This window comes from Kitasatospora sp. NPDC001547 (assembly GCF_042894165.1).
Lineage (GTDB): Bacteria > Actinomycetota > Actinomycetes > Streptomycetales > Streptomycetaceae > Kitasatospora.
In genome coordinates this window covers 112,660-168,672 of record NZ_JBIAVL010000014.1, presented here as the reverse complement: position 1 = coordinate 168,672, position 56,013 = coordinate 112,660, and the positions used below count along the sequence as shown (strand labels likewise).

The window sequence follows — 56,013 nt, the reverse complement described above, 5'->3', positions numbered from 1 at the left end:
GACGGCCTGCGCCACGCTGGTCGCCTCGGCCGGCCTGGTCGCCGCCGGGACGGGCTCCGCCCAAGCCGCCACCCCGCTCCCCAGCCGGGTCTTCGCCCCCTACTTCGAGGCCTGGACCGGCCAGAGCCCGGCCCAGCTGGCCGCGCAGTCCGGCGCCAAGCACCTGACCATGGCGTTCCTCCAGACCGCCACCAAGGGTTCCTGCACGCCGTACTGGAACGGCGACACCTCCATGCCGGTGTCCTCCGCGACCTTCGGCGCCGACATCGCGACCATCCGCGCCAACGGCGGGGACGTGATCCCGTCCTTCGGCGGCTACACCGCCGACAACACCGGCACCGAACTGGCCGACAGCTGCACCGACGTCAACCAGATCGCGGCCGCCTTCGAGAACGTGATCACCACCTACGACATCAGCCGGATCGACCTCGACATCGAGGACAACTCGCTGACCAACAGCGGCGGGATCGACCGCCGCAACAAGGCGATCAAGCTGGTGCAGGACTGGGCCGCCACCAAGGGCCGGAACATCCAGTTCTCCTACACGCTGCCGACCACCACCTCCGGGCTGGCCGACAGCGGCCTCGCGGTGCTGCGCAACGCGGTGAGCAACAACGCGCGGATCGACGTCGTCAACATGATGACCTTCGACTACTACGACAACGCCGTCCACGACATGGCGGCCGACACCCAGACCTCCGCGCAGGGGCTCTACAACCAGCTCGCCAAGCTCTACCCGTCCAAGACCCCCGCCCAGTTGTGGGGTTCGATCGGGATCACCGAGATGATCGGTGTCGACGACTTCGGCCCGGCCGAGACCTTCACCCTGGCCAACGCCACCACCGTGTACAACTGGGCGGTCGCCAAGGGCATCAACACGCTGTCCTTCTGGGCGCTCCAGCGCGACAACGGCGGCTGCCCGGGCACCAAGGGCAACGACAACTGCTCCGGGATCGCCCAGAACACCTGGGACTTCACCCACATCTTCGCGCCGTTCACCAGCGGCTCGACGGTGAACAACGACTTCTCGGTGTCGGTCAGCCCCAACTCCGCGACGGTGGCCGCCGGTTCGTCCACCTCCGTGACCGTCGCGACGGCCGTCACCGCGGGCTCGGCGCAGAGCGTCAACCTCACGGTCAGCGGCGCCCCGGCGGGCGTCACCGCCACCGTCACCCCCGGCAGCGTCACCGCCGGCAACAGCGCCACGCTGAACGTCTCCACCACCTCCTCGGTGACGCCCGGGAGCTACCCGATCACGGTCACCGGCGCGGCGGCCTCCGGCAGCCACACCAGCACCTTCACCCTGAACGTCACCGGCACCCAGCCGGGCAACGACTTCTCGGTCGCCGTGAACCCGAACTCCGGTACCGTCGCGGCCGGTTCGTCCACCTCGGCCACCGTCGCGACGGCCGTCACCGCCGGCTCGGCGCAGAACGTCAACCTCACGGTCAGCGGCGCCCCGGCGGGCGTCACCGCCACCGTCACCCCGGGCAGCGTCACCGCGGGCAACAGCGCCACGCTGAACGTCTCCACCACCTCGGCTGCGGCGCCTGGCACCTACCCGCTGTCCGTCACCGCCACCGGGGCGTCCGGCAGCCACACCGCGACCTACACGCTGACCGTCACCGGGACCGGCCCGACGACCGGCCTGGTCAACGGTGACCTGGAGACCGGAAGCCTGGCTCCGTGGACCTGCCAGAGCGGCGGCGCCGTGGTCTCCACCCCGGTCCACTCCGGCGCCAAGGCGCTGCAGGCCGCGGCCTCCGCGAGCCAGACCGGCGAGTGCTCGCAGACCGTCACGCTGAAGCCCAACACCAGCTACACCCTGAGCGGTTGGGTGCAGGGCAACTACGCCTACGTCGGCGTCAACGGCGGCGCCACCGCCAGCGCCTGGGCCAACTCCTCCGGCTGGACCAAGCTGTCCGTTCCCTTCACCACCGGCGCCAACGGCACCGTCACCGTGTACCTGCACGGCTGGTACGGCCAGGGCAACGTGTACGGGGACGACTTCTCCATCGCCTGAGTCGCCCTCGGGTGACGCGGGGCGAATGACGAACGACGACTAACGGATGACAGCTGACAGATTTCAACATCTGTCAGCTGTCATCCGTTTTCCGTCCGGCGTCACCTGTCCGCTGCCGCTCCGGCCGGCACAGCGCCAGGTACACCACCGTCGCCAGCACCCCGCAGACCAGGACCACCAGCGCCAGCAGCACCGCCGAGGGCTGACCGCCCAGGCTGCTCAGCGGTGCGACCACCGCGCCGCACAGGAAGTTGCCCGTCCCGAGCAGCGCCGACGCCGTACCCGCCACCTGCGGCTCGACCAGGCCGAGCGCCTGGGCGGCGGTGTTCGGCAGCAGCACGCCCAGGCTGCCCATCATCACGAACAGCGGCGCGCAGAAGCCGGCCAGCCCGAAGTCCCACACCGTCGTCAGCAGCACCAGCGCCACCCCGGCGGCGACCGCCGCCGCGAGGCTGCCCAGCATCAGCGTCCGCTGGGTGAAGCGCGGCGCCAGCAACCGCCCGTTCACCTGGGTCATCACCACGATCGCGAACGAGTTCAGCCCGAACAGCAGGCTGTAGGTCTGCGGCGAGACGTGGTACACGTGCTGGAGCACCGTCGAGGACCCGCTGATGTAGCCGAACAGCGCCCCGAAGGCGAGGGAGCTGGTCAGCGCCAGCCCGAGGAACGGCAGGTTGCGCAGCAGTCGGCCCATCGTCCGCAGGGTGGTGCCCACCCCGCCGGCGTGCCGGGTCTCCGGCGGCAGCGTCTCGCGCAGCACCCCGAGCGAGACCAGGGTGAGCAGCAGCCCGAGCGCCGTGAGCACGCCGAAGGTGCCGCGCCACGAGGTGAACCGCATCAGCTGCGCGCCGACGATCGGGGCGAGGATCGGCGCCAGCCCCGATATCAGGGCGATCGAGGCGAGGAAGCGCAGCAGTGCGACGCCCTGGAAGCGGTCCCGGGAGACGGCGCGCCCGATCACCAGCCCGGCGGAGCCGGCCGCGCCCTGGACGAAGCGGGCGGCGATCAGCACCGACAGGTTCGGCGCGAACACGCACACCAGGCTGGACAGGGTGTAGAGGACGAGCCCCGCGAGCAGCGGCGGGCGGCGCCCGAAGCGGTCGCTGAGCGGCCCGAAGAGCAACTGCCCGGCCGCGACCCCGAACATCGAGAAGGTCAGGGTGAGCTGGACGGCGGCCGGCTGGGCGACCAGGTCGGCGGCGATCGCGGGCAGGCCCGGGAGGTAGAGGTCGGTGGTGAGCGGGCCGAGCGCGGCGAGACCGCCGAGGGCGGCGATCACGGCCCAGCCCGGACGGCCCTGTCCGGCGCCGGACGCGGCGACGGATGCGGCGCCCGGTACGGCGACGGATGCGGCGCCGGGCGTGGCGGGTGTGGCGGGTGTGGCGACGGAGGCGGAGGCGGGGGTGGTGGTGGCAGCGGTCGACGTGTCGTCGGTGGGGCCGACGGTCGGGCCGGGCATGGTTCTCCTTACGGACGGGCGACGTGGGGCTCGTTCGCGCTCCGTCCTATCGCAGCCCGGTCCGGTTCCGACAGCGGGGGTGCGAGCTGTCCGGCCGTGGGGGTGTGTTCGGGCGGGTCGCCCGCCGCCCGTTCCGCGCCCGCGCACGACTGCGGCCCGCCCGCACCTTCCGGTGCGCGGCGGGCCGTTTCCGCCCCTGGCCGGGATGGCCAGGGGCGGCCGTCCAGGGTGGTCGGGCGGGCGGGCTGCCGGCCGGCGCGCGCCCGCGACCGACCGCCGGACTCAGTGCTTGGCGACGTGCTCGGCGCGCAGCGCCGCCTGCACCGCTGCGCCGTCCTGCCAGGCGTAGAGCTGGTTTCCGGTCAGCGCCACGTTGTAGTGCCCGCAGGTGCCGCTCGCCCTGGCCGCGACGTTCTCGGGGAACCAGCCGGCCTTGAGCGACTCCGGCACCGGGTGGGCGCTCCTGCCCGGCAGCCCGACGGTGCAGCCGGCCGGCAGCCGCCCCTCCGGGAGGGTGGCGTGCAGCAGGCGGTCGTCGCCCTTGGTGGACATCAGGTACTTCACCCCGGAGGCGTTGTCGGGCAGCCAGGTCGGCATCGACCGGCGGTCGGCCTTGGCCTGGGTGCCGGTCTCGTACGACCCCTGTTGCTGGTGGTGCTCGTCGTACCAGTCGGACACCCGCGGGCCGATTGCCACGGCTGCCACGGCGACGGCCATGCCGGTGCCCGCGACTCCCAGCGCGACCTTGCTCACGATGCCCTTCATGCCCGACTGCCCTCTCCGTGTCCTGACCGGTGCGGCTGTTGCCGCTCGTCTCCGCCTCCGGCGCGGCCGCCCGGGCCGGTGCCACCGGCCCGGCCTGCGTGCCCCGCCGTCCGGTGCAACCATCGTGGCGTGTCCGGACCCGTCGGATCGTCACCACCAGGTCGCGATGTCGTCTCCGACCCACGGGGTACCTTCTCCACCTTCAGGCGTATGCCGTTCGGCTGGGACCCTGAGGCCCGCGGGTGCGGGGCCCGCCGGTCCCGGGGACGTGCCGCTCCCGAGCCGGGGTCGACCCGCCCGGGCCGGACGCGGCCCGAGTCCCGATCGAGCCTTGCCCAAGCCCGGCGCCGCCGCAGCCCGGCCTGCTGCACCCGGAGCACCGGTGGGCGGCCCCGGGCCCGACCACCCGTGCTACCGGACCGCCACCGGTACCGGCCGGGCGACCGGGAACGGGCGGCCGTCGAGGGTCCAGTGCGGGTCGATCGGGCGCAGCAGCGAGGCGTACACCTGGGCGGCGACGTCCGGGTGGCGGATCTCGCCGGTGGGCGGGCCGGCCGGAATGCCGTGCCCGGCGCAGGCGACCCAGGCCGTCCGCTCCTCGACCGTACGGCCGCCGTGGCCGCCGGCGTCCACGTGCCCGTGGTCGGTGACGACGATGACCGTCCACTGCTCCTCGGCGTGGGTCGCCCGGCCGCGGACGGCGTCGAGGAGGCGGCCGAGGCGCTCGTCGGCGGTGCGCATGGACGCGCGGTACTCCTCGCCGCAGCCCCGGAAGTGGGCGGTCTCGTCGACGGCGCCCAGGTAGACGAAGGAGGCCTCGGGGTCGGCGGTGCCGAGGACGTGGACGGCCTCCCGGGTGACCTCCTCGTCCACGTCCTCCCAGGCCTCCGGGGTGTCCTCGGCGGGGGCGACGTAGGAGAGCCGGCCGGGGGCGCGGAACAGCGGGCCGCCGGACTCGTTGATCATCAGCGGGTCCCAGCCGGCCGCGACGAAGGTGCGGCGGCGGTCGCCCCGGGCGAGCCGGGTGGCGAAGTCGGGGAAGACGTCGAGTCGGTTGCCGCCCAGGTGGTTGCCCCAGACCCCGTGCTTGGCGGGCTCGACCCCGGTCACGATGGTGGCCCAGCACGGCCCGGACATGGTGGGCGTGGTGTCCGCGACGGTGACCGGCACCAGGAACCCGGCCTCGGCGACCTCCCGCAGCCTCGGCATCGGCACCTGCGCCAGGTAGTCGTGGCGGACACCGTCGATCCCGACGACGAGCACGCGCGGGCGGGGCCACTGGGCAGCGGACATGGCGGGGGGTTCCTTTCGGTCGTGCACATCCGGCCGCGCCCGCCGAGGGCGCCGCCGACCGCGCCACTCTTCACCGGCCGCCGTACCGGTCGGCGTCCCGGCACCGAACGCCGGGTGTCCACGAGGTGTCGGAAGGGCGCCGGGGAGCCGTCGGGAGGTGGTCCCCGGCCGCCCCGTCCGGGACGCGCCGTCCGTCACTGCTACGGGCCGCTCAGGGTGGTGAGCCCCTCAGGGCTGTGGGGCCGCTCAAGGCACGGATCGTTCAGGGCACGGATCGTTCAGGGCACGGGTCGCTCAGCTCTGCGGCCGGAACTCGTGGACGATCTCGATGCGGCCGACGATGTGCCGGTTGAACTCGGCCAACTCCTCGGCCGGCACCCAGAGTTCGAGGATCGTCCGGCCACCTGCCCGCTGAACGGGGTAGCGGGCGAGGAACGCGGCGTCGACCTCGAAGCGGGTGACGTAGCCGACGCCGGAGGCGGGCACGTTCCAGTCCCGGGCGATCCGGATCGCGTAGTCCTCGTTGAGGACGGGGTAGAAGATCGGCTGCTCGGGCAGTCGGGGCGGCCAGGCGCGCCAGTCGGCGGCCTCGACCAGGGCCAGCTCCTCGGGGCCGGTGGGGCGCCAGAGGGTGGTGGTCGGGGGCGGCGTCGGGCCGGAACGGCTGGTCATGGCAGGGACGGTAGCCGGGCCGCGGCGGGCCCGGCCACCGGATTTCCCGGGCCGGATCGGGGTGGACGGCCGCCCGTCAGCGGTAGGCGGACTCGCCGGTGATGGCCTCGCCGAGGACCAGGGTGTGGATCTCGCTGGTGCCCTCGTAGGTGAGCACCGACTCCAGGTTGTTGGCGTGCCGCAGCACCGGGTACTCGGTGGTGATGCCGTTGGCCCCGAGGACGGTCCGGGCGCTGCGGGCGATCTCCAGCGCGGTACGGACGTTGTTGAGCTTGCCGAAGCTGACGTGCGGCGGGCGGGCCGCGCCCTGCTCCTTGAGCCGACCGATCCGCAGGGCGACCAGGTACGCCTTCTCGACCTCCAGCATCATCTCGACCAGCTTCTGCTGGGTCAGCTGGAAGCCCGCGATCGGGCGGTCGAACTGGATCCGGCTCTTGGCGTACTCCAGGGCGGAGGTGTAGCAGTCGCGGGCGGCGCCGACGGTGCCCCAGAGGATGCCGTAGCGCGCCTCGTTGAGGGAGGAGAGCGGTCCGCGCAGGCCGACCACCCCGGGCAGCACGGCATCGGCGGGCAGCACCACCTCGTCGAAGGCCAGCTCACTGGTGACCGAGGCACGCAGCGAGAGCTTGCCGTGCACGTCGGTTGCGGTCAGGCCGCGGGTGCCGCGCTCGACCAGGAAGCCGCGCACGCCCTCCTCGGTCTGCGCCCAGACCACGGCGACGTCCGCGATGCTGCCGTTGGTGATCCACATCTTGCTGCCGGACAGCACCCAGTCGCCGCCCTCGTCACCCTTCCGCACCGCCCGGGTGCGCATGTTGGCCGGGTCCGAGCCGAAGTCCGGCTCGGTGAGGCCGAAGCAGCCGATCAGCTCGCCGGCGGCCATGCCGGGCAGCCAGCGCTGCTTCTGCTCCTCGGAGCCGAAGGCGTGGATCGAGCGCATCACCAGCGAGCCCTGGACGGAGACGAAGCTGCGCAGCCCGGAGTCGGCCGCCTCCAGCTCCATGCAGGCCACCCCGTACGCCACCGCGTCGGCGCCCGCGCAGCCGTAGCCGTCGAGGTGCATCCCGAGCACGCCCAGGGCGCCGAGTTCGGGGGCGAGTTCGCGGGCCGGGAAGACCCCTCGCTCGAACCACTCGCCGATGTGCGGGCGGATGCGCTCCTCGGTGAACCGGCGCACGGTGTCGCGGATCAGCCGCTCCTCGTCGGAGAGCAGGTCGCCGACGGCGAGCAGGTCGGACGGGTCGATCCGGTTCGGCTTCGTCATTGAAGCTCCTTGTACTCTCGGCGGAATACCGGCGAGTATTCCGCACCCGGCCGAGTGGTGGGCGGGCGCGAACGCGTGAGGATGGCGACACGTGCGGCAGCGCGTGCGGCCGACGAGGACGCCGGCGTGGAAGCGGGCCGGGCGGAGACCGCTGACGGCAGACCGGCGAACAAGTGACGGCCGACAGATGACAGCCGACCGCTGACGGATAACAGATGACAGCTGACAGATTTCAAACTCTGTCAGCTGTCACCCCGCTCCGCTGAGCCGCAGCAGCGCCGTCATCGCCGCACCCGCGACGACCACCGCCGGGAACGGCGCCCGGTGCCCCATTCCGAGCGCGCCGGCTACGCCGCCACCGTGCACTCGCCCTGCCCGCCCAACGCCCGACGCACTCGCCCGGCTCACCGCCAGGCAGCGCCGGTGCCGCGCTCCGGCTACTTCAACAGCCCGTCCAGGAACGGGTTTCCGAACACCCGGTACGGGTCGTGGCGGTCCAGGACGGCGACCGCCTCGTCCCAGCCGGGCCCGCCGCCGGCCCGCAGGCTGTCGGGGATGACCCGCCCGAGGAGGTCGGGGTCGGACCAGGCGGCGTCATCGGTGTACGCCCAGCCCTTGGACCACTCGACCCGCAGGCCGGCCCGGGTGCCGTCGAAGGTGCGCAGCAGCCACTGCTCCAACTCCCGGGCGAAGCGCTCCAGTCCGGGGGTGCCGGGGAAGGCGAGGACGTCCAGCCAGACCGCCGTGTCCCACTCGGGGCGGTCGGCGCGCGGGCGCAGCGCGGACAGCAGCGGCGGCCGGGCGCCGGGCACGCCGGAGGAGGCCGGGTCGTCCAGCCCGGTGGCCCGGATCTCCACCGCGCCGTTCACCGGGAACTCGCCCCTGGCCTGGTAGGTGGCGAGCAACTCCCGGTAGTAGGCCGCGAATTCGCTGACCACCCACTGGAGGTCGGCACGCCTGGTGAGGATCGCGTAGCCATTGGCGGTGACCCGCAGGGTGGTCGGCCGGACGTACTGGAGCAGGGTGCGCGAGGGGCCCCAGAGGTCGGACCGCAGGCCACCGGCGAGCAGGTGGGTGAGGACCTCGCCGCTGAGCAGCCGGCGCAGCAGGGCGCCGGAGAGCAGGACCTCCGTGATGTCGCCGGTCAGTCCCACCTTCGCGACCAGGTACTGGAGTTGGCCGAACAGCGGGGCCGACGCCCAGGCGCCGGTGACGATCTCACCGGCGAGTCGCGCGACCGGTTCCGGCAGGTTGTCCGAGAAGGGGTAGTTGTAGGGGTCGTCGACGGACAGCGAGGCGAGCGGCTTGTCCGGGGTGACGCTCCAGGTCTTGAGCCAGGGGTACTCGGTGTAGGCGAACCAGATCGCCTCGACCCGGCCGTCGCGTTCCACGAAGTCGGCGAAGGTGCGCGGGCCTGCCCCGCCACCGCCCAGGACGCCGCCCAGCACTCCCCCGAGCACCCCGCCCAGCACCCCGCCGAGCCCGCCGTCGCCGCCCGTCCCCGCGCCGGAGCCCGGGCGGGCGAAGAGTTCGCCCGCCGGGATGTCGAGCCGGCTGACGCAGCGCAGCGGCCGGTCGGCGCCGGCCCGCAGCACCACCTCGGTGAGGAAGGCGCGGCCCAGGTGCACCAGGAAGGCGGCGCTGTCGGCCTCGGAGCGCTCGAAGGTGCGCAGCGTGTAGCGGCCGGTGGCGGGGTCGAGGACGACGGCGGTGAGCCGGACGACCTGGTTGCTGACCGAGCCGTAGCCGTGGCCCTCCGGCCGCACCTCCCCGGCGGCCGGCAGCGCGGTGCCGTGGCCGCCGATGGCGAGCACGCCGCCGACGGTGATCTCGCCGGGGGCGGGGCAGGCGGTCAGGCCGAGACCGCGGTCGGCCAGGTGGGCGAGCAGGGCCTCCATGGTGGCGCCCGTCTGCACCCGGACGGTGTCGGGCGAGTCGGCGCTGATCGCGGTGAGGTGCCGGCTGGTGTCCACCAGCAGGACCCGGGCGCTCTCCGGGGTCCCGGCGGCGACGGTGAGCGGCGCCCAGGTGTGCCGGTAGCCGGAGGCGCGCAGCCGCCAGCCGTTGGCGTGCGCCCAGTCGGCGAGGGCCGGGACCTCCTCGGGGGTGCGCGGCGCGCAGGTCCACAGCTGGTCGGTGCGGATCTCGCCGGACCAGTTCTGGAAGACCCGCTGGTAGAGCTCGGTGCCGGCGGGCAGCCCGGGCGGGACGGGCGTGGCGGCCTCGGCGCTGTCCGGGCCGATGGTGCCGCGCAGCAGCCAGGCCGCACCGCCGAGTGCCGCCGACGCGCCCAGCAGCCGCCGGCGGGTGAGGCCGCCACCGGCACCCCGCCCCGCGCCCTGCCGAGCGTCCGCCGGAGCCGTCGAGGGGGTGTTCGCCGGGGCGTCCACCCGGGCGTTCGTCGGGACCATCCCCTCCGCTGCGGCCCCGTCACCCGTTCCGCCCATCGGACCGTGTCCTGCGGTCATCCGTCCGTCCGCCCCTCGCGCTGGTTCCCCCCGGGCCGAGCTGCGGCGATCCGGGTCCGGCCGGAGTCCGCCCGGCCCGGTCTGGAGCGTACGAAGGGGCGCACGGCAGTTTGAAGCGCCCGCCGGGGATCTCACTCCTTCGAGTGAGATCGACCCGATCGGCGCCCGGAGCCCCGCCCGTCTGGCCCGTACCCCGCCCGAAGGCTGTTGCCCACGTCCTCGGCGGGCGCATAGGTTGATCATCGACACCCCACCTCACGCCACCCCCACCGCCGGAGGCTCCGCCGTGTCCTCGACCGCGTCGCTGACCGTCGCCGCCGCCCAGCCTCGCTGCGCGGCCGCCCACCGTCCGGACACCGTGTCCGAGAACGTCGCCCTGCACGCCGCGGCGGTCCGGGAGGCGGGCACCCGGCTGGTGGTGTTCCCCGAGCTGTCGCTGACCGGCTACGACCTGGCCGCACCGGCCGTCGACCCGGCGGACGCCCGCCTCGCCCCCCTGGTGGCCGCCTGCGCCGAGGCCGGTGCCGTCGCCCTGGTCGGGGCGCCGGTCGCCGAGACCGACGGTCGCGAGTCCATCGCCACGCTGGCGGTCACCGGGGACGGCGCCCGGGTCGTCTACCGGAAGATGCGCCTGCACGGCGCCGAGGTCGAACGCTTCGCCCCCGGTGAGAAGCCCGCGGTCCTCGAGCTGGACGGCCTGCGGCTCGGCCTGGCGGTCTGCGCGGACGCCGCCGATCCGGCGCACGCCGCGGAGACCGCCGCGCTCGGCATCGACGCCTACGTCGCCTCCACCCTCTACGGGCCCGGCGCCGCCCAGGCCGAACGCCGGGACGGCCACTTCCGCGACCGGGCCGCCGCCCACGGGGTGTGGTGCGTGCTCTCGACCTCCGCCGGGGCAACCGGCGAGTACCCGGACAGCTCGGGCGGTTCCGGCGTCTGGGCCCCGGGCGGCGACCTCGTGGTCCAGGCCGGCACCGCCCCGGGCGAACTGGTCCGCGTCGAGCTGCCCGGGCGGTAGGCACCCGGGGCGGTGGCTGCCCGGCCGGAAGGCGCCCGGCCGGAAGGCACCCGGCCGATAGGCGCCCGGCCTGCACCCGGTTCACCCGGGCCGGAGGCCGGGCCGTCCCGGCCGGAAACCGGATCACCCCTACCGGAAATACCCGGGCCCCCTCCGCGGCTGTGGTGATCGGAGATCCGTTCCGGGCCGGTCCGGCCCGTACAGGAGGTGCAGCGCGCGATGGGTGGCCAGCAGGAACAGCCGCAGGAGTACCGGATCGAGCACGACTCGATGGGCGAGGTCCGGGTGCCGGCCGACGCGAAGTGGCAGGCGCAGACGCAGCGGGCGGTGGAGAACTTCCCGGTGTCCGGCCAGCGGCTGGAGCGGGCGCACATCGCCGCGCTGGCCCGGATCAAGGCCGCCGCGGCCCGGGTGAACGCCCGGCTCGGGGTGCTGGAGGAGGAGACGGCGCAGGCGATCGCGGCGGCGGCCGAGGAGGTCGCGGAGGGGCACTGGGACGACCAGTTCCCGGTGGACGTGTTCCAGACCGGTTCGGGCACCTCGTCCAACATGAACACCAACGAGGTGATCGCCACCCTGGCCGCCGAGCGGCTGGGCCGACCCGTCCACCCGAACGACCACGTCAACGCCAGTCAGTCGTCCAACGACGTCTTCCCGTCCTCGATCCACATCGCCGCCACCGCCGCCGTCACCCACGACCTGGTCCCGGCGCTGGAGCACCTCGCGGAGGCGCTGGAGCGCAAGGCCGCCGAGTTCGCCCGGGTCGTCAAGTCGGGCCGGACACACCTGATGGACGCCACGCCCGTCACGCTCGGCCAGGAGTTCGGCGGCTACGCGGCGCAGGTGCGGCACGGGCGGGAGCGGCTGCTGGCCACCCTCCCGCGGGTGGCCGAACTGCCGCTCGGCGGCACGGCGGTGGGCACCGGCATCAACACCCCGCCCGGGTTTCCGGCGGCCGTCATCGCGGAGGTCGCCCGCGCCACCGACCTGCCGTTGACCGAGGCCAGGAACCACTTCGAGGCGCAGGGGGCGCGGGACGCCCTGGTCGAGCTGAGCGGTCAACTGCGCACGGTCGCGGTCGGGTTCACGAAGATCGCGAACGACCTGCGGTGGATGGGGTCCGGCCCGCGCACCGGGCTCGGAGAGATCAACCTGCCGGATCTCCAGCCCGGTTCGTCGATCATGCCGGGCAAGGTGAACCCGGTGCTGCCCGAGGTGGTGCTGATGGTGGCCGCCCAGGTGGTGGGCAACGACGCGACGGTGACGCTGGCGGGCGCGAGCGGCAACTTCGAGCTGAACGTGATGCTCCCGGTGATCGCCCGCAACGTGCTGGAGTCGGTGCGGCTGCTCGCCAACAGCGCCCGGCTGCTGGCCGACCGGACGGTCGACGGCATCACCGCCAACGTCGAACGGGCGCGGGAGTACGCGGAGTCCTCGCCCTCTGTGGTGACCCCGCTGAACCGCTACATCGGGTACGAGGAGGCCGCCAAGGTCGCCAAGCAGGCGCTGGCCGAGCGCAAGACGATCCGTCAGGTGGTGCTGGAGCGCGGCTACCTCGAGCAGGGCCTGCTCACCGAGGAACAGTTGGACGAGGCCCTCGACGTGCTGCGGATGACGCACCCGTGAACCGCTGGCGCACCCCTGAGCGGATGACGGCACCCCTCGGCAGATGACGGCACCCCCGGGCGGATGGCGCCCCCTGCCGGGGCGTGCGCCGGGGCGCGGCGGGCGACAGGCCCTCCGCGCCCCGGCTCGGGCTGCGGGGAAGATCAGCCCTTGGCGCGGCCGGCCCGGCCGCGCCGCATCGACGCTCCGTTCGACGTCATGGTCGCCATCGAGATCGCCGCCAGGCCGAGCAGGAACATCACGGCACCCGCGATGACGCAGGTCACGATGTTCTTGCCGACCGCGACGGACCCGGAGACGGCCCATGGGGAGATGATCGTCCAGACACCGAGCGCGGCGGCCGCCCAGGCCCGCGCGTGGGTGCGTTCGTAGGCCGATCCGTAGCCGGCCATCAGGGCCGTGTAGGCCAGACCCACGATCAGGCAGGTCACGGTCAGGGTGCTGAACGCGGTGAAGCCGACGATCCACGGCGATGCCGCCAGGAAGAGGCCGGCCAGGACTGCCAGGGCTTCGATTCCCTGGGCGCGGGGGGTCGAGGTGACCCTCTCGTAACGTTCGCGCAGTTCGACGATGTCCGGATGGTGCTCCATGCCCGTCGTCGGGATATGGGTTGCCACCGATACCACCTCCTGTGGTCCGAACCGGTAAGGCGCTTGCCCCGTACCCATTCTGGCGCTTATCTAACGCTTTGCACCTGTTGACCGAGAATGACCGATAACCATCCGATCACGCCGGTGACCTGCGTCTCAACCCCTCGGGTCGCCATTGCCTATGCAACTCGTTGCATAGCAGGATGCGGGCCATGGCACTGGAGCACGCGATCCTCGTCTCGCTGCTGGAGCAGCCCGGCTCCGGCTACGAGCTCGCCCGGCGGTTCGACCGCTCGATCGGACGCTTCTGGACCGCCACCCACCAGCAGATCTACCGGGTGCTGCGGCGGATGGAGGCGGACGGCTGGGTGGCCGCGCAGGAGGTCCCCCAGGACGGGCGCCCGGACAAGAAGGTGTACTCGGCGGCCGAGGCCGGACGGGCCGCGCTGGCCGGCTGGCTGCGCGAACCGGTCGAGCCGGAGACCGTCCGGCACGAGCTCGCGGTCAAGATCCGGGCCGCCGCGTTCGACGACCCGGCCGCCCTGGTCTCCGAGGTCGAACGGCACCGCGAGAGCCATGCCGCCCTGCTCGCCCGCTACCTGCACGGCGAGCAGCGTGACTTCCCCGACGCCACCGCGCTCGACGCCCGGGAGCAGCTGCAGCACGTGGTGCTGCGCGGCGGCATCGAGTACGAGCGGATGACGCTCGCCTGGCTCGACGACGTGCTCGCCACCCTGCGCCGGCTCGCCGCCGACCGGCCCTCCTGACGGCCGCGCCCTGACCGGCCGCCCGGCCGTCCAGGCCGCACCGGCCGCCGCACCGCCCTCTCCGTACCCTCGACCCCGGGAGCCCCTCGATGCTCTTCAACCCGCGTAGCTACGACCCCGCACAGTTCGACGAGCCGACCCGCCGGCTGCTGCGCGCGACGGTGGACTGGTTCGAGTCCCGCGGCAAGAAGGCGCTGATCGACACCTACATCGACCGCAGCTGGTACGCCGACTTCCTGGACTTCGCCGCGAAGGAGGGCCTGTTCGCGGAGTTCCTGACCCCCGCCGCGGCCGACCCCGACAAGCGCTGGGACACCGCGCGGATCGCCGAGCTGAACGAGATCCTCGGCTTCTACGGCCTCGGCTACTGGTACACCTGGCAGGTCACCATCCTGGGCCTCGGCCCGGTCTGGCAGAGCGGCAACGAGGCCGTCCGCGCCCGCGCCGCCAAGCTCCTCGCGGAAGGCCACGTGATGGCCTTCGGCCTCTCCGAGCGCACCCACGGCGCCGACATCTACTCCACCGACATGATCCTCACCCCGGACGGCGAGGGCGGCTTCACCGCGACCGGCTCCAAGTACTACATCGGCAACGGAAACGTGGCCGGCCTGGTCTCGGTGTTCGGCCGCCGCTCGGACGTCGAGGGCCCGGAGGGCTATGTCTTCTTCGCCGCCGACAGCCGCCACGACGCGTACCACCTGGTCAAGAACGTGGTGAACGCGCAGATGTACGTCAGCGAGTTCCGCCTGGAGGACTACCCGGTGCGCGCCGAGGACGTGCTGCACACCGGTCAGGCCGCCTTCGACGCCGCGCTCAACACCGTCAACGTCGGCAAGTTCAACCTGTGCACCGCCTCGATCGGCATCTGCGAGCACGCGATGTACGAGGCCGTCACGCACGCCCACAACCGGATGCTGTACGGCAAGCGGGTCACCGACTTCCCGCACGTCAAGCGGGAGCTGACCGACGCCTACGTCCGCCTGGCGGCGATGAAGCTGTTCAGCGCGCGGGCCGTGGACTACTTCCGCACCGCCTCGCCCGAGGACCGCCGCTACCTGCTGTTCAACCCGATGACCAAGATGAAGGTCACCACCGAGGGCGAGAAGGTCATCGACCTGATGTGGGACGTCATCGCGGCCAAGGGCTTCGAGGCGGACACCTACTTCGACAAGGCCGCGAAGGACATCCGCGGCCTGCCGAAGCTGGAGGGCACCGTCCACGTCAACCTGGCGCTGATCCTCAAGTTCATGGGCAACTACCTGTTCGCCCCGGCCGACTACGCTCCGGTGCCGACCCGCCTGGACGCCACCGACGACGCCTTCCTGTTCCAGCAGGGCCCGGCCCGCGGCCTCGGCGCGATCCGCTTCCACGACTGGCGCACCGCCTACGACCGCCACGCCGGGCTGCCCAACGTCGCCCGCTTCCGCGAACAGGCCGACGGCTTCTGCGCGTTGCTTCTCCAGAACGCGCCGAGCAAGGAGCAGCAGGCGGACCTGGACTTCCTGCTGGAGATCGGCCAGCTGTTCGCGCTGATCGTCTACGGCCAGCTGGTGCTGGAGCAGGCCGAGTTGACCGGCCTGACCGCGTCCGAGCACGGCGGCGACGTGCTGGACCGGATCTTCGACGCGCTGGTCCGCGACTTCTCGGCGCACGCCACCGAGCTGCACGGCAAGGCCTCGGCCACCGAGGAGCAGGCCGCCTGGGCGCTGGCGAACGTCCGGCGCCCGGTCGCCGACGCGGCGCGGGACGCCCGGGTCTGGGCTCAGGTCGAGGCGCTCTCCGGCGCGTACGAGATGCGGCCGTAGGGCCCGGACGGCAAGACCCCGGGGGTGCCGGTCGGCGGGCCGGCACCCCCGGTTCACCTTCTCCGGACCGCCCCGGTCGTTCAACGCGCGGTTCCGGTGCGGCCGTTCAGCGCTCCGGGTTGGCCCGATCGTCGCCGAGGCCCATGTCGCGGGCCCGGGCGACCGCCTCGGCGCGGGTGGCGACGTGCAGCTTCTCGAAGATGTGGGTGATGTGGTTGCGGACGGTCTTCTCCGCAACCACCAGCTCCCGGGCGATCCGCCGGTTGTCCAGCCCGCGCGCGACCAGGTCCAGGACCTCGGCCTCCCGGGTGGTGAGTTCGGGGAAGAGCTGTCCCGCCTCGCGCATCTTCGCGCCGGCCAGCAGGGCGGTGATCCGTCCGGCCACCTCGCCGCCGAACACCGCGCCGCCCGCCGCGACCGTCCGCACCGCGTGCAGCACCTCCTCCCGCCCGGCGCCCTTGACCAGGTAGCCGCGCGCGCCCGCCTGGAGGGCGGCCAGCAGGTTGCCGTCGTCGTCCGACATGGTCAGCATCAGCACGGGTGGCGGCGCCTCCTGGGTCGCGAGCTGCCGGACGGCCTCCAGCCCGGAGCCGTCGGGCAGCGAGAGGTCCATGATCACCACGGTCGGGCGGTGCCGGGCGACCGCCTCCGGGACGTCGGCGACCCGCTCGGCCTCGGCGACCACCAGGACGCCCTCGGCGCTCTCCAGCGCTGCCTTGAGCCCCTCCCGGAAGAGCGGGTGGTCGTCGACGATCAGCACACGGACGGACGGGTTGCCGCCCGGGTACGCGGGTGCCACCGGCTGTTCTTCATCCACCCGGCCGACACTATCAGCGGCGATCCCGTGACTTTCCGTGACAGGCTCGCGGAGTCCTCAGCGTGTCGGGGCGGAGCGGACGGGGACGGGGCGGGGCAGGACGGAACGCGCGGCTCCGGGACGGTCGGGGCGGGATTCGCGACGGGTGCCCCACGCGCCCGGGACATCGGGCCTGCGGAGAGCTTCGGCCGGACCGGGCTGACCGCACAGCCGACAGGCACAGAGAACAGAGAACAGAGAACAGAGAACAGATGACAACCGACAGATGACAGATGTTGAAATCTGTCATCTGTCGGTTGTCATGGATGGGTTGTCGCGGGCCGAGCCCTACCGCTGACCGATCGAGGTCGCTCGCTCCGGCCTCAACTCTGCGGACCGGCGTGCCCCGAGGGCAGGGACCTGCTGTCCCACTCCGGCCCCAGAACCGCGCCGGGTGCGCCGACGCGACCCAGCACCGCGGTGACCGGTCCGCGCCGGCCGGCCCGGAGGCCGTACCGCTCCCCCGCCCGGACATAGACCAAGTCGCCTGCGAGCAGAGGCACTTCACCGAGCTCGCCGAGGAAGGCGGCGGCCCCGGAGAGGACCACCACGAAGGCGTCGGCAGCCCGGTCCGCGTACGGCCCGCAGACGCCGTCCTGGTCGAGCCGCACGGTGCCCACCTCCACCTGCCGCCAGCTCGCGGCGGGCGCGGAGTTCGACCGCTGGAGCGGGACGGCGGCCCGGAGCGGGGCGGGCCGGACGGTGAGCACGGTGGTCGGCGCGCCGCGGACGGCGGAGATCCGGCAGGAGGTGCCGGGCCGGTGGTGCATCGCCTCGCCCGGGGAGAGGATCCGACCGGCCGCGAACAGCCGGCCGGAGAGCACCACGGTCACCGACTCGACGGACTCGTAGGGGAGTTGTTCGACCTGGACGCCCGGCGGCAGCGCCTCGACGGTCAGTCCGGCGCGGATGGCCGGCCGCTGCTCCGGGTCGATCAGCCGCTGGAACGCGGGGGCGGTGCGGGGGACCGCGGCGGGGACGAGTATCAAGAGGGTCTCCTCTGACGAGGACTGGCGGGACCGGTCAGGGCCGGTCGCGTCGGACGGCGCGGCGTCGGGCCAGGGCGGCCCGGGTGCCGGCGCGGTGCCGGGGGACGGCGAGGGTCAGGCAGAGCAGTTCCGCGCCGAGCGGCCCGGCTTCGAGGTGCAGGGTGCGGCCGCGGCGGGCCAGCAGCAGGTCGCCTTCGGAGGCCAAGTGATCTGGCTCGTCGGACAGTTGACCGACGACGGCGGCACCGCGCAGCACGTGCAGCACGGTCTCGGCGTCGGGCCGGCCCGCGAGCACGTGGTGGGCGCCCGGGCTCAGCCGCAGGTGGTCGAAGGCCTCGCAGGCGCTGGCGAGCATCGGGCTCCGGGCGAGGGAGCGGATCCGTACGCGTTCGCCGTTCGGACCGATGACGACCATGGCCGCGCCGGTGTCGGTGGTGACGATCACCTGGGGTCACCTTCTTCGGGAGGAGCTTCGGACGGGTGTGCGAAGGAGGCGGGGACGGCGAGCAGGGCGTGGAAGTACTCCAGCCCGGCCGTCCCGGCGGTCAGGACGGTCCGCGAGCCGAGCGGCAGCACGACCGCGGTGCCCTCGACCAGCGGCAGGCCGGCGTCGGCGCGCTCCGGATGGTCCGGGTGCACGGCGTCCTCGGGCAGTTCGGCGAGCCCGGCGCCGGCCGTGACGTAGAGCGCGTGCTCGACGCCGTCGGCGGCCACTTCGGTGCTCCGGCCCGGCTCGAGTCGTTGCAGGCCGACACCGCGCAGCGGTCCGGCGAGCAGGCGGCCGGGGTCGACGGCGCCTCGGCGGCGCAGGTCGGTGATGACGGTGCCCGACATGACGGGCGCTCCTTCCGGTCGCGGGCGGGCTCTGCGGTCCGCCTCTGCGATCAACCGTGCGCCGCCCGTTGTCCCGGCCGCACGGGGGTGTCGTCCCGTCCGGATCCCGACCCGATCCCACCCCGGATCCCGCCCCGATCCCGGCCGGCTCCCGCCCACCGTCCCGGCCGGCCCGCGCCCACCCCGCGCAACCGGCCCGTCCCTGCCCGCGCCCGGCGGTCCTCCGCGACCGCCCAGACCCGACCGGAACGACGTACGGTGGAACCGGAGGCCGTGTCATGCACGTCACCGGAACCCACTTCACCCGCTTCGCCGACCGCACCGAGGCAGGCCGTCGACTGGCCGCCCGGCTCGGCCACCTGGCCGACCCCGACACCGTGGTCGTGGCGCTGCCGCGGGGCGGCGTACCGGTGGCCGCCGAGGTCGCCGCGGCGCTCGGCGCGCCACTGGACATCTGCGTGATCCGCAAGCTCGGCGTGCCCTACCAGCCCGAGCTCGGCATGGGGGCGATCGGCGAGGACGGCGTCCGGGTGCTGAACGACCAGGTCATCCGGTTCTCCTCGGTCACCGACGGGCAACTGGCCGAGGTGGAGCGGCTGGAGCGCGCCGAGCTGGCGCGCCGGGCCCGCCGCTACCGGGGCCGCCGGCCGCCCACCGACCTGCGCGGACGCACCGTGGTGGTGGTGGACGACGGCATCGCCACCGGCTCCACCGCCCGGGCGGCCTGCCAGATCGTCCGGGAGCGCGGCGCGGACCGGGTGGTGCTCGCGGTGCCGGTCGCGCCCACGGACTGGGTCGAGCGCCTCGGCGACGTCGCCGACGAGCTGGTCTGCGTCGACACGCCGTCCCCGTTCTACGCGATCGGCGAGTTCTACGCCGACTTCTCGCAGACCGAGGACGAGGAGGTGCTGCGGCTGCTGGCCGAGGCCCGCGACGACCCGCCCGCGGCCTCGGCCGGGGTGGACCGCGAGCTGCTGCTGCCCATCGCCGGGGTCCGCCTGGCGGGCCGGCTGACCGTCCCGGCCGGCGCGCGCGGGGTCGTCGTCTTCGCGCACGGCAGCGGCAGCGGCCGGCACAGCCCGCGCAACCGGCGGGTCGCCGAGTACCTGAACCGCACCGGGCTGGCCACGCTGTTGTTCGACCTGCTCACCGAGGCCGAGGAGGCCGACCGGCGGAACGTGTTCGACGTGGCGATGCTGGGCGGCCGGCTGACCGCCGCCGCCCGGCGGCTGGGCACGACGGAGGACGCCCCGGACACCGCCGTGCCCGAGACCCGGGGCCTGCCGCTCGGTCTGTTCGGCGCCAGCACCGGCGCCGCGGCCGCGCTGCACACCGCCGCGGAGCTGGGCTCCGCCGTGCGCGCCGTGGTCTCCCGGGGCGGCCGCCCGGACCTCGCCGCACCCGACACGGTGGCCCAGGTCCGCGCGCCGACGCTGCTCGTCGTCGGCTCCCTGGACCCCACCGTGCTGGACCTCAACCGGCGGGCCCGGAGCCGGCTGCGCTGCGAGACCGCGCTGACGGTGGTGCCGCACGCGAGCCACCTGTTCGAGGAGCCGGGGACGCTGGACCGGGTCTCCGAGCTGGCCTCGGACTGGTTCCTCCGCCACCTCCCGCGCCCCGTCGGCCCCGGAAGTGCGTGACCGTCCCATTGCACAGTCTTCGGGCATCACCTCCAATCGGCAGCACATTTTGCGCAGCCGACAGCGGGATTTTCTGATCAGCTTGTACACATTGAGCAGTCAGAATCCCACCTGTTGCCCAACCACCCCGACAGGAGCAAGCTCTCCGCAACCACACCGCCCACCCCGTTCGGTGCGGTCGCGATCCAGCGGATGCCTCGACGGCGAGGCCCGAAGTGGAGGAACGAGCGATGACCCCGCAGACCCACGCCCTTGAGTTGACCCCCGAGGAGCGCGAGGCCGGTCTTGACGCCGACCAGCTGCGCCGCCTCGTCGGCCTCGTCGAGCACGACGCGGCCGCCGACCCGTTCCCGGTGACGGCGCAGGACGCGGTCGTCTTCGTGGTCGGCAACGCCACCCAGACGGCGCAGTTCTACCAGGTCGTCTTCGGCATGGAGCTGGTCGCCTACTCCGGCCCGGAGACCGGCCGTCGGGACCGCAAGTCGTACGTGCTCCGCTCGGGTTCCTGCCGCTTCGTGATCAAGGGCGGCGTCCAGCCGGACAGCCCGCTGCTGGACCACCACCGCCGCCACGGCGACGGCGTCGTCGACCTCGCCCTGGAGGTCCCGGACGTCGACAAGTGCATCGAGCACGCCCGCGCGTCCGGCGCCACCGTGCTGGAGGAGCCGAACGACGTCTCGGACGAGAACGGCACCGTGCGCCGCGCGGCCATCGCCACCTACGGCGAGACCCGCCACACCCTGATCGACCGCTCCCGCTACCACGGCCCGTACCTGCCGGGCTACGTCGTCGCGGAGAGCCGGGTCACCCACCCGGAGGGCTCGCCCAAGCGCCTCTTCCAGGCCCTCGACCACGCCGTCGGCAACGTCGAGCTGGGCCGGATGGACGAGTGGGTGGCGTTCTACAACCGCGTCATGGGCTTCGTGAACATGGCCGAGTTCGTCGGCGACGACATCGCCACCGACTACTCCGCGCTGATGTCCAAGGTCGTCGCCAGCGGCAACCACCGGGTGAAGTTCCCGCTCAACGAGCCGGCCGTCGCCAAGAAGAAGTCCCAGATCGACGAGTACCTGGAGTTCTACACCGGCCCCGGCTGCCAGCACATGGCGCTGGCCACCAACGACATCCTCACCACCGTGGACGTGCTGCGGGCGCGCGGCGTGGAGTTCCTCGCCACCCCGGACGCCTACTACGACGACCCGGAGCTGCGCGAGCGGATCGGCAAGGTCCGGGTGCCGATCGAGGAGCTGAAGAAGCGCGGCATCCTGGTCGACCGCGACGAGGACGGCTACCTGCTGCAGATCTTCACCAAGCCGATCGGCGACCGCCCCACCGTCTTCTACGAGTTCATCGAGCGGCACGGTTCGCTCGGCTTCGGGAAGGGCAACTTCAAGGCGCTCTTCGAGTCCATCGAGCGCGAGCAGGACCGACGCGGCAACCTGTGAGCGTCGACGGGATCCGACGAGCGGGTGGCCGGCCAAGGGGTCACCGACGAGCGGGTCTCCGACGAGCTGGTCTCTGACCAGCGGATCTCTGCCAAACGGTCGAGGAGGACCACGGAGATGGCGTACTACCGGCAGCTGGGCAGCATCCCGCCCAAGCGGCACACCCAGCACCGCACTCCCGAAGGCGGGCTGTACTACGAGGAGTTGATGGGCGAGGAGGGGTTCTCCTCGGACTCCTCGCTGCTCTACCACCGGGGCATCCCCTCGGCGGTGGTCAACGCGGTGCCCTGGGAGCTGCCGGACCAGTCCACGGTGCCCAACCACCCGCTCCTCCCCCGCCACCTCAAGCTGCACGAGCTGTTCGCGGACCAGGACTGGAAGTCCGCGGACGTCGTCGGCAGCCGCCGGCTGGTCCTCGGCAACGGCGACGTGCGGATCTCGTACGTCGCCGCCGGGGCCCCGAGCGAGCTCTACCGCAACGGACTCGGCGACGAGTGCGTGTACGTGGAGTCCGGCTCCGGCACGGTCGAGACGGTCTTCGGCTCGATCGAGGTCGGGCAGGGCGACTACGTGATCGTCCCGCGCGCCACCACCCACCGCTGGGTGCCGGCCGGCGACGAGCCGCTGCGCGCGTACTGCATCGAGGCGAACAGCCACATCACCCCGGTCAAGCGCTACCTCTCCAAGTACGGGCAGCTGCTGGAGCACGCGCCGTACTGCGAACGGGACTTCCGCGGACCGGTCGGCCCGCTGGTCGTCGACGCCCCCGGGGACGTCGACGTGCTGGTCAAGCACCGCGGACCGAACGGCATCGCGGGCACCCGCTACACGGTGCCGCACCACCCCTTCGACGTGGTCGGCTGGGACGGCTGCCTGTACCCGTACGCCTTCAACATCAGCGACTTCGAGCCGATCACCGGCCGGATCCACCAGCCGCCGCCGGCCCACCAGGTGTTCGAGGGCAACGGCTTCGTGATCTGCAACTTCGTTCCGCGCAAGGTGGACTACCACCCGCTGGCGATCCCGGTGCCGTACTACCACGCCAACGTGGACAGCGACGAGGTCATGTTCTACTGCGGCGGCGACTACGCGGCCCGCAAGGGCTCCGGCATCGGCCAGGGCTCGATCTCGCTGCACCCCGGCGGGCACACCCACGGGCCGCAGCCTGGGGCGTACGAGCGCAGCATCGGCGCGGAGTTCTTCGACGAGCTGGCCGTCATGGTGGACACCTTCCGCCCGCTGGAACTCGGCGAGGGCGGGCGGGCCAGCGAGGACGGCGACTACGCCTGGACCTGGGCCGGTCGGGGGCCCGGGCGATGAGCGCACTGCCTACGGGGGGCTCGGTCCCGGGCGGGATTCCCGGTTCGGCCCCGGGCGCGATCCCCGAGCTGTTCCGCGGGCTGTTCGACGACGCGGCGGTGTTCCCCCCCGGGAACCTGCCGGTCGTCGAGGCGGTGCCCGCGCACCGTGTGCACCGCGCGGCCTGGTACGCCGAGGCGGTCGGCCCCTTCCTCTGCGGGGCGGGCCGGCTGGGCGAGCTGGCCGAGGCGGTCTCGAACTCCCCGGTGACTGCGGGCTCTTCCGCGGCCCCGGGTACCGCGGCGGTGGCGGCCGTCGCGACAACGGGGGACACGGCGGGGACGGACGGCACGGCGGCGGGCCACGGGCCGTTCAAGGTCGGGCTGGTGCTGCCGGGGGGCAGCGCCGAGCTCACCCCGGCGCTCGCCGCCGCCGCGCCGTTCGAGCTGGCCGGCGTCGAGCTGGCCGCCCGGGACGCCGCCGAGGCGGTGGCCGCGCTGGACCGGCTGCTGCCGCCCCATGTCCCGGCCGCCGTCGAACTGCCGCGCGAACTCCTGCGCGGGGACGCCCTGGACGCCGCCCTGGACGTGCTGGTGGACAGCCCGTACCGGGCGAAGTTCCGCACCGGCGGGCTGGTCGCCGAGGCCTTCCCGGCCGAGGACGAGCTGGCCGCCTTCCTCACCGGCTGCGCACGGCGCGGACTGCCGTACAAGTGCACGGCCGGTCTGCACAACGCCGTACGGCACACCGATCCGGAGACCGGATTCGAGCACCACGGCTTCCTGAACGTGCTGCTGGCCGCGCAGGAGACCGACCGGGCCGCCGCCGCCGCGGTGCTGGCGGAGCGCGACGGCGAGGTGCTGGCCAAGGCGGTTCGATCACTGACTGACCGTCAGGTCACGGTGATCCGGAACTCGTTCACCGCGTTCGGCACCTGTAGCATCGCCGAGCCCCTGGGCGACCTGGCCGCGCTCGGCCTGCTGTCGTCGCCCAGTCCACTGCACCAGGAGGACCGTTGACCACCCCCCCTAGCTGGCTCGCCAGCGCCCAGGACTCGCCGTTCGGCGTGCACAACCTGCCGTACGGCGTCTTCACCGCCGCCGACCAGCCCGGGCGGCGCCGGATCGGCGTGCGCGTCGGGGACTTCGTGCTGGACGCCGGGGCGGCCGCCCGCGCGGCCGGCTCGCCGTCGGCGCTGCTGGAGGCGGACTCGCTCAACCCGCTGATGGCGGCGGGGCGTCCGGTCTGGATTCAGGTGCGGGCGGACCTGACCACCTGGCTCACCGACGAGTCCTTCCGCGAGGCGCTGTCGCCGGCGCTGGTTCCGGCCGACGAGGTGGAGCTGCACCTGCCGTTCGAGGTGGCCGACTACGTCGACTTCTACGCCTCGGAGCACCACGCCACCAACCTGGGCCGGATCTTCCGCCCGGGCTCGGAGCCGCTCACCCCCAACTGGAAGCACCTGCCGATCGGTTACCACGGGCGGGCGGGCACGGTCGTGGTCTCCGGCACGCCGGTGGTGCGGCCGCACGGGCAGCGCAAGGCACCCACCGACGCCGCGCCGGGCTTCGGGCCGTCGCGCCGGCTGGACATCGAGGCCGAGGTCGGCTTCGTCGTCGGCGCGCCGTCGGAGCTGGGCCGGCCGGTCGTGCTGGACGACTTCCGCGAGCACGTGTTCGGCGTCTGCCTGCTCAACGACTGGTCGGCGCGCGACATCCAGGCCTGGGAGTACGTGCCGCTCGGCCCGTTCCTCGGCAAGTCCTTCGCGACCTCGGTCTCGCCGTGGATCGTTCCGCTGGACGCCCTGGAGCACGCCCGGGTCACGCCGCCGGAGCGCGACGTCGAGCCGCTGGCGTACCTGGACGACCGGGGCGGCGAGCCGTGGGGCCTGGACCTGGCGATGGAGGTCCGGCTGAACGGGCACCCGGTCTCCCGGCCGCCGTTCGCCACCATGTACTGGACGGCGCAGCAGCAACTGACCCACATGACCGTCAACGGCGCCTCGCTGCGCACCGGCGACCTGTTCGCCTCGGGAACGGTCAGCGGGCCGGAGCGGGACACCCGGGGTGCGCTGATCGAGCTGACCTGGAACGGCGAGGAGCCGCTGAAGCTCCCGGACGGGTCGACCCGGACGTTCCTGGAGGACGGCGACGAGGTGACCATCACCGCCACCGCGCCCGGGCCGGACGGCGCCGTGATCGGGTTCGGCGAGGTCACCGGGCGCGTGCGGGGCTGACGGCCGCGCGCCGAGGCCCAGGGGTAGAGGCCCGAGGAATCACGAGTGACCAGTAACAGATGGCGGACAACGGATGACAGCTGACAGATTTCATCATCTGTCAGCTGTCATCTGTTTGCCCACTCCTCTGCCCCGCCCCGTGGTGACACCCGCGTCCGGCTACAGCCCCGCCCCGCCCGTGGCGTCGACGACCCGCCCGGTCACCCAGCGGGCGTCGTCGGAGGCGAGGAAGGCGACGATGTCCGCGATGTCCTCCGGCTGCCCCACCCGGCCGAGCGCGGCGACCGACGCCGCGTACGCCTGCGCCTCCGCGTTGCCGCGCAGCCAGCCCGCGTTGACATCGGTGTCCACGATGCCGGGCGCGACCGAGTTCACCGTGATCCCGCGCGGGCCGAGCTGCTTGGCGAGGTTGAGGGTGAAGGTGTCCAGCGCCCCCTTGGTCGCGCTGTAGGCGATGATCTCGGGCATCGCCAGCCGGGCGGCGCCGCTGGAGACGTTGATGATCCGGCCGCCGTCCCGCAGCCGCTTCAGCCCGTGCTGCACCACGAAGAACGGCGCCCGGACGTTGACCGCGAACACCGCGTCGAAGTCCTCCTCGGTCAGCGACTCGAGATCCGAACTGCGCCCGATCCCGGCGTTGTTCACGATGATGTCCACCCCGCCGTCCGGAGCGTGCGCCCCGATCCCGGCGTCGAAGGCCGCCCAGAGCGCGGCGGCGTCACCGTGCCGGCCGAGTTCGGCCCGCAGCGCGAACGCCCGCCCGCCGTCGGCGCGGATGCCGGCCACCACCTCCTCGGCCGCCGCCCCGTCCCGGGCGTAGCCGACGGCGACGGTGGCACCGTCCCGCCCGAGCCGCCGGGCGATGGCCCGGCCGATCCCCCTGCTGCCGCCGGTGACCAGCGCCGTCTTGCCCCGAAGTCCGTACGCGCCCATGGCCGGGCCCCCTCCTGTTTGCACTCCGCGTCATTGTTGAACGATCGCTCAAGAAAGACGCTAGCACAGACTTCTTGAGCGAGTGCTCTAAAATTCGGCGCATGACAGAGGCGCAGAAGCCGACAGCGGCGTCCGGCAGCGGCGCCACCACCCCTGGGCCGGCCCCCCGACGCGGCCGCCCGCCGGCCTTCGACCGCGACGAGGCACTCGCCGCCGCCACCCGGCTCTTCTGGCAGCACGGCTACGAGGCCACCTCGATCACCGACCTCACCACCGCCATGGGCATCCGCCCCGGCAGCCTGTACGCGGCCTTCGGTGACAAGCGGTCGCTGTTCGACGAGGTGGTCCGCCAGTACGGCCGCTCCCCCGTCGGCGCGTTCGTGACCGTCGCACTGGCGGAGGAGCCCACCGCGTACGGCGCCTTCGCCCGCATCCTGCGCGAGGCCGCCGCCGTCTACCCCGACCCGTCCCACCCGGCCGGCTGCCTGGTGATCTCCGCCGCCACCCACGTCACCCCGCAGGACGCCGGCGTCCAGGCCCAGCTGCGCGAGCTGCGCAACGCGAACCTGCGGACCTTCGAGGCCCGGCTGTCCCAGGCCCGGCAGGACGGCGAACTGCCGCCCGAGGCCGATCCCAAGGCACTGGCCGGCTACCTCGGCACCGTCCTCCAGGGGATGTCCCAGCAGGCCCGGGACGGCGCCACCGCCGCCGACCTGGCCCGGACCGCCGAACTCGCCCTGCGCGCCTGGCCCTGAGCCGCGCCGGACTCCCCGCCCCCGGCCCGGTGATCACAACTGCCCACCCGCCCCGGTACGGTGGACCGCGGAAGCCGGCCGGGGCCGGGAGGAACGGCCCGGCCTGGAGGAACGGCCGCGCCGGCAGGAACGGACAGCGGACGCCGACCGACCCCGGTGGAAACCGGCGGACTCCGGCGGACGTCGACATCACCGAGGAACGGGAGCGGGCCCGATGAGCGCAGAGGTGGCGGAGGTCCAGGCGTTCCTGGACGGCGGCGTCGGACGGCTCGTGCTGAACCGTCCGCGGGCACTCAACTCGCTGACCCACGGCATGGTCACCGCCCTGCGAGCCACCCTGGACGACTGGGCCGCGGACGACCGGATACGCGCCGTCGTGCTGACCGGCGCGGGCGAGCGCGGCCTGTGCGCGGGCGGCGACATCCGCGCGATGCACGACGACGCCAAGGCGGGCGGGGCCGGCACCCGGGCCTTCTTCCGCGACGAGTACCGGCTGAACGCGCTGACCGCCCGCTACCCGAAGCCGTACGTCGCGGTGCTGGACGGCATCACCATGGGCGGCGGCGTCGGCGTGTCCGCCCACGGCGCGGTGCGGATCGTCACCGAGCGCTCCACCGTCGCGATGCCCGAGACCCGGATCGGCATCGTGCCGGACGTCGGCGGCAGCCGGCTGCTCGCCCTCGCCCCCGGCGAGCTGGGCACCCACCTCGGGCTCACCGCGGCCTCGATGGGCCCGGGCGACGCCCTGCTCTGCGGGTTCGCGGACCACTTCGTGCCCTCCTCGCGCGTGCCCGACCTGCTCGACGCCCTGGCCCGGAGCACCGCCGCGGCGACCGGGAGCACCACCGCCGAGGTCACCGCCCTCGTCGCCGGCCTCGTCGCCGCGCACGCCGAGCCCGCGCCGCCCGCCGCGCTGGCCCCCCAGCGCGCCTGGATCGACGCCTGCTACGCGGCCGACACCGTCGAGGAGATCGTCGACCGGCTGCTGGACTCCGGCGTTCCGGAGGCCAAGGAGGCCGCCGAAGCCGTCCTGGCGAACTCCCCCACCGCCGTGAAGACCACCCTGGCCGCGCTGCGCCGCGCCCGCACGCTCCCCTCGCTGGAGGCCGTGCTCGATCAGGAGTACCGGATCTCCTGCACCGCGCTGGAGAGCCATGACATGGTCGAGGGCATCCGCGCGCAGGTGATCGACAAGGACCGCAACCCCCGCTGGAATCCCGGCACGCTCGCCGAGGTGACGGAGGCGGACGTCGCCCGCTACTTCGCCCCGCGCGAGGGTGGCGAACTGGGCCTGGGCTGACCCGGGGCCGAGACCGTAGGGCGGACGGCGGAGCGTCCGCTTCCGACCGGCAGCGCCCGCTCCTTCCGGCGTCTGGTGACCGGCGTCTCGCATACCAAGACTGGCGCGAGACGGGGCGCTTCGTAGATCGTTGGGTGGTCAGGGCGCGCCCACGGGCGCCGAGCAGCGGAAATGGGAGTCGACGGCGATGACCGAGACCGAGACCTACGAGACGATCCTGGTCGAGCGCAAGGGCCGGGTGGGGCTGATCACGCTCAACCGGCCCAAGGCGCTCAACGCGCTGAACACCCAGCTGATGAACGAGGTGGTCGCCGCCGCGACCGCCTTCGACCGGGACCCGGAGATCGGCTGTCTGGTGATCACCGGCTCGGAGAAGGCCTTCGCGGCCGGCGCCGACATCAAGGAGATGCAGGGCAACCGGTTCCCGGACGTCTACCTGGACGACTGGCTGGGCCCGTGGGACCGGCTCGGCGCCCTGCGCAAGCCGGTGGTCGCGGCGGTGGCCGGGTTCGCCCTGGGCGGTGGCTGCGAGCTGGCGATGCTGTGCGACATCCTGCTGGCGGCGGACACCGCGAAGTTCGGGCAGCCGGAGATCAAGCTCGGGGTCATTCCCGGCATCGGCGGCTCGCAGCGGCTGACCCGGGCGGTCGGCAAGGCCAAGGCCATGGAGCTGTGTCTGACCGGTCGGATGATGGGCGCCGAGGAGGCCGAGCGGGCCGGGCTGGTCTCCCGGATCGTCCCGGCGGACCAGTTGCTGTCCGAGGCGCTGGCCACCGCCGAGACGGTCGCGGCGATGTCCGCCCCCGCGGCGGTCATGATGAAGGAGAGCGTCAACCGCGCCTTCGAGACCACCCTGGCCGAGGGCGTCCGCTTCGAGCGCCGGCTCTTCCACGCGGCCTTCGCCACGGCGGACCAGAAGGAGGGCATGGCGGCCTTCGCCGAGAAGCGCCCGCCGGAGTTCCAGAACCGCTGACGACGGGGGCGGCTGACAGATGACAGCTGACAGATTTCAGATGATGAAATCTGTCGGCTGTTCGCCGTCGGCCGTCGGTTGTCAGTTGTCGGTTGTCCACTGCCGGCTGCCGCCTTCCCCCGACAGCCGGCGCCCCTCCGCCGTGCTCATCCCTCCTCCTCCACCGCCACCGTGTTCAGCCGGGCGAGCCCGCTGCGGGTGGCGGCGACCACGATCTGGTCGCCCGGGGCGAGCCGCCGGGTGCGGTCCGCGAAGTTCCACTGCAACGGCCCGCCGTGGGCGAGGCGCACGGCGATCACCCGGACGCCGCCCGGGTCCTCCAGGTCGTGCCGGTTCAGCCCGATCAGTCCGCTGCCGTCCTCCACCTTCAGCTCGGCGATCAGCAGCACGTGCCGGAGCACCGACAGCGTCCCGCGCACCTCGCGCCCCATCAGCGCCGCTGCGAAGGCGGGCGCGGCCAGGTAGGACACCGACCGGGAGGCCGCGTTGTCCAGCGTCTTGTAGAAGTGGCCGGCGAAGTCGTCCTCGAACAGCCGCACCACCACCCGGACCTCGGGATTGCCGTGGCGCGCCTCCAGGGCCGCCTCCAGGTTGGTGGCGTCGTCCCCGCTGACCGCGACCAGCGCCCGGCTGTGCTTCAGCCGGGCCCGGCGCAGCTGCTGCTCGAACGGTCCGTCGCCCAGCACCACCGGGATCCCCAGCGCCCGTACGGCGGCGATGCCGCGCGCCTGCGGGTCCCGCTCCACGCAGACCACCGGCACCCCCATGTCGTGCAGCTGGGTCGCGACCCGGGTGCCGACGTTGCCGAGACCGACGACGATCACGTGGTCCCGGGTGCCCGCCCCGGGGTTGCGCGGCTGCCCGCGCCGCCCGGAGCCCAGCACCTCGACCGCGATGGCGGTGGCGACCGGTGCGAAGGTGATCCCGCAGATGGTGATCACCACCTGCGCGACCCGCTGCCAGAACCCGCCGGTGCCCGTCCCGTCGGCGATGTCGGAGAGCTGGTCCGGCTGGGCGGCGCCGGCCAGGTCGAGCAGCGTGATGTAGACGGTCCAGCCGAAGTTCCGGTTGAGGTACCAGAGCACCCCGAAGGCCAGCAGCACGGCCGCGAGGGCGGTGAGCAGCACCAGCCGCATCCGGGCGCTGGTGAAGAAGCGCATGGTGTCGAGCAGCCGCCAGCGCACCCGCCGCTTCCAGTCGATCGGCTCCCGGGGCTCGATCCGCAGGGCCTGGAGCGCCGCCCGGCCGCCCGGTTCCTCCTCCGGGGCGGGGTCGGCCGACGACGCCGGTTCGCGTCGCAGGTCGTCCGGGCGGATCGGCCCGTTGTCGCCGAACTCCCGGGCGAACCGGACGAACTCGGCCGAGTCGCCCTGCTGCTCGGGCAGCAGTCGGATCCTGCCGAGGTCCTGCCGGTCGATGTGGTCGGCGACCACGCAGATCCGGTCGGAGGTGATGTCGTCGTCGAACGCGATGTGCAGGTAACGCCCGTCGATCTCCACCGAGTTGGGCCGCCCGAGCGCCGCGGACGCGAAGGCCGGGGCGGCGGTGGCGGAGCCGGAGAGCGCGGCACCGTTCCTGAGCAGCCGTTCGATGTTCTCGCCGAGCCGCTGGTTGAACATCCGGAACACGATGCGGATGTCCGGGTTGTGGTTCTGGGCGCTGAGCGCCGCGTGGATGTTCTCCTGGTCGCTCCCCTCGACCAGGGCGAGACCGCGCGCGGTGCCGATGGACACCGCGCGCAGCGCCTCCTCGGTGACGCTGGCGTACTCCACGACGGCCGCGACGCCGGAGAGTTGCTCGATCTGCGGCGCGTGGTCACGGGTTCGGTCGGCGACCAGGACGACGACCGGGACCTCGTAGTGCTCGACGAGTTCCCGGACCAGTCGGTGTGCCAGCGCGTTGCCCCCGCAGACGATGTAGTGCTGGCTGATCGGCTCGACCGGAGGGGTCCCCCACCCTTCAGAAGTCATATTGACGGATGCTATCGACGGAAAGTGTCCGGAGGGTGGCGTTCCGGCGACCGCGGCGGATCCCCCGAACGGCCGTACCGGGCGCGCGGCCCCGCCGTGGCGCGGAAGAGGCTGGGGTACGTTCCCTGCCCGTCAGCCGGCCGACCCGACCCCGCCCGTCCCGCGTCGCACCCGCCTCGTGCCCGCGTCGCACCCGACCAGCACGGCACCCGTCGCCCGTCGCCCGGCGTCAGCCCGAGGAGTACGCCACCGTGGCCCCTCCGATCATCACCCCCGACGGCACCCCGGTCCAGGGCCCGCTCGGACTGCTCGCCAAGGCCGCCTGGCAGGTCCTGCTGGTCGCCGGACTCGCCTCCCTCGCCCTCGGGATCGTGGTCTTCGCCTGGCCCCGGGAGACGCTCCTGGTGGTGGGCGTCCTGTTCGGCCTCTACCTGCTGGTGATCGGCATCGTGCAGCTGGTCGCCGCGTTCGGCACCCACTCCACCACCGCGCTGCGGGTGCTGGCCTTCATCAGCGGCGCGATCTGCGTGCTGCTGGGGCTGCTCTGCTTCCGCAGCGCGGTGCAGTCGCTGCTGCTGCTCGCGCTCTGGATCGGGATCGGCTGGCTGTTCCGCGGGATCACCCAGCTCGCCGCCGCGCTCTCCGACCCGCTGATGCCCGCCCGTGCCTGGCAGGCCTTCGCGGGCGTGGCCAACACCCTGGCCGGCGTGCTGCTGATGGTCTGGCCGGTCGGGTCGATCACCGCGCTGACCGTGCTGGCGGGCTGCTGGCTGGTGATCCTGGGCCTGGTCGAGATCGTGACGGCGATCCAGGTGCGCGGCCAGGCCAGGCGGATCCCGTCGGGGGTCTGACCGCCCCCGCCCCACGGGACGTCACCTCGCGCAGCAGCGGCTTCACCGGAGTCGTCACCTCGCGCAGTCGCCGCCTCGCCGGAGTCGTCACCTCGTGGAGCCGTCACCTGCCGGCCGGGGCCGCCCACCGCCCGTCGACTGCTACGGGCGCGGCGCGAAGCCGATCCGGAAGGTGGCGGCCTCCAGGCGTTCCGGGCCGAGCCGGACGTCCGTCAGCCGCTCGGCGAGTGCGAACGCGGCCTCGCCGCACAGGTCGTACGCCTCCGTCTCCAGCTCGAAGCCGCAGGCGGTCAGCAGCTCCGGGACGCCGGGGGCCTCGGCGTCCGTGCCGTCCCGCTGGGTGGGGAAGAGCGGCTCGAAGTGCAGCCGCCGGACGCCGTGCTCCCACCAGTGGAAGTGGTCCACGGCGTTCACGTTGCGGAAGTGCGAGACCAGCCGGGTGCCCTCACCGAGCCGGGGGATCACCGTGTCCAGGGTGCCGAGGTAGCCGTTCGGCTCGATCGCGAGGGACCAGCCGTCGAGTTCGGTGACCGCGACGAGCAGCCGGTCCTCGGCGAGGTCGAACAGCGCCTCGGCCTCCTCGTCCTCCTCGTCCAGGTAGGCGTCCCAGCGGGCCATCACCGCCCCCAGGCCGACGGCGTCGCTGCCCGGCAGGGCGTCGAAGCGGCGCAGCAGCTCGTCGGCCGTGAGCCCCTGGACCCGGGTGAGGCAGTAGGCCTCGCCCAGGTCCGGGTAGTGCTCGTCGAACCAGGTGTAGTCGGTGGCGTGTGCGGTCATGACGGCGATGCTGCCAGACGCCTCGGACAGCCACCCCGCCGGAGGTTCAGAGCCAGACCGGCTCGTCCGTCCCCCAGCGCCCCGGCGGGCGCGACCAGTCGGTGGGCGCCCCCTCGTACCCGATCGGCGGCAGGGCGTGGCGCAGCCGCCCGTAGCCGGAGTCGGTCTCGGCGAGCCACCGGGAGGGGTCGTAGGGCTCGGACGGGACGCCCTGCGGCGCCTCCTCCGGTTCGATGCCGTGCAGCAGCCAGGAGGCCGTGCCGGCGAGGGAGAAGCGCAGGTGGCGGCCGCCGGGGCGACGGGTGCGCTGGTCGGTGAGGGAGCGCAGGACGGCGGCGGCGAGGAGGTAGCCGGTGCCGTGGTCGAGGGCCTGGGCGGGCAGCACACCGGGACGGCTTTCCGGGGCGGACCCGGGTGCGGCGGCGCGGGTGGGCTCCTGGCCGGCGGCGTGGGGAGTCTCGCGGGCGGACTCGTGGGCGGCGATGCCGACGCCCGCCTGGACCAGGCTGTCGAAGCCGCGCCGGTCGGCCCAGCGGCCGGTCCGGCCCCAGGCGCGGATCTGGGCGAGGATCAGGTCCGGGCGGCGGGCGAACAGCGCCTCCGGGCTCAGGCCGTGGGCGTCGAGGGCGCCGGGGCGGTAGCCGGTGACGAGGACGTCGGCGGTGGCGAGCAGGTCCTCGAAGACCGCGCGGTCGGCCGGCGCGGCCAGGTCGAGCCGGGTGGAGCGCTTGCCGAAGCCGGTGTCGGCGTGGGCGTCGTCGGCCTCCGGCAGCCGGGGCGGGTCGACGCGCAGGACGTCGGCACCGAGCAGGGCCAGGGTGCGGGTGGCGACCGGTCCGGCGATCACCCGGGTGAGGTCGAGGACCCGGACCCCGGCGGCGGGCCGGTCCACCGGGGCCCCGCCGAGCGGGCGGGCCGGCGCGGCCCCCGTGGCGGCACCGGTCTCCCGGTGCTCCACGAGGGGGTGCACGGCCGGGCTCACCGGCGCGACGGCCACCGCGAGCGCTCCCGCCTCGTACGCGCGCTCCTGGATCCGCTCGGCCGGCATCCTGCCGAGCACCTCGGCGAGCTGCTCGGGGCCGGCGTCCGCGGCGAGGCCGAGGGCGGCGAGCAGCCGGGCGCGGTGGTGCGGGTAGTTGGCGTGGGTGCGCACCCAGCCGTCGGCGGTGCGCCAGAAGCCGGAGTGCGGGGCGAAGGTGACGGGCGTCCGGCCGTCGACCGTCAGGTGCCGCTCGCTGACGAAGGCGGTGGCGACCGCCCCCTGATCCACCAGGACGGCGGGGACGGGCGCGCCGGTGCGGTGGGCCGCGAGTTCGGCCGCGGCCAGCGAACAGACGGCCACGGTGGCCCGGGCGAGCCGGCGCACCGGGAGACCGGAGGGCAGGACGTCGTCCGGGCCCTGGAAGCCCACCCGTTCCAGCAGCTCGGGCGGGCCGCCGAGCGCCGCCCAGGCGTGGGCGGTCGGGCCGTCGACACACCCGGCGGCTCCGGCGGCTCCGGTGGACCCGATGGATCCGGTGGACCCGGTGGACCCGGTGGTTCCTTCTGGCAACGGACGATCAGTCATGTCCGGCATTGTGCTCCGGTTCTCAGGCGCTCGCCGTGACGCCCGCCACCAGCATCAGCAGGACCGCCGAGACCATCGTCATCCGGCGGGCCGCCTGCGGGGTGCCGCCGAAGCGGCCGCCGAGCCGCCCGCTGGCGTGCGCGACCAGCCCGTACACGACCGCGCAGGCCAGCACGTTGAGCGAGCCGAGCGCGAGCACCTGCCCGCCGACCGGCAGCGCGGCGCCCGGATCGACGAACTGCGGCACCAGGGAGAGGTAGAGCAGCAGCCCCTTGGGGTTGAGCAGCGCGGTCAGCATGCTCTGGCGCAGCACCGTCGCGGTGGGCTGCGGCTTGGGCGCGGCCAGGGCGGCGGCGCCCCCGCCCTTGCGCAGTGCCAGCAGCATCATCACGGCGAGCACCAGCAGGTACGCGGCGCCGGTGAGGCGCAGCACGGGCAGGGCGGCCGGGACGGCGCGCAGCGCGGCGGCCAGTCCGGCACTGGAGAGCAGGGTGTGGACGGCGTACCCGGCGCAGACCCCGCCGACCGCGGTCAGCGCGGCACGGCGGCCCTGGCCGAGGCCTCGGGCGGCGATGTAGAGCCAGTCGGGGCCCGGGGTGCAGACCAGCAGCAGGTCGACTCCGAGGAAGAGGAGGAGGGCGTGGGTGTCCATGGGCGTGGGCGTGGCCTGTCGTGCTCGTCGCGGTGTGGGCCCGGCGCATCGGCCAGGGGTTCCCGGGGGTGTCCCGGGTGGCCGGGGTTGTTCCGGGTGGTGGCCGGGTGGTTCCGGCGGTCGTCCGGAGTGGCTCCGGCGCACCGGCCGGAGCGCCCCGGGTCGTGGGCCGGGGTCTCCCGTTGACCGGTGCGGTAACTGAAGGTAGCCGGACGGGGCTGGCACGCGATGGCGACTTCCGGCTGGTCGGAGCCGCGTTTTGGCAGAATATTGCGCCATGGACCGAATCGACCGCAGAATCCTCCGCGAGCTCCAGCAGGACGGGCGTCTGACCAACACCGAGCTGGCCGCGCGGGTGGACCTCACCCCCTCCCCCTGCCTGCGCCGAGTGCGCCAGCTGGAGCAGGACGGAGTGATCCGCGGCTACCGGGCGGTGCTGGACGGCGCGGCGGTCGGGCGCGGGTTCCAGCCCTTCGTAACGATCACCATGCGTCACGAGGACCAGGTGACGGTCGCCGAGTTCGAGCGCCGGGTGGCCGAGCTTCCGGAGGTGGTGGAGGCGCACCGGCTGTTCGGCGAACCCGACTACCTGCTGCGGATCGCGGTGGCCGACATCGCCGCGTACGAGCGCTTCATCACCGACGTGCTCTCCGGCCTGCCGGGCATCGCGCAGGTCAATTCGCACCTGACGATGAAGCAGGTGAAGCCCGACCGGGGGCTGCCGGTCGGCGGGTAGGGTGCGAACCGGGGGCCCGCGCGGCCACCCGTACGGGGGCCGAGCGACGCACTGCGACATGGGGGCTGAATTGCGCGTGATCCGCCGTCTCGACCTGGGGTACTTCGTCCGGCCGGCCGGCGAGGTGGGCGGCCCGGAGCCGCGCGTGGAGCCGGTGCTCGCGTACCTGGTCCGGCGTCCGGAGGGGCTGCTGCTGTTCGACACCGGGATCGGCGGCGGCGAGCCGGAGACCGAGGCCCACTACCGCCCGGTCCGCCGGCCGCTGCCGGAGGCGCTCGCCGCGGCCGGGGTGGCCGTCGCCGACATCGACCTGGTGGTCAACTGCCACCTGCACTTCGACCACTGCGGCGGCAACCCGCTGTTCGCCGGCACGACCGTCGTGGTCCAGGCGGAGGAGCTGGCCACCGCCCGGCGCGGCGAGTACACCTTCGACGCGCTGGTCGACTTCCCCGGCGCCGAGTACCGCGAACTCGACGGCGAGGCCGAGGTGTGGCCGGGCGTGCGGGTACTGCCCACCCCCGGCCACACCGCGGGCCACCAGTCGCTGCTGGTCGACCGCCCGGGCGGCGCGCCGGTCCTGCTGGCCGGGCAGGCGTACGACTTCGCCTCCGAGTACGGGCAGGCGCTGCTCGCCCGACGGGCGGCCCGCGAGGGCGTGGACCCGCCGCTGCCCGGGTACCGGCCCTGGCTCGACCGGGTGGCGGAGCACGGCCCGCACCGGGTGCTGTTCGCGCACGACCACGCGGTGTGGGAGGCGGGCGACTGGTAGCGGCGGGGCACTGGCCGCTCAGGGGGCCGGCTCCTCGGGAGGTTCGGACCTCCCGGGTTGCCAAGGCCTTTCGGGAGGTCCGGACCTCCCCAGGAGATCCGTGCCTCCCGGGAGGTCGGTGCCTCTCGGAAGTTCAGACCTCTCAGCAGGTTCAGAACGTGAAGCGCAGCGAGCGGACCCGGTGGTCGAAGCTGGACGGGACGAGCTGCGGCTCGCCGACCGACCGTGCCTCGGGCAGGCGGGTGAGCAGCTCGTGGAACAGCGCCGTCATCTCCTGCCGGGCCAGGTGCGCGCCGAGGCAGTAGTGCGGACCGCCGCCGCCGAAACCGAGGTGGGGGTTGGGCGTGCGGGTGATGTCGAAGGCGTCCGGGTCGGGGAAGACCTCCTCGTCGCGGTTGGCGGAGCCGTAGAACAGCGCGACCTTCTCGCCCGCGCGCAGCAGTGTCCCGCCGGAGCCGCCCAGCTCGTGGTCGACGGCGAGGGTCCGGTTGAACTGGATGATCGGCGTGGCGTGGCGGATCATCTCGTCCACCGCACCGCCGAGCCGCCCGTCGAGGTCTTCGAGCAGCAGGGCGCGCTGCTCGGGGTGGACGGTCAGCAGGTGCAGGCCGTGGGCCAGCGCGTTGCGGGTGGTCTCGACCCCGGCGACCAGCAGCAGGCTGAAGAAGGCGCCCAGCTCGCGCCCGGCGAGCCGGCGGCCGTCCACGTCGGCGGTCACCAGCGCGGAGATCAGGTCCTCCTCCGGTCGGCGACGGCGCCGGCGGCCGATCCCGGCGACGATGCCCTGCATCCGGGCGAGCGCCCGCAGCCCGCGCCCGGGCGCCCGGAGGCGGCGGCACAGCGGACGGGCCACGCCGATGTCCTCGGAACTGCGGTTGACCAGGCCGAGGATGGTGCGGCGCGGCCCCTCCGGGATGCCCATCATGGTGCAGATCACCTGGAACGGGAGCTCGGCGGCGACCGCGGTCACGAAGTCCTCCGGCCGCTCCCGCTCGATCCGGTCGACCAGCTCGGTGCTGATCCGCCGGACGTCCTCCTCGACCCGGTCGAGCAGCCGCGGGGTGAACGCCCGCGAGACGATCCGGCGCAGCTGGGCGTGGCGGGGGTCGTCCAGGTTGACCATCGAGTCGCCGAACGCCAGCCGGACCCAGCGGGCCGGGGCGGGGGTGGTCACGCCGGGGCCGCTGAGGAAGACGGCGGGGTTGCGGCTGGCCTCCACCACGTCGGCGTGGCGGACCAGGGCGTGGAAGCCCCGGCCGGTGGCACGGTCGCCGAAGAACACCGGGCCCGGGCGGCGGCGCAGCTCGGCGAAGGCGGCGGCGCGGGCGGGGGCGGGCAGCTTCCAGAAGCCGGGGTCGGCGAGGTCGGCCAGGTCGGCGCTCGGGGGCGTCGCGGCGGCGGGCTCGGCGGCTTCTGCGGACTCGGCCGCGTCCGCGGAGTCGGCCGTGTCGGCAGGCTCAGCCGCGCCGGCGGGGTCGGCCGCGTCGGCGGTCTCGGCTGAGTCAGCCTGGTCGGCGGCTTCGGCCGGCTCGGCGGCTTCGGCTGAGTCGGCCTCCTCCGTGGACTCGGCGGGCTCGGTGGACTCGGCCGATTCGTCGGCCTCGGCCGGCTTGGTGGCTGCGGCAGCCTCGGCCAGTTCGGCGGGTTCACCGGCCTCGGCGGCGTCGGCGGCTTCGGTCTGCTCGGCGGTGGCCTCGGCGGCAGCCTTGGCCTTGACCTTGGCCTTGACCACCGCCCGTCCCGGGGCCGTGGCCTGCTGCGGGACGGTCGGCTCCGTGGGGGCAGCGGACTCGGTACTGTCGGCAATGGGCGCCGAGGTATCCGTCGGGGTCTCCAAGGCCGGACCTCCCTGCTTCTGAACGGCATCATCCCGATACGCACCGTATGGGGTGGTGCACATTAAGTGAGCATCGGATGCGCGCTGTCAAACCGCCCCGATGGTCGTACGAGCGGTTGTTCGGTTCGGCGCGCCAGGTGAACAGGCCAGGCCGAACGGCCGGACCGGGTGGCGATCCGGCGGGCTGGGGGCGGGCGGCCGGGCATGGTCTCACGGCACAGAACCGGCCATCACCGGAGGGTGCGGTCCGGGTCGGGCGGGGTGGGTGCGACGATGAGTGCCATCGTGATGACCGACCGGATCCGCCTGCTGCGCGCCGTGGTCTTCGCCGCGCTGTGCGTGGCGACGGCCGCCGCCGCGCACGTCGCCATGGCCGGGTCCGGCGTGTCACCAACGGTGCTGGTCGGCGCGTTCGGGGCCGTCCTCGGACTGACCTGGCTGCTCGCCGGGAAGCAGCGCGGACTCGGGGTGATCAGCCTCTGGATGGTGGTGGCGCAGACCGCGTCGCACCAGCTGTTCGAGCAGGCCGGGCCGCTCTCCCGAGGAGGCGGCGGCCTCGGCCGGATCACCTCCACGGACTGGGCGGCCCTACTGCTCTGCAACCCCGACCGGGCGCCCGGCGGACTCTCCCCGGTCGAACTGGCGCGGATGGCGGGCATCGACCCGGACGTCCCGCCGGCCGGCGGCAGCCTGCGGCCGACGGCGGGAACGCACCACGCGACCTCGGGGGCGACGGCCCTCGATCCCGGCCTACCGGGGACCACCGGTGCGACCGGTACGACCGGGATGACGGGGATGTCCACCGGGCCGCACATGATGCCCGACGGGACGTTCCACGGCGCCGGGTCGTACGGCGGGGCGCAGGATCTGGTGAGCGGACCGGCGCACGACATGGCGCACGGGATGCCTCACGGCATGTCGTCCGGGATGACCGCCGCCCACGTGCTCGCCGCGCTGGCGTGCGCGCTCCTGCTCTGGCGCGGCGACGCGGCGCTCGTCCGGCTCTTCGAGCTGCTCGGCGCGCTCGGCTCGGTGGTGGCGGGGGCCCTGCTGGTCCCGCTGCTGGCGCTGTTCGCGCGCCCCTTCGGCTACCGGGCCCCGGCGCCGCCCCGCCCTGCCGACGACCGGGCCCGGCCGCCGCGCTCGGTGCTGCTGACGCATGCCCTGGTCCGGCGCGGGCCGCCGGCGTTCGCCCTCGCCTGCTGACGCGCCCGCCGCTCCCTTTCCTCACCCCGGCCGCCCTCCGGTCGCCGGGACGCTCGCGACGGGCAGGTCACCCTGCCGTACGGCCACGCCCCGCGCCGTCGTGTCGTCAGGGTGCGGGCCCGCGTCCGCCGCCGCGCTTCCCCCAGGGGTCCGGCGCGCCGCGCGCGGTTGCCCATGGACGCCGACGGTGCCGCCCTGCGCGGTGCCGCTCCCCGCCTTCCCCTCGGGACCTTCCCATGTCTGATTTCGACGGCGCGCCGGCTCCGGCCGGCGCCCCCGTCCCACCGCATCCGCTCCTCGGCGCGCCCCTGCCGGGCCTACCGCTCGACGGTCTGCGGGCCGTCCGGAGCGCCGCCTCCCGGCCCGCCTTGGCCCAACCCGGCCAGCAGTCGGGCCGACCACTCCGGCGACGGCCCGTCCGCGGCGCCCGCCCGAACCCGGCCGCGCAGCTGTTCCGCGCGGGCCAGCCAGTCCCGGCAGCCGGCGCAGCGCGCGACGTGCTTGTCCAGCCGGACCTCCGGCAGGCCGCACGGTTCGCCGTCGAGCCGAGCGGACAGGGCGATACGGAACTGTGCGCATCTCATATGACCATCGTCCTGCACGCGCGTTGTGCCGGGACCAGCCGGGTGGGAGGCCGCCGTGGATGACGAACAGCTCACCGCGCTGGCGCTGACCGCCCGCTCCGGACGGACGGCCGACGTCGAGGCCTTCGTCCGGGCCACCCAGCGGGACGTCTGGCGCTTCGTCGCCCACCTGACCGACGTGCAGTCCGCCGACGACCTCGCCCAGGAGACCTTCCTGCGGGCCCTGCGCGGCCTGCCCGCGTTCGCCGGGCGCTCCTCGGCCCGCACCTGGCTGTTGTCGATCGCCCGGCGCACGGTGATCGACCGGTACCGGATGGCCGCCGCCCGGCCGCGCTGCGCCGCGCTGCCGGACTGGCAGGAGGCGGCGGAGCGCCAGGGCGGAGCACCGGCGGCCGGGTTCGAGGACGGCATCGCGCTCGACGACCTGCTCGACCGGGTACCCGCCCAGCGACGGGAGGCCTTCGTGCTGACCCAGGTGGTCGGTCTGAGCTACGCCGAGGCGGCCGAGGTCGCCGGCTGCCCGGTCGGGACCGTCCGCTCCCGGGTCGCCCGGGCGCGGGAGGAGCTGGTGGCACGCCTGCGCGCCGCCGAGGCAGAGGCGCTCGCCCCCGCCTGCTGAGCAGCGGACGGGGCGGAGACCGACAACGGACAGTCGACAGCTGACAATCGACGGCGAACAGATAACAGATTTCGAAATCTGTTATCTGTTCGCTGAAAGTTGTCATCTGTCGGCTGTCGGCTGTCGACTGTCGGCTGTTCGCCACAGGCACCCCGCGCGCCGTCGAATTCCACTCCCACCGCACGCACACCACCCCGGGGGAAAGAAATCCCCCAGGTGTTCGGAACCGGAGCTCCCGCACGCCCGACTGCTGTACCGGACCCCGCCGCCGAGGCGGCGTCCGGTCCGGCAGCACGGGAGACGGAGGGACTTCATGACGGTGCAACCAACCCCGGCCTCCCGATATCCGATGGTCCATCAGGTTCAACCGGTCGACCGCTGGAGCCTGGTCGTGGCCGCCGGTCTGCTGTCGTTCGTCGCGATGCTCGACATGAACGTGGTCAACCTCGCGCTCACCGACATCTCGACCGGCCTGCACGTCTCCCCCGGGGTCGCCCAGTGGGCCACGCTCGGCTACCAACTCCCGCTCGTCGCCGCGCTGTTGCCCGCCGGGCGGTGGCTGGACCAGGTCGGCACCCGTTCGGCCCTGCTGTTCGCGGTCAGCTGCTTCGCCCTGTGCAGCGTGCTGGCCGCGTGCGCCCCGTGGGCCGGTTGGCTGATCGCGGCCCGGCTGTTCCAAGGCGCCTTCGGGGCCGTGCTCTTCGTCCTGATGCCGGTGCTGGCCGCGACCTCCGTCCGGCCCGAGCTGCGTGGCCGGGCGATGAGTGTGCCCGCGACCCTCGGCCCACTCGGCGCCGTCACCGGGCCGGTGGTCGGCGGCCTGCTGCTGGACCACCTGGGCTGGCGGGCGGTCTTCCTCGTCAAGCTGCCGGTCTGCCTGGCCGCCGTCCTGATCGTGCGGCGCCACGCCCCGCGCCGGGGCGGGCTGCGGCCGCCCGACCGGTCCTCGCTCGGCGACGCCGCACTGATCGGCGCCGCCGTGGCCGCCACGCTGCTCGGACTCACCCTGGCCCCGCAGGCGCCGCTGTGGCTGCTGCTCGCTCTGCCCGCCGTACCGCTGGTGCTGCTCTGGCTGCGTCGCCCGGGCGGCCGGCCGGTGGCCGAGGTGCTGCGGGCCGCCGGGACGGCCGGGGCCAACGCCTCGGTGCTGGCGCTCGCCGCCGGCTTCGCCGCCTGCCACTACCTGCTCGCCCAGTACCTGCGCGGCCCCCGGGGCGAGAGCGCCACCGCGACCGCACTCACCATGCTGGCGTTCCCGCTCGGCATGGTGCTGGCCGGCCGGATCGGCGGCCGGCTGGCCGACAGCTGGGGCGCCCGGCCGACCGCGCTCACCGGCGCCGCCGTCACCACCCTCGGCCTGGCCCTGCTCGTCCCGCTGGACACCGGCTGGTCCGCCGTCGACATCGCCGCGCGACTCGCCCTCGCCGGCGCCGGGATGGGCCTCAACGGCGGCCCCACCCAGGCGCTGGTGATGTCCGCCTCCCCGCCCGGAAAGCTCGCCACCGCCGGGTCCGCCGTCCAGCTCGCCCGCAGCCTCGGCTTCGCGCTCGGCCCGGCCCTCGCCACATCCGCCTCGCTCGCCGGGGCCGGCGGCACCGCCGGGACCCGCGCCGGCATCACCCTGGCCGCCCTGGTCGCGGCCACCGCCGTCGCCCTGCTCGCCCTGCACCGCCGCTCCACGTCCTGAGCCCCGCAACACCAGTACCGAAGGACCGCCTCAGATGACCGACACCATCCCCGACCCGGGCGCCACCGATGACGCGCCGCACTGCCCGTACGGGCACGACCGGCTCCCCTCCCCCGTCCCGCTGCACGGCCCGGCGTACAAGAGCGACCCGTACCCGCTCTACCGGCGGATGCGCGAGGCCGGGCCGGTGCACCGGGTGGAGTTCCCGAGCGGCATCCACGCCTGGCTGGTCACCGGCTACCGGTCCGCCCACGCCGCGCTCAACGACCCCCGGCTCGGCAAGAACCACGCGCTGGGCAACGACAACTGGCGCCGACGCGCGTCGATCATGCCCGAGCCGCAGCACTCCCAGCTCCAGGTCCACCTGCTCCACCAGGACCCGCCCAAGCACACCTCGATGCGCCGGCTCGTCCTGGACGCGTTCGCCCCGCGCCGGGTGGAGTCGCTGCGCCCCCGGTTCCGGGAACTGGCCGACGCGCTGGTGGACGAGCTGCCGGAGTCCGGCGGTGCGGACCTCGTGGCCGGCTTCGCGGCCCACTACCCCTTCCGGGTACTCGCCGAAGTCATCGGCCTCCCGCCCGAGTTGGCGGAGCGGTTCGACCGGGACTGGGGCAAGGTGGTCCAGCCGGTCGGGCCGCAGGACCCCGGGCGTCCGGCGTACGAGGCGCGGCTGCGCGGCCTCCAGACGTACATCGCCGATGTCGTCGCCCGTAAGCGCGCCGACTGCCGGGCACCGGGCTGGGCGGCCCGGGAGGACCTGCTGGGCCGCCTCGTCGCGGCCCACGACGCAGGGGAGTTGAGCCGCGCGGAGCTCGACTCGATGGTGTTCCAGCTGCTGGTCGCCGGGCAGGAGCCGGTCACCAACCAGATCACCACCATGCTGGTCACCCTGCTGCGCCACCCCGAGCAGCTCGCCCGGCTCCGCGAGGGCCTCGACGAGCCCGACCGGCTCGCCCGCGCGGTGGAGGAACTGCTGCGCCACGACGCCGCGTTCGAGCTCACCACCTGGCGGTTCTTCGCCGAGGACAGCGACCTGTTCGGCACCGCCGTCCCGGCCGGGGACTCCGTGATCGTCTCGCTCTGCGCCGCCAACCGCGACGACGCGCAGTTCGCCGATCCCGACCGCCTCGACCTCGACCGCACTCCCAACGCCCACCTGGCCTTCGGCCACGGCGTCCACTACTGCCCCGGCGCCGCGCTGGCCCGGGCGGAACTGCAGGTCGCCCTCGCCACCCTGCTCGGCCGGCTGACCGGCCTGCGCCCGGCCGAGACGCCCGGCGACGGCCTCGCGGACCTGGCCTGGATCCCCGCCGTCCTGGCGCGCGGGGTGAACCGGCTGCCGGTCGCCTACGACCACCGCCACTGACCCCCGGCGCCGAGGCACCGCCCGACACCGCCCGCCCGCAGCCCGACACCCGTCGACCGCAGCCCCAGCCCAGCCCAGCCCAGCCCACAAGCCGTACCGCACGACCTTCCGTGGAGGACCCGCCATGCCGCCCGTCGGCACCGCCCCTGCCGTCACCAGCCCCGCCGTCACCAGCCCCGTCGCCCCCGCCCTGGAGGACCGCCCCTCGGCCGAGCGACTCGCCGCCCGCGTGCTGGGCCTGCTGCTGCTGCCGCGCCGCGGACCCGGGCTTCGACGCCCGCCCGGAGCACTTCCCGCTCCAGCTGGCCCAGTTGGCGGACTTCATCGCGGCCGGCGAACCGATCGTCCTGACGCTGCCCGGCTTCCCCTGCAAGTCGCCGAACCCGGCGAAGGTGCTCGGTCACCTGCCGGACGAGGGCGAACGGCTGTCGCTGACCTTCCTCGACGGGCTCTGCGCCGAGATCGGCCGACTGCACGCACCCGGCGCCCGCATCCTGATCTGCTCGGACGGGCACATCTTCGGAGACCTGATCGACGTCCCGGACGACCACATAGACGCCTACTCGGACGCCCTGACCGCCATGATCGCCCGCGAGGGCCTGACCCACCTCGACACCTTCGACCTGCGGGCCGTCCTCGGCGACCTCCCGTACGACGAGAAGCGTGCCCGGGTGCACGCCCGGTACGCGCCGAGCGTCGAGGAGCTGCGCGAACAGGTGCTGACCGAGGAGGGGACGCTGCGGCTCTACCGGGGCATCACCCGTTTCCTCACCGAGGACGCCGTCGGCTTCACCGGCACCCGCTCCGCCCTCCAGCGGGAGTGCCGCCGCCGTGCCTACGGCGTGATCCAGCGCAGCCGCGCCTGGGGCGAGTTGATCGCCGAGCACCATCCACGCGCCGTCCGGCTCTCCATCCACCCGCAGCCCGCCGGGGCGTCCAAGTTCGGCATCCGGCTGCTCGCGGCAGCCGACGCCTGGACCACGCCCTGGCACTCGGCGGTCATCCACCGGACCGACGGCGGCTGGGAGTTGCTGCGCAGCGAAGAAGCCGCGCGGCTCGGTCGGCTGGTCCTGCGGGACGGCCGGCCGAGCCACTACGAGAGCCGCCAGGTGTCCTGACCTGGCGGCTGGCGGCTGGCGGCTGGCGGCTGGCGGCTGGCGACACGGTTCACGACCGGGTGATCTCGAAGTTACTCGTCCGGACGGGAGCCCGGACGAACTACCGCCCCGGCGCGGCCGAACCGGGTACGACGGCCTCCGCCGCTGCCGGGGCGCGGTGGTCGAAGGCGATCAACGGGTCGCCGGTGAGCGGGTGTTCGACCACTGCCGCCCGTACGCCGAAGACCTCGGCCAGCAGGTCGGCGGTCAGCACCTCGCGCGGTGTACCGGAGGCCACGAGGGTGCCGTCGTGCAGGACGTGCAGCCGGTCGCAGACCGAGGCGGCGGCGTTGAGGTCGTGCAGGGCCACCAGGGTGGTGCGGCGCTGCTCGCGGAGCAGGGCGAGCAGTTCGACCTGGTGCCGGACGTCCAGGTGGTTGGTCGGCTCGTCCAGGACCAGGACGTCCGGCTGCTGGGCGAGCGCCCGGGCCAGCAGCACCCGTTGCCGTTCGCCGCCGGACAGTTGGGCGAACCGGCGGTCGGCGGCCCCGGCCATGCCGACCCGGTCCAGCGCCTCGGCGGTGATCCGGTGGTCCTCCGCGTCGTCGGCCGCGAACGCCCGCTTGTAGGGCGTGCGGCCCATCGCGACCACCTCGCGGACGCTCAACTCGAAGTCGCCGCCGCGCTCCTGGGGCAGTGCCCCGATGTGCCGGGCGGACTCCGCCGGCCGCAGCTGCGCCAGGTCCCGTCCGGCCAGCAGCACCCGGCCGGCGCTCGGCCGCAGGTGCCGGTAGACGGTGCGCAGCAGGCTGGACTTGCCGCTGCCGTTCGGCCCGACCAGTCCGGCGATCTCTCCCTCCTCGACGATCAGGTTGGCCCCGGCCAGCACCGTCCGGCCGGCCAGGGCGACACTCAGGTCCTCGACGGCGATCCTCAACTGCGCTCCAGTCGTCGGTCCAGCAGGTAGAGCAGGGTGGGGGCGCCGAGCACGGCGGTGACCACGCCGATCGGCAGTTCCTGGCCGTCCAGGGCGGTGCGGGCCACGGTGTCGACGACGACCAGCAGCAGCGCCCCGGTGAGCGCGGACAGCGGCAGCAGCCGCCGGTGGTCGGCACCGACCAGCAGCCGGCACACGTGCGGCACCATCAGCCCGACGAAGCCGATCGCCCCGGAGACGGCGACCAGCACCCCGGTGAGCACACTGGTGACGACGAAGACCTCGCGGCGCAGCCGGGCGACGTCCACGCCGAGCCCGGCGGCCGTCTCGTCGCCCATCAGCATCGCGTTGAGGCCTCGGGCGCGGGCCTGGAGCAGGGCCAGTCCGAGCGCCACCGCAATGGCAGGGACGGCGAGTTGGGCCCAGACGGCGCCGCCGAGGCTGCCCATCAGCCAGAACAGCACGCCCCTGGTCTGCTGTTCGTCGCGGGTCTGCAGGACCAGGTAGCTGGTGACGCCGCCGAGGAACTGGGCGATGCCGATGCCCGCGAGGACCAGGCGCAGCGGGGAGAAGCCGCCGCCGCGCCGGGCCATCAGCCAGACCAGCGAGAACGCGGCGAGCGCGCCGGCGAACGCCGCCAGGGAGACGGTGAGACCGAGCGCGCTGCCGAAGGAGAGCTCGAGTCCGAGGGTGGTGCCGAGGACGATGGTGGCGACCGCGCCGAGCGAGGCGCCGGAGGAGATGCCGAGCAGGTAGGGATCGGCGAGCGGGTTGCGGACCAGGGCCTGCACGGCGGTGCCGACCAGGCCGAGTCCGGCCCCGACCACCGCCGCCAACAGGGCGCGCGGAACCCGCAGTTGCCAGACGATGAGGTCGCGGGTGCCGGGTTCGGCGGCCCGGCCGGTGAGCCGGCGGGCGACCACCGACCAGACCTCGCCGGGCGGGACGTCCACCGAGCCGAGCGAGACGGCGGCGGTCAGCGCGACCACCAGGGCGGCGACGAGGACGACGGCCAGCGGCCCGGCCCGCAGGGTGCGGGCCGGGCGGGCTTCGCCGTGCTCCTTGCGAGCGATGGCCGAAGTCACCGACTACCGGCCGTTCTTGGCGGGGTCGGTGCTCTTGACCAGGTCCGGGTGGACGGTGGCGGCGATCTGCCGGACGGCGTCGGCGTTGCGCACCCCCGCGATGGTGGTCACCTCGGAACCGAGCCGGACGAAGTGCCCTTCCTGGACGGCCTTCAGGCCCTGGGTCGCGGGGAAGCCCTTCAGGAACGCCTCGGCCTCGTCGAAGGCCTTGCGGGTGGCCTCCTCGCTGCCCCGGTTGCGTACGGCCAGCTGGATCCAGTCCGGGTTCTTCGCGACCACGTCCTCCCAGGAGCCGGGCTTGAAGTCGGCGTCGCAGTCGGCGAACACGTTGCGCGCCCCGGCCTGGCTGATCACGGCGTTGGCGACCTGCCGTCCGCAGACCGCCACCGGCTGCTTGGTCCCGGCGTCGAAGTCGAAGACGAAGTAGCTCGGCCGCTGCCCCTCCGGCACGGCGGCGAGCGCGGCGCGGACCTCGCCGAGCTGCTTCTCCATCCCGGCGACGAGTTCCTCGGCCCGGGCGGCGGTGCCGGTGACGGCGCCGAGCCGGCGGACGTCCTCCTCGATCCCGGCGAGGTCGGTGCGCGGCGCCTTGGCGGCCTTCGGCGTGCCGGCGCAGGCGGTGGAGAGCAGGTAGACGTGCTGGATGCCGGCCGCCGAGAACTCCTCCTCGCTCGGCCCGGTGGCGCCGCCTCCCATCATCGGCATCGCACCGAAGGTGTCCACGTAGAGGTCGGCGCCGGAGCCGAGCAGCTTCTCCTTGGGTATGCCCTTGTCCCCGAGCGCCGGCACCTTGGCGCCCTGCTCGGCGAGGGCGGCGGGCAGGGTGCCCTTGCCGGGTGGGAAGCCGGTGCCGATCACCCGGTCGCCGGCGCCGAGTTGGAGCAGCAGCTCCAGGCTGGAGGCGTTGCTGGTGACGATCCTGGCGGGTGCCTTGGCGATGGCGGTCTCCTTGCCCGCGCAGTCGGCGACCTTGACGGGGAACCCACCGCCCGGGCCGGCCTGGACGGTGACGGAGGCGTTCGGCCCGCCCTCGGTCCCGCTTCCGCAGGCCGTGGCGAACAGGGCGACGGCGGCCGCGATTCCGCAGACGACGCGAGGGCGCATGACAACTCTCTCCTGGTCGGTGGTGGTGCTGGGTGGTGCTCGGTGACGGTGCTGGATGGCCGTGCCGAGGGCCCGTACTGCGGACCCGGACCAGGTAGTCGGACGGCCCGGGCGATGGGTTCCCCGCAATTCGCGACCGGTCGCGGCCGGTGCGCCTGCGGGCTCGTGCGCAGGCGGGTTCGTACGCACGCGGGTTCGTACGTCGCCGAGGCCCGGGACGTAGGCTGGCCGGATGGCCGCCCCCACCACCCCGCGCGACGACCTCGACCTCCCCGTCCGGCTCGGGCCGCGCCCGCCCCGCCGGGTGGTCTCGCTGGTGCCGTCGCTGACCGAGGCGGTCGCCGCCACCGCACCCGGACTGCTGGTCGGCGCCACCGACTGGTGCAGCCACCCCGCCGACCTGTCCGTCACCCGGATCGGCGGTACCAAGAATCCGGACGTCCCCGCCATCCTCGCGCTCGCGCCGGACCTCGTCCTCGCCAACGACGAGGAGAACCGGCGCCCCGACCTGGACGCGCTGCGGGCGGCCGGCGTCCCGGTCTGGGTCACCGACATCCGCACCCTGGACGACGCCTTCCGCTCCCTGGACCGGCTGCTGACCACGGCCTGCGGGCTGCCCCGGCCGGTCTGGCTGGACGAGGCGGAGGCGGCCTGGCGCGGCATCGGGAGTGGCGCCCGGAGCGGGGACAGTCCTGCGGAGCCCGCCGGCCCGCGGACCGTCGTACCGATCTGGCGCCGCCCGTGGATGGTCCTCGGCCGCGACACCTTCGCCGGGGACCTGCTGCGCCGTCTGGGCCTGCGGCTCGTCCACGCCGACCACCCCGAGCGCTACCCGGCCGTCCCGCTGCCCGAACTTCTCGCCTGCCGACCGGAGTTGGTGGTCCTGGCGGACGAGCCCTACCGCTTCACCGCCGAGGACGGCCCGGAGGCGTTCCCCGGCACACCGGCGGCACTGGTCAGCGGACGACACCTGACGTGGTACGGACCGTCGCTGGTCACCGCCCCCGCCGTGCTGCGGCAGGCCCTCCACCACCCGTTCGGTCCGGGAGGTACGGGCACCTCGTAGGACGACCGGCGATCGCCGAGCCCGTCGTGGCGCCCCCGGTACCCGGCGCCGAACACGACAGGGCCCGGGACGCGTGTTCGCGTCCCGGGCCCTCGGCCCTTCGGCCGTACGTCGTCAGCCGCGCGCGGCGGCCACGGCGGCGCCCAGCGCCTCCTTGATCCGGGGGCCGAGGCGGGCGAAGCCCAGCTCCTTCATCGCCGCCCGCAGCAACTCCTCGTCGTTCCGCTCGACACCGTCGCCGTCCACCCACCGCACGACGGAGAGCAGCTCGTCGGCGGAGTAGGCCGTCACCGGGCGACCGGGCGTGAAGTCCGGCTTCGCGGGACGGGCGTCGGCCTCCGGCTCAGCGGCGGGGGCCTCGGCAGCAGCCTCAGGCTCGGGCTCGGTCGCGGCCTCAGGCTCGGGCTCGGGCTCGGTCTCGACGGAGGGCTCCTCGATCTCGACCGCAGGCGCCTCAACGGCTGCCTCGGCCTCGACCACCGGCTCCGTCACCTCGACGGCGACGGCCTCGGTCTCGGGCTGGGCAGCGGGCTCCTCGACGACGGGTTCGGCCTCAGGCCCGGCCTCGGCGACCGGCTCGGCCTCGGCAGCCTCCTCCGCGACCTCGGCCTCAGGCCCGGTCTCGGCCTCGGCCTCGGCAGCCGGTTCCTCGACCTCGACAGGCTCCTCGGCGACCTCGGCCTCAACCGCCGCTGCTACCAGGGCCGCAGGCTCGGTCTCGGCGACCGGCTCGACCTCGACGGCAGGCTCGGCAGCCTCAGCGGCCGGCTCCTCGGCAGCGGGCTCCACCGTGACGGCCTCGGGTTCGGTCTCGGTCTCGCCCACCGGCGCGGCCGCAGCCTCAGGCTCAGCCACGGGCTCGTCTGCCTCGGCAGTCGGCTCCTCGACCGAAACCTCGGCGACGGTCTCCTCGACCTCAGCGGCCTCGGCGACCGGAACGGCCTCCGGCTCTTCCTCCGCCGTCGTCTCGTCCGCAGCCTCAGGCTCAGCCACGGGCTCGTCTGCCTCGGCAGTCGGCTCCTCGACCGAAACCTCGGCGACGGTCTCCTCGACCTCAGCGGCCTCGGCGACCGGAACGGCCTCCGGCTCTTCCTCCGCCGTCGTCTCGTCCGCAGCCTCGGGCTCGGCCAGAGCGGCGGTCGCGGCGGCCACCAGGTCGTCGGCCGCCGGGGAGGGCGCCGGTAGGGTGACCACAGCGGCCGGGGCCTCCTCCTCAGCCTGCGCCGCCGACGGCTCGTCGGCAGCGGTACCCGGCTCCGCTTCGACCTCGGCCTCAGCCTCGGTCTCCGTCTCGCCCTCAGTCCCGGCCTCGGCCTCGGTCTCGGCGGCCACAGTCTCCGCAGCGGCCTCGTCCGTCTCCCCGACCGGAGCCGTCACCGGAGCCGGGGCCTCCTCCACGAGTCCGGCCCGCTGACCACCGGCCAGCGCCTGCAGGGCAGCCGCCTCGGCGTCGGCCAGGTCGGCCGTCTCGTCGGCCTCGGTCTCCTCGGCCACAGCTTCCTCGGCACCGGCCTCGACGGCGGTCTCAGCGGCGACCTCCACCTCAGCCGCGACCTCAGCCTCGGCAGCCTCCTCGGCACTCGGCTCCTCGACCGCCGTCTCCTCGACAACAGCGGAGGCCTCCGCGAGCCCGTCCCGCTGGCCGGCGGCCAGCGCCTGGCGAGCGGTGTACGCGGCCTCGGCGGCGCGGCGGTCGGCCTTGGCGGCGGCGAGTTCGGCGAGCAGGTCGGCGAGGCCGGCCTCTTCCAGGGCGGCGCGCAGGCTGCGGATGGTGGGCAGGCGGTAGAGGGTGCCCTCGTCGGCGGCAAGCCGCTCGACCAGGTCGATCAGCTCGGCGAAGGGCAGCCCGTCCAGGTCGTGGTCGGGCAGCAGGCGGGCGAGGCCGCGCAGGCCGGTGTTGATCGCCTCGAAGGCCTGGGCGGTGCGGTCGACCAGCGCGCCGTCGGAGGGCACCCGCGGGAGGGTGCCGACCGGGGCGAGGGCGGCCCAGGCGCGACGCTCGATCTCGGCGGAGGTGAGGGCCTCGTGCAGGTCCTCACGGCGGATGCGGCGGTCGGTGGCGAGCGCGACGGCCTGCTTGCGCAGCGAGCGACCGCGCAGCCAGGAGAGCTTGACGCCGTTCTCCCGGCGCCAGGCGCTGTCGGCGGTGGCGGCGGCGAGGGCGCCGAGGTCGGCGTCGTACGCGGCGGGGAAGAGGGTCGCGGAGGTGCGGTGCACCCGCTGGAGCATCTCCACCAGCAGCGCGGTCTTGGCGACGGTGTCGGGCTCGTCCAGCTTGGCGTCGGCGGCGAGGGCGGTGACGGCCTCCCAGGTCTGCTGGAGGTCGCTGCCGCGCAGTTCGGCGAGGGCCGTGGACGCGGCGCGGGCGTCCTCGGGGGTGGCGACGGTGTCGACGGCCGCGTACCAGGCGTGGGTCTCGGCGGTGAGCGTGAAGGCCCCGAGTTCGGCGTAGCGGCCGAGGTCCTCGCGGAGGTCGGGCTCCGCTGCGGCGTCCTGGGGGTCCTTGACGTCTGCGGCGTCGGCGACGTCCGCCGGGTCGGCTGCGTCGGCGTTGCGCGAGTGAAGCACTGTCATGTGAGGTCCGGTTCTGGGCGACGACGGCGGGGCTGGCGGCGAGGGGGCGGCGGACCGGTTGCGCGGGATCGCCCCTGGGACGGGGCTGGGGGGCGCGCGGTCGGGCTGCCGGTGTGGACGCCCAGAATACGGGTGCCCGTTCGAGCCTTGCACGCACCCACCGCCCCGAACGGCGGGTGTCGTGTGCCATACCGCCCGCCTGGCCGCCACCCGGACGGTCCGCCCGGGTGGTCCCGCGGTGCTCCGGACGGGTGTCCTCGCTGCTCACGGCTCCTCACCGCGGCTCCCCGTGCCGCCCTCCATCGGACGGACCGCGCCGACGGTCGGGCCGGCGGCCAGGCCGGTCGGGGCGGTCAGGGCGGTCAGGGCGATCGGGACGGCCAGGCCGGTCTGGACGATCGGGGCGTTCGCCCGACAGACCGTCCCGCCGCCGGAACCGTTCCAGCGGCACCTCCCGCACGCCACGGGCCCGCCCCTGGCCCCGTCCGCCGAGCGGCGGCCGGAACCCGGCCCGACCGAGGGCGCGCAGATCGACCGGAGCGAGGTACTCGCCGAGCGCGGTGCGGTGCCACCACGCGCCGGTTTCCCGCAGTTCGCGCCAATCGGTGAACCGGTAGAGGTAGAGGGTCGCCCGGACGTGGGTCGGCGGGGCGTCCGGGAAGGGGTTGTGGCGCAGCAGGCGCAGGGTGGCCCGGTCGCCGGACAGCAGGCGGGCGACGAAGGGCAGGAACCAGGGGCGGGCGTAGGCGGGCGAGATGCCGGCGAACCACATCAGCCAGTCGAGCCGCAGGTGGTAGGGCGCGAACTGGCGCGGGAGCCGGCGCACGTCACCGGGCTTGCCCTTGAAGCCGTACTCGCGCCAGACGGTGTGCGGGGTGAGCACGGCCTCGTCGGTGCCCTCGACCACCACCTCCTGGCGGAGCCGGTTGACGCTGCCGAAGGCGCCGTACGTGTTGACGAGGTGCAGCCGGTTGAAGGAGCGGTTCATGGCCTGGCCGCGGGAGACCATGTTGCGCACCGGCCAGTAGCTGAGCCCCACGACGGCGGCGGTCAGCACGATCACCAGCGCCTCGTACCAGACCGGGGCGCCGGGGTACGCGCGGGCGTGGACGGGCAGGCCGAGGCGGGCCGGCTGTACGGCGGCGAGGGCGAGGACGATGGTCAGCCAGTTGAGCCAGGCGAAGTTGCCGGAGGCGACCAGCCAGAGCTGGGTGGCGATGACGGCGCAGGCCGCGTAGCCGGCGACCGGCTGCGGCAGCAGCAGGGCCACCGGTACGACGAGTTGGACGACGTGATTGACGGCCGCCTCCACCCGGTGCAGCGGGGCGGGCAGGTGGTGGAAGAACCAGCTGAGCGGTCCGGGCATCGGCTGGGTCTCGTGGTGGTACCGCAGGCAGGTCAGGTCGCGCCAGCAGCTGTCGCCGCGCAGCTTGATCAGCCCGGCGCCGAACTCGACCCGGAAGGCCAGCCAGCGCATCAGCCACAGCACCGGGGCGGGCGGGGCGGTGTCGGCGTTGCCCAGGAAGGCGGCGAGGAAGCCGGATTCGAGCAGCAGCGACTCCCAGCCGAAGGAGTACCAGGTCTGCCCGACGTTGACGATGGAGAGGTAGAGGCCCCAGAGCACCACCCACAGCAGGATCGACGCCCAGAGCGGGACGGCGTCGCCCAGCCCGGCCGCCACGGCGGCGGCGAGGGCGGCGCCGCTCCAGGCGACGGCGGCGAAGAACCGGTCGCTGTAGTGGAGGTGGAACAGGCCGGGTGACCGGCGGAACGGGACCCGGTCGGTGAACCGGGGCACCGGCAGCATGCCGTCGGTGCCGATCAGCGCGCGGAACTGCGCGGCGGCGGCCAGGAATCCGATCAGGAAGAGCGCGGCGAGCAGGCGTTGGACGAGCAGCCGGCTCAGCCAGTAGTCCGGGGCGGCGAACCAGTCCATGCGGCCCATGCCTACCATCCGGCACCCCGGGCGCGGGCCCGGTCGGGGCGGCGGCGGGCGGACGGTTCACCCGCTCGGCCCGGGCCGCGGGCCCGGCGGGCTCCGGAACGGACGCCGGAAGACGCCCGAGCGAAGCCGGTGGCGGGAAGCCGGTGGCAGCCCCGTCGAGCGACGCCCGGCGAACTCCCGGCCCGGACGGCACCGTGGCGGGGTCCTCTCCACGGGGGTGAGAGGCACCCCGCCACGGCGGGGAACGGGTCCGCACCGGTCGGCCGGGTTCAGCCGGGCAGGCCGGGGCCGGCCTCGCCGGTGATGGCCGAGCGGCCGGGCACGGAGGCGCCGCTCTGCTGGAGCCGGTCGACGAGCAGGGCGGCCAGGGTGCCGAGCTCCTCCTCGGTGCGGGACCGGGCGGTGATGTCCATGCCGACGGTGAGGACGCCGTTGATCCGGCCGGTGAGCGCGGCCCGCAGCGGGGTGCAGGTGAAGCTGAAGACCTGCCGGCCGCGCTGGGCGTCCGGGCGGGCGGACTGGAGCCGGACGTCGTCGAGGACGGCGGTGCGACCGGTGTGGTACGCCTCCACGACGGCCTGTTCGAGGCCCGCCGCGCCGAGCTGGGGGTAGGCGGCGCCGATCGTCCCGTACGCCGTCGGGGCGCCGAAGGTGTCGGCGTGCTGGGCGTTGGCGTACCGGATCTCCTGGCCCGGGCCCTCGGTGAGCATGATGGGGAACGGCGAGCCGTCGAAGGCGGCGAACATCTCCTGGCGCTGGGCGAGCAGGCTGTCGCGCAGCCGGATCTCGGAGAGCAGTGCCTCGGCGAGGTGCTGGATGTCGCGCAGCCGTTCGCGCCCCCACTGCCGGGGTTCCCGGTCGAGGACGCAGACGGTGCCGATGACGGTGTTGGTGTCGTCGACGAGCGGGGCGCCGAGGTAGGCGCGGACCCCGAGTTCGTCCACCACCGGGTTCCCGGCGAAGCGGGGGTAGGCGAGGATGTCGTCGAGGGCGAGCGGGGAGCGCTGGGCGACCACGTGCGGGCAGAAGCCGTGGCTCAGCGGCATCTCGCGGGTGGGAAGGTCGAAGGCGATGCCGCGGTCCGCCCAGGACGATCCGTCCTCGGCCTTGGTGTCGGCCGAACTTGGCGGAATGTAGAGCCCCCGGAACATCTGGCGCTCGTCATTGATGAAGTTGACCATCGCGATGGGGGCGCGCGTGATACTGGCTGCCAGGTGGGCGAAGCGGTCGAAGGCCTCGTCCGCGGACGGGTCGTTGAGCCCAAGGCCGCGCAGCCTGCGGGTTCGCGCGGACTCCCCGGAGGCACCCGGGAACTGGCCTTGAGTGCTCATCACATCAGTCATGGCGCACATGTAACCAGACATCAGAACGGCCGGGCGGTCCCGATCGACCGTTCCTCAGCCTTGCCGATGGCCAGTCAAAACCGCACGTGAACGACCGGTCGACGGTCGGTCACGAAGCGCTGATCGATTCCCGTCCGGGGCCCGGGCGAAACCCCTCGGCGCTGGGACGGGCCGAATCACGCCAATCCAAGATCGACTCTGGGATGCCCCGGTGCCCCATACAACAATGAGCCCTGCCGAAGACACGGACGGTGCCCGTCGCCTGGACGCCACCCGGTGACGCGTGCGCCGATCGCACCGGGGCGACCGGCCGACACTCCCGCACCCCCACCGCCCCCCGTGGGGGTCGCCGGAGCGGCATCGACGGCACGGACGGAGGCACGGCACCACCCGCATCGAGAGGACCGGAGCATGGCGATGGACTACTTCACCGACGACCGTCACGAGGACCTTCGCGCCGAGGTCCGTGACTTCGCGGAGAAGGAGGTGCGTCCGCGGGTGTCCAGGATGGAGGCCGAGCGGAAGATCGAGTTCGAGCTGGCCCGGGAGATCGCCCGCCAGGGCTGGATCGGCGTGACGATCCCGCGGGAGTTCGGCGGCCTCGGCCTGGGGCACGTCGCCAAGACCGTGATCATCGAGGAGCTGGCCCGGGTCAGCGGAGCCGCGGGCTCGATCGCGCAGGCCTCCCAGCTGGGCGTGGCCAAGGTCCTCCACTACGGCTCCCAGGCCCAACGCCGCAAGTGGCTGCCGAAGTTCGCCTCCGGGGAGTGCCTGCCGACCATCGCCGTCACCGAGCCGGAGTCCGGCGGCCACGTGCTCGGGATGACCGGCACCGCGGTGCGCGACGGCGACGAGTACGTGCTCAACGGCCGCAAGTGGTTCGTCGGCAACTCCCACATCGGGGACGTGCACGGCGTGGTCCTGCGCACCGGCCAGGGCAGCCGGGGCCTGTCCGCCTTCCTGGTGGAGAGCGACCGCCCCGGGTTCCGCACCGGCTCCCCCGGGTCGCAGAGCGGGCTGCACGGCTTCAGCTTCGGCGAGATCCTTCTGGAGGACTGCCGCGTCCCGGCCGGCAACCGGCTCGGCCGGGAGGGGCAGGGGCTGGACGTCGCCTACTCCTCCTCCACCCTCTACGGCCGGATCAACCTCGCCGCCGTCGCGCTCGGCATCCACACCGCGATCGTCGAGGACACCGTCCGGTTCGCCGAGGGGCGCGTCCTGTACGGCCAGC

Annotated in this window: 47 protein-coding genes (2 of these 47 cut by a window edge); 23 read left to right on the top strand and 24 right to left on the bottom strand. The window is 73.9% G+C overall.

From position 1 onward, the window contains the following. A protein-coding gene (locus ACFY0X_RS24935) for a glycosyl hydrolase family 18 protein (RefSeq protein ID WP_387757655.1) crosses the window boundary here: on the top strand, window positions 1-2,023 show its 3' portion. The gene continues 32 nt to the left of window position 1, outside the view; 2,023 of the gene's 2,055 nt are visible here — the last part of the coding sequence; the start codon falls outside the window, past its left edge; the stop codon is at window positions 2,021-2,023. A 73-nt stretch (window positions 2,024-2,096) separates the two neighbouring features. Here the strand turns inward: ACFY0X_RS24935 and ACFY0X_RS24930 are convergent, their stop codons facing one another. The 6 genes from ACFY0X_RS24930 to ACFY0X_RS24905 all read right to left on the bottom strand — a co-directional run bounded on the left by ACFY0X_RS24930 (window position 2,097) and on the right by ACFY0X_RS24905 (window position 9,887). After that, window positions 2,097-3,482, bottom strand: a complete 1,386-nt coding sequence (locus tag ACFY0X_RS24930; RefSeq protein ID WP_387757653.1) for a multidrug effflux MFS transporter — start codon at window positions 3,480-3,482, stop codon at window positions 2,097-2,099. A 282-nt stretch (window positions 3,483-3,764) separates the two neighbouring features. Continuing rightward, a complete protein-coding gene (locus ACFY0X_RS24925; RefSeq protein WP_387757651.1) occupies window positions 3,765-4,247 on the bottom strand; it encodes a hypothetical protein in 483 nt (160 codons plus the stop codon). A 411-nt stretch (window positions 4,248-4,658) separates the two neighbouring features. Next, window positions 4,659-5,540: an alkaline phosphatase family protein gene (locus ACFY0X_RS24920; RefSeq protein ID WP_387757650.1), complete on the bottom strand. Its 882-nt coding sequence runs from the start codon at window positions 5,538-5,540 to the stop codon at window positions 4,659-4,661. A gap of 294 nt (window positions 5,541-5,834) precedes the next feature. Further along, complete coding sequence (locus ACFY0X_RS24915; RefSeq protein WP_387757648.1) at window positions 5,835-6,212, bottom strand: ADP-ribosylation/crystallin J1; 378 nt, start codon at window positions 6,210-6,212, stop codon at window positions 5,835-5,837. A 76-nt stretch (window positions 6,213-6,288) separates the two neighbouring features. Further along, window positions 6,289-7,476, bottom strand: coding sequence for an acyl-CoA dehydrogenase family protein (locus ACFY0X_RS24910; protein WP_387757646.1), 1,188 nt, complete (start codon window positions 7,474-7,476; stop codon window positions 6,289-6,291). A gap of 437 nt (window positions 7,477-7,913) precedes the next feature. Beyond that, window positions 7,914-9,887, bottom strand: coding sequence for a cholesterol oxidase substrate-binding domain-containing protein (locus ACFY0X_RS24905; RefSeq protein WP_387757645.1), 1,974 nt, complete (start codon window positions 9,885-9,887; stop codon window positions 7,914-7,916). A 343-nt stretch (window positions 9,888-10,230) separates the two neighbouring features. On the opposite strand from ACFY0X_RS24905, the gene ACFY0X_RS24900 reads away from it, so the two are divergent. Continuing rightward, complete coding sequence (locus tag ACFY0X_RS24900; protein WP_387757644.1) at window positions 10,231-10,962, top strand: carbon-nitrogen hydrolase family protein; 732 nt, start codon at window positions 10,231-10,233, stop codon at window positions 10,960-10,962. 219 nt (window positions 10,963-11,181) lie between these two features. Then, window positions 11,182-12,588, top strand: coding sequence for a class II fumarate hydratase (locus tag ACFY0X_RS24895; RefSeq protein WP_387757643.1), 1,407 nt, complete (start codon window positions 11,182-11,184; stop codon window positions 12,586-12,588). A 143-nt stretch (window positions 12,589-12,731) separates the two neighbouring features. Here the strand turns inward: ACFY0X_RS24895 and ACFY0X_RS24890 are convergent, their stop codons facing one another. Next, window positions 12,732-13,205, bottom strand: coding sequence for an SPW repeat protein (locus ACFY0X_RS24890; protein ID WP_387757642.1), 474 nt, complete (start codon window positions 13,203-13,205; stop codon window positions 12,732-12,734). Window positions 13,206-13,390: 185 nt separating this feature from the next. On the opposite strand from ACFY0X_RS24890, the gene ACFY0X_RS24885 reads away from it, so the two are divergent. Together ACFY0X_RS24885 and ACFY0X_RS24880 are read left to right on the top strand one after the other, a co-directional pair. Continuing rightward, complete coding sequence (locus ACFY0X_RS24885; protein ID WP_387757641.1) at window positions 13,391-13,945, top strand: PadR family transcriptional regulator; 555 nt, start codon at window positions 13,391-13,393, stop codon at window positions 13,943-13,945. A gap of 89 nt (window positions 13,946-14,034) precedes the next feature. Further along, a complete protein-coding gene (locus ACFY0X_RS24880) occupies window positions 14,035-15,750 on the top strand; it encodes an acyl-CoA dehydrogenase family protein (RefSeq protein WP_387757639.1) in 1,716 nt (571 codons plus the stop codon). Between the two features lie 106 nt (window positions 15,751-15,856). On the opposite strand, the gene ACFY0X_RS24875 is transcribed toward ACFY0X_RS24880, so the two are convergent. The 4 genes from ACFY0X_RS24875 to ACFY0X_RS24860 form a co-directional block, all read right to left on the bottom strand. Further along, on the bottom strand, window positions 15,857-16,567 hold the full coding sequence (locus ACFY0X_RS24875; RefSeq protein ID WP_387757638.1) for a response regulator: 711 nt from the start codon (window positions 16,565-16,567) through the stop codon (window positions 15,857-15,859). Between the two features lie 362 nt (window positions 16,568-16,929). Further along, window positions 16,930-17,595, bottom strand: coding sequence for a hypothetical protein (locus tag ACFY0X_RS24870; RefSeq protein ID WP_387757637.1), 666 nt, complete (start codon window positions 17,593-17,595; stop codon window positions 16,930-16,932). Window positions 17,596-17,629: 34 nt separating this feature from the next. Further along, the gene (locus ACFY0X_RS24865; protein ID WP_387757635.1) at window positions 17,630-18,040 is read right to left on the bottom strand and encodes a hypothetical protein; all 411 of its coding nucleotides are present in this window, start codon (window positions 18,038-18,040) and stop codon (window positions 17,630-17,632) included. Next, a complete protein-coding gene (locus tag ACFY0X_RS24860; RefSeq protein WP_387757633.1) occupies window positions 18,037-18,429 on the bottom strand; it encodes a hypothetical protein in 393 nt (130 codons plus the stop codon). Before ACFY0X_RS24860 ends, ACFY0X_RS24865 begins: the two co-directional genes overlap by 4 nt. A 278-nt stretch (window positions 18,430-18,707) precedes the next feature. On the opposite strand from ACFY0X_RS24860, the gene ACFY0X_RS24855 reads away from it, so the two are divergent. The 5 genes from ACFY0X_RS24855 (at window position 18,708) to fahA (ending at window position 25,049) form a co-directional block, all read left to right on the top strand. Then, complete coding sequence (locus ACFY0X_RS24855) at window positions 18,708-20,069, top strand: phosphoribosyltransferase family protein (protein WP_387757632.1); 1,362 nt, start codon at window positions 18,708-18,710, stop codon at window positions 20,067-20,069. Between the two features lie 230 nt (window positions 20,070-20,299). Then, window positions 20,300-21,514, top strand: coding sequence for a 4-hydroxyphenylpyruvate dioxygenase (hppD, locus tag ACFY0X_RS24850; RefSeq protein WP_387757631.1), 1,215 nt, complete (start codon window positions 20,300-20,302; stop codon window positions 21,512-21,514). Between the two features lie 117 nt (window positions 21,515-21,631). Continuing rightward, window positions 21,632-22,834, top strand: coding sequence for a homogentisate 1,2-dioxygenase (locus tag ACFY0X_RS24845; protein ID WP_387757630.1), 1,203 nt, complete (start codon window positions 21,632-21,634; stop codon window positions 22,832-22,834). Then, on the top strand, window positions 22,831-23,832 hold the full coding sequence (locus ACFY0X_RS24840) for a hypothetical protein (RefSeq protein WP_387757629.1): 1,002 nt from the start codon (window positions 22,831-22,833) through the stop codon (window positions 23,830-23,832). Before ACFY0X_RS24845 ends, ACFY0X_RS24840 begins: the two co-directional genes overlap by 4 nt. Beyond that, window positions 23,829-25,049 (top strand): fumarylacetoacetase, encoded by a 1,221-nt coding sequence (gene fahA, locus ACFY0X_RS24835; protein WP_387757627.1) that lies wholly within the window; start codon window positions 23,829-23,831, stop codon window positions 25,047-25,049. Before ACFY0X_RS24840 ends, fahA begins: the two co-directional genes overlap by 4 nt. 159 nt (window positions 25,050-25,208) lie before the next feature. Here the strand turns inward: fahA and ACFY0X_RS24830 are convergent, their stop codons facing one another. Beyond that, window positions 25,209-25,982, bottom strand: coding sequence for an SDR family oxidoreductase (locus ACFY0X_RS24830; protein WP_387757625.1), 774 nt, complete (start codon window positions 25,980-25,982; stop codon window positions 25,209-25,211). Window positions 25,983-26,083: 101 nt separating this feature from the next. On the opposite strand from ACFY0X_RS24830, the gene ACFY0X_RS24825 reads away from it, so the two are divergent. From ACFY0X_RS24825 to ACFY0X_RS24815, 3 genes are all read left to right on the top strand, one after another. Continuing rightward, window positions 26,084-26,737: a TetR/AcrR family transcriptional regulator gene (locus ACFY0X_RS24825; RefSeq protein ID WP_387757624.1), complete on the top strand. Its 654-nt coding sequence runs from the start codon at window positions 26,084-26,086 to the stop codon at window positions 26,735-26,737. Between the two features lie 214 nt (window positions 26,738-26,951). Beyond that, window positions 26,952-28,037, top strand: coding sequence for an enoyl-CoA hydratase/isomerase family protein (locus ACFY0X_RS24820; protein WP_387757622.1), 1,086 nt, complete (start codon window positions 26,952-26,954; stop codon window positions 28,035-28,037). A 187-nt stretch (window positions 28,038-28,224) separates the two neighbouring features. Beyond that, a complete protein-coding gene (locus ACFY0X_RS24815; RefSeq protein WP_387757620.1) occupies window positions 28,225-29,010 on the top strand; it encodes an enoyl-CoA hydratase in 786 nt (261 codons plus the stop codon). 146 nt (window positions 29,011-29,156) lie between these two features. Here ACFY0X_RS24815 and ACFY0X_RS24810 read toward each other — a convergent pair whose 3' ends face one another. Beyond that, window positions 29,157-30,980, bottom strand: a complete 1,824-nt coding sequence (locus ACFY0X_RS24810; protein WP_387757618.1) for an NAD-binding protein — start codon at window positions 30,978-30,980, stop codon at window positions 29,157-29,159. Between the two features lie 251 nt (window positions 30,981-31,231). On the opposite strand from ACFY0X_RS24810, the gene ACFY0X_RS24805 reads away from it, so the two are divergent. After that, complete coding sequence (locus ACFY0X_RS24805; protein WP_387757617.1) at window positions 31,232-31,831, top strand: HdeD family acid-resistance protein; 600 nt, start codon at window positions 31,232-31,234, stop codon at window positions 31,829-31,831. Window positions 31,832-31,972: 141 nt separating this feature from the next. On the opposite strand, the gene ACFY0X_RS24800 is transcribed toward ACFY0X_RS24805, so the two are convergent. The 3 genes from ACFY0X_RS24800 to ACFY0X_RS24790 are packed head-to-tail and all read right to left on the bottom strand — an operon-like array spanning window position 31,973 to window position 34,827. After that, a complete protein-coding gene (locus tag ACFY0X_RS24800; protein WP_387757616.1) occupies window positions 31,973-32,608 on the bottom strand; it encodes a DUF6461 domain-containing protein in 636 nt (211 codons plus the stop codon). 46 nt (window positions 32,609-32,654) lie between these two features. Beyond that, complete coding sequence (locus tag ACFY0X_RS24795; protein WP_387757614.1) at window positions 32,655-34,175, bottom strand: CoA transferase; 1,521 nt, start codon at window positions 34,173-34,175, stop codon at window positions 32,655-32,657. 22 nt (window positions 34,176-34,197) lie between these two features. After that, on the bottom strand, window positions 34,198-34,827 hold the full coding sequence (locus tag ACFY0X_RS24790) for a LysE family translocator (protein WP_387757613.1): 630 nt from the start codon (window positions 34,825-34,827) through the stop codon (window positions 34,198-34,200). A gap of 277 nt (window positions 34,828-35,104) precedes the next feature. Between ACFY0X_RS24790 and ACFY0X_RS24785 the strand changes: the two genes are divergently transcribed. Together ACFY0X_RS24785 and ACFY0X_RS24780 are read left to right on the top strand one after the other, a co-directional pair. After that, window positions 35,105-35,563 carry an Lrp/AsnC family transcriptional regulator gene (locus ACFY0X_RS24785; protein ID WP_355251808.1) on the top strand — a complete coding sequence of 153 codons (459 nt, stop codon included), beginning with the start codon at window positions 35,105-35,107 and terminating at the stop codon, window positions 35,561-35,563. 58 nt (window positions 35,564-35,621) lie between these two features. After that, window positions 35,622-36,332 (top strand): N-acyl homoserine lactonase family protein, encoded by a 711-nt coding sequence (locus ACFY0X_RS24780; RefSeq protein ID WP_387757611.1) that lies wholly within the window; start codon window positions 35,622-35,624, stop codon window positions 36,330-36,332. 151 nt (window positions 36,333-36,483) lie between these two features. Here ACFY0X_RS24780 and ACFY0X_RS24775 read toward each other — a convergent pair whose 3' ends face one another. Further along, window positions 36,484-37,704 carry a cytochrome P450 gene (locus ACFY0X_RS24775; protein WP_387757779.1) on the bottom strand — a complete coding sequence of 407 codons (1,221 nt, stop codon included), beginning with the start codon at window positions 37,702-37,704 and terminating at the stop codon, window positions 36,484-36,486. 738 nt (window positions 37,705-38,442) lie between these two features. On the opposite strand from ACFY0X_RS24775, the gene ACFY0X_RS24770 reads away from it, so the two are divergent. Further along, window positions 38,443-39,375, top strand: coding sequence for a hypothetical protein (locus tag ACFY0X_RS24770; RefSeq protein WP_387757609.1), 933 nt, complete (start codon window positions 38,443-38,445; stop codon window positions 39,373-39,375). A 317-nt stretch (window positions 39,376-39,692) separates the two neighbouring features. Here ACFY0X_RS24770 and ACFY0X_RS24765 read toward each other — a convergent pair whose 3' ends face one another. Further along, a complete protein-coding gene (locus ACFY0X_RS24765; protein ID WP_387757608.1) occupies window positions 39,693-39,959 on the bottom strand; it encodes a zf-HC2 domain-containing protein in 267 nt (88 codons plus the stop codon). 55 nt (window positions 39,960-40,014) lie between these two features. Between ACFY0X_RS24765 and ACFY0X_RS24760 the strand changes: the two genes are divergently transcribed. From ACFY0X_RS24760 to ACFY0X_RS24745, 4 genes are all read left to right on the top strand, one after another. Continuing rightward, window positions 40,015-40,578 carry a sigma-70 family RNA polymerase sigma factor gene (locus ACFY0X_RS24760; protein ID WP_387757606.1) on the top strand — a complete coding sequence of 188 codons (564 nt, stop codon included), beginning with the start codon at window positions 40,015-40,017 and terminating at the stop codon, window positions 40,576-40,578. 313 nt (window positions 40,579-40,891) lie between these two features. Then, window positions 40,892-42,265, top strand: a complete 1,374-nt coding sequence (locus tag ACFY0X_RS24755; RefSeq protein WP_387757604.1) for an MFS transporter — start codon at window positions 40,892-40,894, stop codon at window positions 42,263-42,265. 34 nt (window positions 42,266-42,299) lie between these two features. Beyond that, a complete protein-coding gene (locus ACFY0X_RS24750) occupies window positions 42,300-43,631 on the top strand; it encodes a cytochrome P450 (protein ID WP_387757602.1) in 1,332 nt (443 codons plus the stop codon). Window positions 43,632-43,942: 311 nt separating this feature from the next. Further along, window positions 43,943-44,749 carry an L-tyrosine/L-tryptophan isonitrile synthase family protein gene (locus tag ACFY0X_RS24745; protein ID WP_387757600.1) on the top strand — a complete coding sequence of 269 codons (807 nt, stop codon included), beginning with the start codon at window positions 43,943-43,945 and terminating at the stop codon, window positions 44,747-44,749. Window positions 44,750-44,849: 100 nt separating this feature from the next. On the opposite strand, the gene ACFY0X_RS24740 is transcribed toward ACFY0X_RS24745, so the two are convergent. From ACFY0X_RS24740 to ACFY0X_RS24730, 3 genes are read right to left on the bottom strand one after another with little or no spacing between them, the layout of a single operon-like run. Next, complete coding sequence (locus tag ACFY0X_RS24740; protein WP_387757598.1) at window positions 44,850-45,665, bottom strand: ABC transporter ATP-binding protein; 816 nt, start codon at window positions 45,663-45,665, stop codon at window positions 44,850-44,852. Next, entirely contained in the window at window positions 45,662-46,750 is a 1,089-nt protein-coding gene (locus ACFY0X_RS24735) for a FecCD family ABC transporter permease (RefSeq protein WP_387757597.1), read from the bottom strand. Before ACFY0X_RS24735 ends, ACFY0X_RS24740 begins: the two co-directional genes overlap by 4 nt. A gap of 3 nt (window positions 46,751-46,753) precedes the next feature. Further along, window positions 46,754-47,854, bottom strand: coding sequence for an ABC transporter substrate-binding protein (locus ACFY0X_RS24730; RefSeq protein ID WP_387757595.1), 1,101 nt, complete (start codon window positions 47,852-47,854; stop codon window positions 46,754-46,756). A gap of 232 nt (window positions 47,855-48,086) precedes the next feature. Here ACFY0X_RS24730 and ACFY0X_RS24725 point away from each other — a divergent pair, with 232 nt between their 5' ends. After that, entirely contained in the window at window positions 48,087-48,920 is an 834-nt protein-coding gene (locus tag ACFY0X_RS24725; RefSeq protein ID WP_387757593.1) for a helical backbone metal receptor, read from the top strand. Between the two features lie 114 nt (window positions 48,921-49,034). On the opposite strand, the gene ACFY0X_RS24720 is transcribed toward ACFY0X_RS24725, so the two are convergent. The 3 genes from ACFY0X_RS24720 to ACFY0X_RS24710 form a co-directional block, all read right to left on the bottom strand. Further along, window positions 49,035-51,494 (bottom strand): hypothetical protein, encoded by a 2,460-nt coding sequence (locus ACFY0X_RS24720; RefSeq protein WP_387757592.1) that lies wholly within the window; start codon window positions 51,492-51,494, stop codon window positions 49,035-49,037. 274 nt (window positions 51,495-51,768) lie between these two features. Further along, window positions 51,769-53,430, bottom strand: coding sequence for a lipase maturation factor family protein (locus tag ACFY0X_RS24715; RefSeq protein ID WP_387757778.1), 1,662 nt, complete (start codon window positions 53,428-53,430; stop codon window positions 51,769-51,771). 278 nt (window positions 53,431-53,708) lie between these two features. Further along, entirely contained in the window at window positions 53,709-54,782 is a 1,074-nt protein-coding gene (locus ACFY0X_RS24710; RefSeq protein ID WP_387757590.1) for a GAF domain-containing protein, read from the bottom strand. 411 nt (window positions 54,783-55,193) lie between these two features. Here ACFY0X_RS24710 and ACFY0X_RS24705 point away from each other — a divergent pair, with 411 nt between their 5' ends. Then, window positions 55,194-56,013: the 5' portion of an acyl-CoA dehydrogenase family protein gene (locus tag ACFY0X_RS24705; protein WP_387757589.1), read on the top strand. The gene runs 458 nt beyond the window's last position; 820 of the gene's 1,278 nt are visible here — the first part of the coding sequence; it begins with the start codon at window positions 55,194-55,196; the stop codon falls past the right edge of the window.

What these genes read in the sequence shown, in the direction of transcription:
- ACFY0X_RS24930 (WP_387757653.1), bottom strand. Translation starts at nt 3,482, where the DNA reads ATGCCCGGCCCGACCGTCGGCCCCACCGACGACACGTCGACCGCTGCC.
- ACFY0X_RS24925 (WP_387757651.1), bottom strand. Translation starts at nt 4,247, where the DNA reads ATGAAGGGCATCGTGAGCAAGGTCGCGCTGGGAGTCGCGGGCACCGGC.
- ACFY0X_RS24920 (WP_387757650.1), bottom strand. Translation starts at nt 5,540, where the DNA reads ATGTCCGCTGCCCAGTGGCCCCGCCCGCGCGTGCTCGTCGTCGGGATC.
- ACFY0X_RS24915 (WP_387757648.1), bottom strand. Translation starts at nt 6,212, where the DNA reads ATGACCAGCCGTTCCGGCCCGACGCCGCCCCCGACCACCACCCTCTGG.
- ACFY0X_RS24910 (WP_387757646.1), bottom strand. Translation starts at nt 7,476, where the DNA reads ATGACGAAGCCGAACCGGATCGACCCGTCCGACCTGCTCGCCGTCGGC.
- ACFY0X_RS24905 (WP_387757645.1), bottom strand. Translation starts at nt 9,887, where the DNA reads ATGGTCCCGACGAACGCCCGGGTGGACGCCCCGGCGAACACCCCCTCG.
- ACFY0X_RS24895 (WP_387757643.1), top strand. Translation starts at nt 11,182, where the DNA reads ATGGGTGGCCAGCAGGAACAGCCGCAGGAGTACCGGATCGAGCACGAC.
- ACFY0X_RS24885 (WP_387757641.1), top strand. Translation starts at nt 13,391, where the DNA reads ATGGCACTGGAGCACGCGATCCTCGTCTCGCTGCTGGAGCAGCCCGGC.
- ACFY0X_RS24880 (WP_387757639.1), top strand. Translation starts at nt 14,035, where the DNA reads ATGCTCTTCAACCCGCGTAGCTACGACCCCGCACAGTTCGACGAGCCG.
- ACFY0X_RS24860 (WP_387757633.1), bottom strand. Translation starts at nt 18,429, where the DNA reads ATGTCGGGCACCGTCATCACCGACCTGCGCCGCCGAGGCGCCGTCGAC.
- ACFY0X_RS24855 (WP_387757632.1), top strand. Translation starts at nt 18,708, where the DNA reads ATGCACGTCACCGGAACCCACTTCACCCGCTTCGCCGACCGCACCGAG.
- hppD (WP_387757631.1), top strand. Translation starts at nt 20,300, where the DNA reads ATGACCCCGCAGACCCACGCCCTTGAGTTGACCCCCGAGGAGCGCGAG.
- ACFY0X_RS24845 (WP_387757630.1), top strand. Translation starts at nt 21,632, where the DNA reads ATGGCGTACTACCGGCAGCTGGGCAGCATCCCGCCCAAGCGGCACACC.
- ACFY0X_RS24840 (WP_387757629.1), top strand. Translation starts at nt 22,831, where the DNA reads ATGAGCGCACTGCCTACGGGGGGCTCGGTCCCGGGCGGGATTCCCGGT.
- ACFY0X_RS24830 (WP_387757625.1), bottom strand. Translation starts at nt 25,982, where the DNA reads ATGGGCGCGTACGGACTTCGGGGCAAGACGGCGCTGGTCACCGGCGGC.
- ACFY0X_RS24825 (WP_387757624.1), top strand. Translation starts at nt 26,084, where the DNA reads ATGACAGAGGCGCAGAAGCCGACAGCGGCGTCCGGCAGCGGCGCCACC.
- ACFY0X_RS24820 (WP_387757622.1), top strand. Translation starts at nt 26,952, where the DNA reads ATGAGCGCAGAGGTGGCGGAGGTCCAGGCGTTCCTGGACGGCGGCGTC.
- ACFY0X_RS24815 (WP_387757620.1), top strand. Translation starts at nt 28,225, where the DNA reads ATGACCGAGACCGAGACCTACGAGACGATCCTGGTCGAGCGCAAGGGC.
- ACFY0X_RS24810 (WP_387757618.1), bottom strand. Translation starts at nt 30,980, where the DNA reads ATGACTTCTGAAGGGTGGGGGACCCCTCCGGTCGAGCCGATCAGCCAG.
- ACFY0X_RS24800 (WP_387757616.1), bottom strand. Translation starts at nt 32,608, where the DNA reads ATGACCGCACACGCCACCGACTACACCTGGTTCGACGAGCACTACCCG.
- ACFY0X_RS24795 (WP_387757614.1), bottom strand. Translation starts at nt 34,175, where the DNA reads ATGACTGATCGTCCGTTGCCAGAAGGAACCACCGGGTCCACCGGGTCC.
- ACFY0X_RS24790 (WP_387757613.1), bottom strand. Translation starts at nt 34,827, where the DNA reads ATGGACACCCACGCCCTCCTCCTCTTCCTCGGAGTCGACCTGCTGCTG.
- ACFY0X_RS24785 (WP_355251808.1), top strand. Translation starts at nt 35,105, where the DNA reads ATGGACCGAATCGACCGCAGAATCCTCCGCGAGCTCCAGCAGGACGGG.
- ACFY0X_RS24780 (WP_387757611.1), top strand. Translation starts at nt 35,622, where the DNA reads ATGGGGGCTGAATTGCGCGTGATCCGCCGTCTCGACCTGGGGTACTTC.
- ACFY0X_RS24770 (WP_387757609.1), top strand. Translation starts at nt 38,443, where the DNA reads ATGAGTGCCATCGTGATGACCGACCGGATCCGCCTGCTGCGCGCCGTG.
- ACFY0X_RS24765 (WP_387757608.1), bottom strand. Translation starts at nt 39,959, where the DNA reads ATGAGATGCGCACAGTTCCGTATCGCCCTGTCCGCTCGGCTCGACGGC.
- ACFY0X_RS24755 (WP_387757604.1), top strand. Translation starts at nt 40,892, where the DNA reads ATGACGGTGCAACCAACCCCGGCCTCCCGATATCCGATGGTCCATCAG.
- ACFY0X_RS24750 (WP_387757602.1), top strand. Translation starts at nt 42,300, where the DNA reads ATGACCGACACCATCCCCGACCCGGGCGCCACCGATGACGCGCCGCAC.
- ACFY0X_RS24730 (WP_387757595.1), bottom strand. Translation starts at nt 47,854, where the DNA reads ATGCGCCCTCGCGTCGTCTGCGGAATCGCGGCCGCCGTCGCCCTGTTC.
- ACFY0X_RS24725 (WP_387757593.1), top strand. Translation starts at nt 48,087, where the DNA reads ATGGCCGCCCCCACCACCCCGCGCGACGACCTCGACCTCCCCGTCCGG.
- ACFY0X_RS24720 (WP_387757592.1), bottom strand. Translation starts at nt 51,494, where the DNA reads ATGACAGTGCTTCACTCGCGCAACGCCGACGCAGCCGACCCGGCGGAC.
- ACFY0X_RS24715 (WP_387757778.1), bottom strand. Translation starts at nt 53,430, where the DNA reads ATGGACTGGTTCGCCGCCCCGGACTACTGGCTGAGCCGGCTGCTCGTC.
- ACFY0X_RS24710 (WP_387757590.1), bottom strand. Translation starts at nt 54,782, where the DNA reads ATGACTGATGTGATGAGCACTCAAGGCCAGTTCCCGGGTGCCTCCGGG.